Source organism: Kitasatospora fiedleri, from assembly GCF_948472415.1.
Taxonomy (GTDB): domain Bacteria; phylum Actinomycetota; class Actinomycetes; order Streptomycetales; family Streptomycetaceae; genus Kitasatospora; species Kitasatospora fiedleri.
The window spans coordinates 1,361,551-1,417,773 of the sequence record NZ_OX419519.1; the positions used below are offsets into that span (position 1 = coordinate 1,361,551).

46 protein-coding genes, 7 tRNA genes and 8 pseudogenes (2 of these 61 cut by a window edge) are annotated in these 56,223 nt (G+C 74.1%); 20 read left to right on the forward strand and 41 right to left on the reverse strand.

The features are described from left to right. On the forward strand, positions 1–213 hold the 3' portion of the coding sequence (locus QMQ26_RS06615; protein ID WP_100835281.1) for a DUF349 domain-containing protein. 1,017 nt of this gene lie to the left of the window's left edge; the window shows 213 of its 1,230 coding nt (coding positions 1,018–1,230); its start codon lies beyond the left edge, outside the window; its stop codon occupies positions 211–213. A gap of 117 nt (positions 214–330) precedes the next feature. Here QMQ26_RS06615 and QMQ26_RS06620 read toward each other — a convergent pair whose 3' ends face one another. The 17 genes and pseudogenes from QMQ26_RS06620 to pgsA form a co-directional block, all read right to left on the reverse strand. Further along, positions 331–1,122 (reverse strand): hypothetical protein, encoded by a 792-nt coding sequence (locus QMQ26_RS06620; protein ID WP_282205077.1) that lies wholly within the window; start codon positions 1,120–1,122, stop codon positions 331–333. A 97-nt stretch (positions 1,123–1,219) separates the two neighbouring features. Continuing rightward, positions 1,220–3,510 (reverse strand): annotated as a pseudogene (locus QMQ26_RS06625) (RelA/SpoT family protein). A 188-nt stretch (positions 3,511–3,698) separates the two neighbouring features. Next, positions 3,699–4,253 carry an adenine phosphoribosyltransferase gene (locus tag QMQ26_RS06630; RefSeq protein WP_100835284.1) on the reverse strand — a complete coding sequence of 185 codons (555 nt, stop codon included), beginning with the start codon at positions 4,251–4,253 and terminating at the stop codon, positions 3,699–3,701. A gap of 20 nt (positions 4,254–4,273) precedes the next feature. Then, on the reverse strand, positions 4,274–5,386 hold the full coding sequence (secF, locus tag QMQ26_RS06635) for a protein translocase subunit SecF (RefSeq protein ID WP_100835285.1): 1,113 nt from the start codon (positions 5,384–5,386) through the stop codon (positions 4,274–4,276). Positions 5,387–5,389: 3 nt separating this feature from the next. Beyond that, positions 5,390–7,188 (reverse strand): annotated as a pseudogene (gene secD / locus QMQ26_RS06640) (protein translocase subunit SecD). A 147-nt stretch (positions 7,189–7,335) separates the two neighbouring features. Then, positions 7,336–7,719, reverse strand: coding sequence for a preprotein translocase subunit YajC (gene yajC / locus QMQ26_RS06645; protein ID WP_233533830.1), 384 nt, complete (start codon positions 7,717–7,719; stop codon positions 7,336–7,338). Positions 7,720–7,900: 181 nt separating this feature from the next. Beyond that, the gene (gene ruvB, locus QMQ26_RS06650; protein ID WP_282205078.1) at positions 7,901–8,986 is read right to left on the reverse strand and encodes a Holliday junction branch migration DNA helicase RuvB; all 1,086 of its coding nucleotides are present in this window, start codon (positions 8,984–8,986) and stop codon (positions 7,901–7,903) included. A gap of 100 nt (positions 8,987–9,086) precedes the next feature. Beyond that, a complete protein-coding gene (gene ruvA, locus QMQ26_RS06655) occupies positions 9,087–9,698 on the reverse strand; it encodes a Holliday junction branch migration protein RuvA (protein ID WP_100835289.1) in 612 nt (203 codons plus the stop codon). Positions 9,699–9,784: 86 nt separating this feature from the next. Then, positions 9,785–10,414, reverse strand: coding sequence for a crossover junction endodeoxyribonuclease RuvC (gene ruvC, locus QMQ26_RS06660; protein WP_282205079.1), 630 nt, complete (start codon positions 10,412–10,414; stop codon positions 9,785–9,787). 111 nt (positions 10,415–10,525) lie between these two features. After that, a complete protein-coding gene (locus tag QMQ26_RS06665) occupies positions 10,526–11,281 on the reverse strand; it encodes a YebC/PmpR family DNA-binding transcriptional regulator (RefSeq protein WP_014134592.1) in 756 nt (251 codons plus the stop codon). A 98-nt stretch (positions 11,282–11,379) separates the two neighbouring features. Continuing rightward, entirely contained in the window at positions 11,380–11,991 is a 612-nt protein-coding gene (pdxT, locus tag QMQ26_RS06670; protein WP_100835290.1) for a pyridoxal 5'-phosphate synthase glutaminase subunit PdxT, read from the reverse strand. A 105-nt stretch (positions 11,992–12,096) separates the two neighbouring features. Next, complete coding sequence (gene pdxS, locus QMQ26_RS06675) at positions 12,097–12,945, reverse strand: pyridoxal 5'-phosphate synthase lyase subunit PdxS (RefSeq protein ID WP_404814157.1); 849 nt, start codon at positions 12,943–12,945, stop codon at positions 12,097–12,099. A gap of 208 nt (positions 12,946–13,153) precedes the next feature. After that, on the reverse strand, positions 13,154–13,699 hold the full coding sequence (locus QMQ26_RS06680) for a hypothetical protein (protein ID WP_100835292.1): 546 nt from the start codon (positions 13,697–13,699) through the stop codon (positions 13,154–13,156). A gap of 19 nt (positions 13,700–13,718) precedes the next feature. Beyond that, positions 13,719–14,081 carry a tautomerase family protein gene (locus tag QMQ26_RS06685; RefSeq protein WP_282205080.1) on the reverse strand — a complete coding sequence of 121 codons (363 nt, stop codon included), beginning with the start codon at positions 14,079–14,081 and terminating at the stop codon, positions 13,719–13,721. A gap of 28 nt (positions 14,082–14,109) precedes the next feature. Further along, entirely contained in the window at positions 14,110–15,285 is a 1,176-nt protein-coding gene (locus tag QMQ26_RS06690; protein WP_282205081.1) for a glycosyltransferase family 4 protein, read from the reverse strand. Then, positions 15,282–16,187, reverse strand: a complete 906-nt coding sequence (locus tag QMQ26_RS06695; protein WP_282205082.1) for a phosphatidylinositol mannoside acyltransferase — start codon at positions 16,185–16,187, stop codon at positions 15,282–15,284. Before QMQ26_RS06695 ends, QMQ26_RS06690 begins: the two co-directional genes overlap by 4 nt. Beyond that, positions 16,184–16,840 carry a phosphatidylinositol phosphate synthase gene (pgsA, locus tag QMQ26_RS06700; RefSeq protein ID WP_282205083.1) on the reverse strand — a complete coding sequence of 219 codons (657 nt, stop codon included), beginning with the start codon at positions 16,838–16,840 and terminating at the stop codon, positions 16,184–16,186. The genes QMQ26_RS06695 and pgsA overlap by 4 nt, the downstream gene beginning before the upstream one ends. Positions 16,841–16,968: 128 nt before the next feature. Between pgsA and QMQ26_RS38690 the strand changes: the two are divergent. From QMQ26_RS38690 to QMQ26_RS38700, 3 genes and pseudogenes are all read left to right on the forward strand, one after another. Beyond that, a pseudogene (locus tag QMQ26_RS38690) lies at positions 16,969–17,307 on the forward strand (GTP-binding protein); the annotation flags it as partial. Between the two features lie 47 nt (positions 17,308–17,354). Then, positions 17,355–17,849: a hypothetical protein gene (locus tag QMQ26_RS38695; protein ID WP_449768970.1), complete on the forward strand. Its 495-nt coding sequence runs from the start codon at positions 17,355–17,357 to the stop codon at positions 17,847–17,849. Further along, positions 17,777–18,986 (forward strand): annotated as a pseudogene (locus QMQ26_RS38700) (elongation factor G-like protein EF-G2); the annotation flags it as partial. The gene QMQ26_RS38695 and the pseudogene QMQ26_RS38700, both read left to right, overlap by 73 nt. 12 nt (positions 18,987–18,998) lie before the next feature. Here QMQ26_RS38700 and QMQ26_RS06710 read toward each other — a convergent pair. Further along, positions 18,999–19,421, reverse strand: coding sequence for a thiol-disulfide oxidoreductase DCC family protein (locus tag QMQ26_RS06710; RefSeq protein WP_100835298.1), 423 nt, complete (start codon positions 19,419–19,421; stop codon positions 18,999–19,001). 190 nt (positions 19,422–19,611) lie between these two features. On the opposite strand from QMQ26_RS06710, the gene QMQ26_RS06715 reads away from it, so the two are divergent. Beyond that, entirely contained in the window at positions 19,612–21,408 is a 1,797-nt protein-coding gene (locus QMQ26_RS06715) for a hypothetical protein (protein ID WP_282205084.1), read from the forward strand. On the opposite strand, the pseudogene QMQ26_RS06720 reads toward QMQ26_RS06715, so the two are convergent. Together QMQ26_RS06720 and thrS are read right to left on the reverse strand one after the other, a co-directional pair. Beyond that, positions 21,323–21,879: pseudogene (locus tag QMQ26_RS06720) on the reverse strand (HIT family protein). The gene QMQ26_RS06715 and the pseudogene QMQ26_RS06720 sit on opposite strands and share 86 nt — an antisense overlap. A gap of 84 nt (positions 21,880–21,963) precedes the next feature. Further along, positions 21,964–23,942, reverse strand: a pseudogene (gene thrS, locus QMQ26_RS06725) (threonine--tRNA ligase). Positions 23,943–24,201: 259 nt separating this feature from the next. Here thrS and QMQ26_RS06730 point away from each other — a divergent pair. Next, positions 24,202–24,975, forward strand: a complete 774-nt coding sequence (locus tag QMQ26_RS06730) for an exonuclease domain-containing protein (protein WP_282205085.1) — start codon at positions 24,202–24,204, stop codon at positions 24,973–24,975. 76 nt (positions 24,976–25,051) lie between these two features. On the opposite strand, the gene QMQ26_RS06735 is transcribed toward QMQ26_RS06730, so the two are convergent. Then, a tRNA-Val gene (locus QMQ26_RS06735) sits at positions 25,052–25,123 on the reverse strand. Between the two features lie 185 nt (positions 25,124–25,308). After that, positions 25,309–25,380 (reverse strand) — tRNA-Val (locus tag QMQ26_RS06740). Positions 25,381–25,862: 482 nt separating this feature from the next. Between QMQ26_RS06740 and QMQ26_RS06745 the strand changes: the two genes are divergently transcribed. The 3 genes from QMQ26_RS06745 (at position 25,863) to QMQ26_RS06755 (ending at position 27,772) form a co-directional block, all read left to right on the forward strand. Then, entirely contained in the window at positions 25,863–26,276 is a 414-nt protein-coding gene (locus QMQ26_RS06745; RefSeq protein WP_030459107.1) for an SsgA family sporulation/cell division regulator, read from the forward strand. A 335-nt stretch (positions 26,277–26,611) separates the two neighbouring features. Further along, positions 26,612–27,223 carry a CGNR zinc finger domain-containing protein gene (locus QMQ26_RS06750; RefSeq protein ID WP_282205086.1) on the forward strand — a complete coding sequence of 204 codons (612 nt, stop codon included), beginning with the start codon at positions 26,612–26,614 and terminating at the stop codon, positions 27,221–27,223. Between the two features lie 60 nt (positions 27,224–27,283). Continuing rightward, positions 27,284–27,772 (forward strand): DsbA family protein, encoded by a 489-nt coding sequence (locus QMQ26_RS06755; protein ID WP_282205087.1) that lies wholly within the window; start codon positions 27,284–27,286, stop codon positions 27,770–27,772. Between the two features lie 32 nt (positions 27,773–27,804). On the opposite strand, the gene QMQ26_RS06760 is transcribed toward QMQ26_RS06755, so the two are convergent. From QMQ26_RS06760 to QMQ26_RS06775, 3 genes and pseudogenes are all read right to left on the reverse strand, one after another. Beyond that, positions 27,805–28,650 (reverse strand): GNAT family N-acetyltransferase, encoded by an 846-nt coding sequence (locus tag QMQ26_RS06760; RefSeq protein ID WP_282205088.1) that lies wholly within the window; start codon positions 28,648–28,650, stop codon positions 27,805–27,807. Between the two features lie 207 nt (positions 28,651–28,857). Then, a pseudogene (locus tag QMQ26_RS06770) lies at positions 28,858–29,675 on the reverse strand (aminotransferase class IV). Further along, positions 29,672–30,757, reverse strand: a complete 1,086-nt coding sequence (locus QMQ26_RS06775; RefSeq protein ID WP_282205089.1) for a chorismate-binding protein — start codon at positions 30,755–30,757, stop codon at positions 29,672–29,674. The pseudogene QMQ26_RS06770 and the gene QMQ26_RS06775 overlap by 4 nt, the downstream one beginning before the upstream one ends. Before the next feature lie 287 nt (positions 30,758–31,044). Here QMQ26_RS06775 and QMQ26_RS06780 point away from each other — a divergent pair. The 5 genes from QMQ26_RS06780 (at position 31,045) to QMQ26_RS06800 (ending at position 31,572) form a co-directional block, all read left to right on the forward strand. Continuing rightward, positions 31,045–31,117: transfer RNA gene (locus tag QMQ26_RS06780), tRNA-Gly, on the forward strand. A 57-nt stretch (positions 31,118–31,174) separates the two neighbouring features. Further along, positions 31,175–31,245: transfer RNA gene (locus QMQ26_RS06785), tRNA-Cys, on the forward strand. A gap of 39 nt (positions 31,246–31,284) precedes the next feature. After that, positions 31,285–31,356, forward strand: a tRNA-Val gene (locus QMQ26_RS06790). 34 nt (positions 31,357–31,390) lie between these two features. Then, a tRNA-Val gene (locus QMQ26_RS06795) sits at positions 31,391–31,462 on the forward strand. A 35-nt stretch (positions 31,463–31,497) separates the two neighbouring features. Further along, a tRNA-Val gene (locus QMQ26_RS06800) sits at positions 31,498–31,572 on the forward strand. A gap of 224 nt (positions 31,573–31,796) precedes the next feature. On the opposite strand, the gene QMQ26_RS06805 is transcribed toward QMQ26_RS06800, so the two are convergent. After that, positions 31,797–31,973, reverse strand: a complete 177-nt coding sequence (locus tag QMQ26_RS06805; protein WP_159073016.1) for a hypothetical protein — start codon at positions 31,971–31,973, stop codon at positions 31,797–31,799. A 637-nt stretch (positions 31,974–32,610) separates the two neighbouring features. Here QMQ26_RS06805 and QMQ26_RS06810 point away from each other — a divergent pair. Further along, entirely contained in the window at positions 32,611–34,578 is a 1,968-nt protein-coding gene (locus QMQ26_RS06810; protein ID WP_404814082.1) for a serine/threonine-protein kinase, read from the forward strand. A gap of 162 nt (positions 34,579–34,740) precedes the next feature. On the opposite strand, the gene QMQ26_RS06815 is transcribed toward QMQ26_RS06810, so the two are convergent. Together QMQ26_RS06815 and QMQ26_RS06820 are read right to left on the reverse strand one after the other, a co-directional pair. Continuing rightward, on the reverse strand, positions 34,741–35,391 hold the full coding sequence (locus QMQ26_RS06815) for a DedA family protein (RefSeq protein WP_282205090.1): 651 nt from the start codon (positions 35,389–35,391) through the stop codon (positions 34,741–34,743). Further along, positions 35,388–36,115: pseudogene (locus QMQ26_RS06820) on the reverse strand (class I SAM-dependent methyltransferase). The gene QMQ26_RS06815 and the pseudogene QMQ26_RS06820 overlap by 4 nt, the downstream one beginning before the upstream one ends. Before the next feature lie 132 nt (positions 36,116–36,247). On the opposite strand from QMQ26_RS06820, the gene QMQ26_RS06825 reads away from it, so the two are divergent. From QMQ26_RS06825 to QMQ26_RS06840, 4 genes are all read left to right on the forward strand, one after another. Beyond that, a complete protein-coding gene (locus tag QMQ26_RS06825; protein WP_282205091.1) occupies positions 36,248–37,393 on the forward strand; it encodes a sensor histidine kinase in 1,146 nt (381 codons plus the stop codon). Further along, positions 37,390–38,040, forward strand: coding sequence for a response regulator (locus tag QMQ26_RS06830; RefSeq protein WP_282205092.1), 651 nt, complete (start codon positions 37,390–37,392; stop codon positions 38,038–38,040). The genes QMQ26_RS06825 and QMQ26_RS06830 overlap by 4 nt, the downstream gene beginning before the upstream one ends. 178 nt (positions 38,041–38,218) lie before the next feature. After that, entirely contained in the window at positions 38,219–38,776 is a 558-nt protein-coding gene (locus QMQ26_RS06835) for a hypothetical protein (protein ID WP_159073017.1), read from the forward strand. Between the two features lie 112 nt (positions 38,777–38,888). After that, on the forward strand, positions 38,889–39,263 hold the full coding sequence (locus QMQ26_RS06840) for a hypothetical protein (protein WP_282205093.1): 375 nt from the start codon (positions 38,889–38,891) through the stop codon (positions 39,261–39,263). A 15-nt stretch (positions 39,264–39,278) separates the two neighbouring features. On the opposite strand, the gene QMQ26_RS06845 is transcribed toward QMQ26_RS06840, so the two are convergent. Together QMQ26_RS06845 and QMQ26_RS06850 are read right to left on the reverse strand one after the other, a co-directional pair. After that, positions 39,279–40,082: a TrmH family RNA methyltransferase gene (locus QMQ26_RS06845; protein ID WP_282205094.1), complete on the reverse strand. Its 804-nt coding sequence runs from the start codon at positions 40,080–40,082 to the stop codon at positions 39,279–39,281. 107 nt (positions 40,083–40,189) lie between these two features. Next, positions 40,190–40,666 carry a MarR family winged helix-turn-helix transcriptional regulator gene (locus tag QMQ26_RS06850; protein ID WP_282205095.1) on the reverse strand — a complete coding sequence of 159 codons (477 nt, stop codon included), beginning with the start codon at positions 40,664–40,666 and terminating at the stop codon, positions 40,190–40,192. Positions 40,667–40,723: 57 nt separating this feature from the next. Between QMQ26_RS06850 and QMQ26_RS06855 the strand changes: the two genes are divergently transcribed. Then, complete coding sequence (locus QMQ26_RS06855; RefSeq protein ID WP_282205096.1) at positions 40,724–41,284, forward strand: DUF6790 family protein; 561 nt, start codon at positions 40,724–40,726, stop codon at positions 41,282–41,284. 137 nt (positions 41,285–41,421) lie between these two features. Here the strand turns inward: QMQ26_RS06855 and cobA are convergent, their stop codons facing one another. The 11 genes from cobA to QMQ26_RS06910 form a co-directional block, all read right to left on the reverse strand. Beyond that, positions 41,422–42,660 carry a uroporphyrinogen-III C-methyltransferase gene (gene cobA, locus QMQ26_RS06860; RefSeq protein WP_282205097.1) on the reverse strand — a complete coding sequence of 413 codons (1,239 nt, stop codon included), beginning with the start codon at positions 42,658–42,660 and terminating at the stop codon, positions 41,422–41,424. A 275-nt stretch (positions 42,661–42,935) separates the two neighbouring features. Further along, entirely contained in the window at positions 42,936–46,649 is a 3,714-nt protein-coding gene (cobT, locus tag QMQ26_RS06865) for a nicotinate-nucleotide--dimethylbenzimidazole phosphoribosyltransferase (RefSeq protein ID WP_404814083.1), read from the reverse strand. A gap of 425 nt (positions 46,650–47,074) precedes the next feature. Beyond that, positions 47,075–48,313 carry a precorrin-6y C5,15-methyltransferase (decarboxylating) subunit CbiE gene (gene cbiE / locus QMQ26_RS06870; protein WP_282205098.1) on the reverse strand — a complete coding sequence of 413 codons (1,239 nt, stop codon included), beginning with the start codon at positions 48,311–48,313 and terminating at the stop codon, positions 47,075–47,077. Between the two features lie 202 nt (positions 48,314–48,515). Next, a complete protein-coding gene (locus tag QMQ26_RS06875; protein WP_282205099.1) occupies positions 48,516–49,142 on the reverse strand; it encodes a GNAT family N-acetyltransferase in 627 nt (208 codons plus the stop codon). A 168-nt stretch (positions 49,143–49,310) separates the two neighbouring features. After that, a complete protein-coding gene (locus QMQ26_RS06880; protein ID WP_282205100.1) occupies positions 49,311–50,141 on the reverse strand; it encodes a MetQ/NlpA family ABC transporter substrate-binding protein in 831 nt (276 codons plus the stop codon). Between the two features lie 79 nt (positions 50,142–50,220). After that, positions 50,221–50,961, reverse strand: a complete 741-nt coding sequence (locus QMQ26_RS06885) for a methionine ABC transporter permease (protein ID WP_100835317.1) — start codon at positions 50,959–50,961, stop codon at positions 50,221–50,223. Beyond that, positions 50,958–51,998 (reverse strand): methionine ABC transporter ATP-binding protein, encoded by a 1,041-nt coding sequence (locus tag QMQ26_RS06890; RefSeq protein WP_100835318.1) that lies wholly within the window; start codon positions 51,996–51,998, stop codon positions 50,958–50,960. Before QMQ26_RS06890 ends, QMQ26_RS06885 begins: the two co-directional genes overlap by 4 nt. A 445-nt stretch (positions 51,999–52,443) precedes the next feature. Next, positions 52,444–52,938 (reverse strand): GNAT family N-acetyltransferase, encoded by a 495-nt coding sequence (locus QMQ26_RS06895; RefSeq protein WP_282205101.1) that lies wholly within the window; start codon positions 52,936–52,938, stop codon positions 52,444–52,446. Between the two features lie 288 nt (positions 52,939–53,226). Beyond that, complete coding sequence (locus QMQ26_RS06900) at positions 53,227–54,591, reverse strand: FAD-binding oxidoreductase (protein ID WP_282205102.1); 1,365 nt, start codon at positions 54,589–54,591, stop codon at positions 53,227–53,229. Positions 54,592–54,688: 97 nt separating this feature from the next. Then, positions 54,689–56,110, reverse strand: a complete 1,422-nt coding sequence (gene argH / locus QMQ26_RS06905; protein WP_100835321.1) for an argininosuccinate lyase — start codon at positions 56,108–56,110, stop codon at positions 54,689–54,691. Between the two features lie 101 nt (positions 56,111–56,211). Then, a protein-coding gene (locus tag QMQ26_RS06910; protein ID WP_100835322.1) for an argininosuccinate synthase crosses the window boundary here: on the reverse strand, positions 56,212–56,223 show its 3' portion. It continues 1,182 nt past the right edge of the window; only the last 12 of its 1,194 coding nucleotides appear in the window; its start codon lies beyond the right edge, outside the window — the gene reads right to left on this strand; its stop codon occupies positions 56,212–56,214.

Here is a 56,223-nt window from a genome sequence, read left to right on the forward strand (position 1 = left end):
GCCGAGTGGCAGCGCTCCAACCCGGAGGCCCGGGCCCGCGCCACCGGCATGACCGCCCTGCTCCAAGCCGCCGTCGACAAGCTCCGCGCCGACCTGGACAAGGCCCGCGCCGCGGGCAACACGTCCCGGGCCGCCAAGCTGGAGGCCGAGCTGGAGGGCCGCCAGGCGCTGCTCGACCAGGCCCAGAAGTCGCTCCAGGAGTTCACCTCCTGACCCGGCACCGCCGAGAGGGCCCCGTCCGCGCCGGACGGGGGCCCTTCGCGTACGTGGCCTTCGCGTGCGTGGCCCTCACGTACGGGCCCTTCGCGTGCGGGCCCTTCGCGTGCGGGGTCACACCACCGAGGGCGTGGCGGCGGGCGACTCCAGCTGGTCCAGGTCCAGGCTCTGGTCGGGCCCGGGGGTGGCGCCGGGGACGGGGGTGCCGAACTCGCTGAACTCGACCTTCCCGGTGTCCTGCTCCAGCTCCAGCGGCACCGGCGCGCCGGTGGTGGCCACGTACAGGGTGCCGGTGCCGGAGCCGCCGCTCAGCGCGAGGGCGGGGCGGCCCTGCACGGTGGCCGGTTCGCCCCGGGTCACGCCGCTCCCCGCGCTGCCGAGCCGGTCGGCCAGCGCGGTCAGGTCGCACAGCTCGGTGATCTCGGCGAAGTCCGGGTTGTCGCTGGTGGTCCGCAGGTAGCGGTCGCCGACCCGGTCGGACATCGCCGATCCGCCGTGGGTCTGCCAGAACTCCTGGTCGGGTCTCACCCACAGCTGCGGACCGGCCTTGACCACCTCGAAGCTGCCGACGCCGAGCTGGCCGAGCGTGCCGGTGCAGTCGCCGGCGGTGTTCAGCCGCAGGTCCACCCTGATCCGCGCGCCCCGGGTGCTCAGCGTGCCGGCCGTCCGGACGGTGCCCGCGTCCCGGAGGCCCTGCACCGCCCGCTGGAGGGCCTGGTCGGCCGGGAGCCCGGCCACCCCGTTGTCCCCGGGCGCGGAGGCCGCCGCCGCGCCGGCCGTCACCGCGCTGCCGGTGCCGCTCGCCGCCGGGCCGCCGGAGCCGCCCGAGCCGCTGCCGCAGCCGGCCACCAGCGCCGCGGCCGCCGCCGCGCCGACCGCCGTCGTCCTGAGCCGTATGCCGTGCACGCTGCCTCCCGGAAAGCCGACCGCCCCCACCCGGCCAGTGTCGGCGGGGCGGGGGCGGGCGGCGACCGGAGCGGCCGCGGGGCCGCCGGACCCGCGGCTACCTGTTGCGCGCCGAGGTGACCCGGTAGACGTCGTAGACGCCCTCGACGCCGCGCACCGCCTTGAGCACGTGGCCCAGGTGCTTGGGGTCGCCCATCTCGAAGGTGAACCGGCTCATCGCGACCCGGTCGCGGGAGGTCTGCACGGCCGCCGACAGGATGTTGACGTGCTGGTCGGAGAGCACCCGGGTGACGTCCGAGAGCAGCCGGGAGCGGTCCAGCGCCTCCACCTGGATGGCGACCAGGAACACCGAGGACTGGGTGGCCGCCCACTCGACCTCGATCATCCGCTCGGGCTGCTGCTGGAGGGACTCCACGTTGACGCAGTCCGCGCGGTGCACCGAGACGCCGTTGCCGCGGGTGATGAAGCCGACGATCGGGTCGCCGGGCACCGGGGTGCAGCAGCGCGCCAGCTTCACCCAGACGTCGTCCACGCCCTTGACGATGACGCCCGGGTCGCCCTTGGCCCGGCGGCGCATCGCGCGCGGCTGGTGCGAGGGGGTGGCGGTCTCGGCGAGGTCCTCGACCGCGCCCTCCTCGCCGCCCATCGCCTGGACCAGCTTCTGCACGATCGCCTGCGCGGCGACGTGGCCCTCGCCGATCGCCGCGTACAGCGAGGAGATGTCCGGGTAGCGCATCTCGTGGGCGAGGGTGACCAGCGAGTCCCCGGTGAGGATGCGCTGGATCGGCAGGCCCTGCTTGCGCATCGCCCGGGCGATCGCCTCCTTGCCCTGCTCGATCGCCTCCTCGCGGCGCTCCTTGGAGAACCAGGCGCGGATCTTGTTCCGGGCCCGGGGCGACTTGACGAAGCTCAGCCAGTCCCGGGACGGGCCGGCGTTCTCCGCCTTGGAGGTGAACACCTCCACCGTGTCGCCGTTCTCCAGCGTCGACTCCAGCGGCACCAGCCGGCCGTTGACCCGGGCGCCGATGCACCGGTAGCCGACCTCGGTGTGCACCGCGAACGCGAAGTCCACCGGGGTGGCCTGCGCGGGCAGCGCTATCACGTCGCCCTTCGGGTGAAGACGAAGACCTCGTTGCTGGACAGGTCGAAGCGCAGCGACTCCAGGAACTCGCTCGGGTCCTCGGTCTCCTTCTGCCAGTCCAGCAGCTGCCGCAGCCAGGCCATCTCGTTGACCGCGTCGGCCTTGTCGTGCTGCCGCCCGTGGGTGGGCGTGTCGGTGCGCACCTTGGAGGCGCCGGCCACCGCGCGCTGCTTGTACTTCCAGTGCGCGGCGATGCCGTACTCGGCGCGGCGGTGCATGTCGAAGGTGCGGATCTGGAGTTCGACGGGTTTGCCGCCGGGGCCGATCACCGTGGTGTGCAGCGACTGGTACATGTTGAACTTGGGCATCGCGATGTAGTCCTTGAACCGCCCCGGCACCGGGTTCCACCGCGCGTGGATGGTGCCCAGCGCCGCGTAGCAGTCGCGGACGGTGTCGACCAGGACCCGGATGCCCACCAGGTCGTAGATCTCGGCGAAGTCCCGGCCCCGGACGATCATCTTCTGGTAGACCGAGTAGTAGTGCTTGGGCCGGCCGGTCACCTGCGCGGTGATCCGGGCCCCGCGCAGGTCGCCCTGCACCTGGTCGATCACGGTGGCCAGGTACTCGTCGCGCTTGGGGGCGCGCTCGGCCACCAGCCGGACGATCTCGTCGTACATCTTGGGGTAGAGGATGGCGAAGGCCAGGTCCTCCAGCTCCCACTTGATGGTGTTCATGCCCAGCCGGTGCGCCAGCGGGGCGTAGATCTCCAGCGTCTCGCGGGCCTTCTTCTCTTGCTTCTCCCGCTTGAGGTAGCGCATCGTGCGCATGTTGTGCAGCCGGTCGGCGAGCTTGATCACCAGCACCCGCGGGTCCTTGGCCATCGCCACGACCATCTTGCGGACGGTCTCCGCCTGGGCGGCCTCGCCGAACTTGACCCGGTCCAGCTTGGTCACGCCGTCGACCAGCAGCGCCACCGAGCCGCCGAAGTCCTGCCGGAGCGTCTCCAGGCCGTAGTCGGTGTCCTCCACCGTGTCGTGCAGCAGGCCGGCCATCAGGGTCGGCGCGTCCATCCCCAGCTCGGCCAGGATGGTGGCCACCGCCAGCGGGTGGGTGATGTACGGGTCGCCGCTCTTGCGCTTCTGCCCGCGGTGCCACTTCTCCGCGACGGCGTACGCCCGCTCGATGTCCTTCAGCAGCCCCGGGTCGGCCTTGGGGTCGTTCGCCCGGATCGTCCGGAACAGCGGCTCCAGCACCGGGTTGACCATCGAACTGCGCTGTCCGCCCAGCCGGGCGAGCCGAGCCCGCATCCCGCCCTGCGAAGAGCGGGAACTGGCGGCAGCGGCCGTGGGCACAACCTCGTCGGGCAAGGACACTCCTACGTCGGATCAACCTTCATCGTACCGACAGTGCGCCCCCCTGCGGCGGCGCGCCCGCCTCGAACGGAGAACCGCCCGGGAACGGTCGTGTTCCCGGGCGGCCCTCGAACAGCGCGGTGTCACACCACGACGAGCGTCTCCAGCGGTGCGCCGTGCAGGTGCGCGGCGAGCTTCGCGCGCCCCGGCAGGAAGCCGAGCTCCATCAGCACCACCACGCCGACCAGTTCCGCCCCGGCCTCCTGGACCAGGTCGAGCGACGCGGCGATCGTCCCGCCGGTGGCCAGCACGTCGTCCACCACCAGCACCCGCTCGCCGGGCTCGAACGCGTCGCACTGCACCTCCAGCGTCGCCGACCCGTACTCCAGGTCGTACGAGCGGGAGAACACCTCGCCGGGCAGCTTGCCCTTCTTGCGGATCGGGACGAACCCGAGGCCCGCGGCGAACGCGGCCGGCGCGGCGAGCACGAACCCCCGCGCCTCCAGCCCGACCACCTTGGTGGCGCCGAGCTCCTTCGCCCGTCCGGCCAGCGCCCGGGTCAGCACGCCGAACGCCTCGGCGTCGGCGAGCAGGGGGGCGATGTCCTTGAACAGGACACCCGGCTTCGGGTAGTCCTGCACGTCCCGGATCCGGCTGTTGAGCAGCTCGGACAGGACGGGGTCGGTGGTGGAGGTCACGGGGGTTCCTTCGCGGAGGGTCAGCGCTTGCCGGACGGCCGGCCCTTGCCTCGGGCGCGGCCGGCCGGCTGGTTACGCTGTCCGACCATACCGGCCGGAACCTCGTCCCCGGTCACGTCCGCACTGTCGGGGTCCTCACCCCGGGCCTCGGCCTCGGCCGCGGCCTTGGCCTCCGAGGCGCGCCGCTGGGCGACCCGCTTGGCCAGCGCCTTCATGTCCGGGGACTGCTCCTTGAGCTGCGCGAGCAGCGGGGTGGCCACGCAGATGGAGGAGTAGGCACCGGCCGCGAGGCCGATGAACAGGGCCAGCGAGATGTCGTTCAGGGTGCCGGCGCCGAGCAGGCCGCCGCCGATGAAGAGCAGCGCGGAGACCGGCAGCAGGGCCACCACCGTGGTGTTGATCGAGCGCACCAGGGTCTGGTTGAGGCCGTGGTTGGCGGCCTCGCTGTAGGTGCGGCGGGACTGCTTGGTGAGGCCCCGGGTGTTCTCCTTCACGGTGTCGAAGACGACGACCGTGTCGTAGAGCGAGTAGCCGAGGATGGTCAGGAAGCCGATCACGGTGCCCGGGGTGACCTCGAAGCCGACCAGGGCGTAGACGCCGATGGTGATCAGGAGGTCGTGGATCAGGGCGACCAGGGCGGCCACCGCCATCCGCCACTCGAAGGCGATCGCCATGTAGACGGTGACCAGCACCATGAAGACGATCAGGCCGGTCAGTGCCTTCTTGGAGATGTCGGCGCCCCAGGAGGGGCCGATCACCTGGGCGTTGACGTCCTTCTCCTGGACGCCGACCGCCTCGGAGAACTCCTTGGTGAAGGTGGTCGCCGGGATCGACTCCTGGGCGCTGACCTGGATGCGGACGTCGCCCTTGTCCGTGGTCTGCACCAGCGCGGTGTGCGAGCCGATGATCCGGTCGGCGGTGTCCTTCGCCTGGGAGGCGCTCAGACCGGGCTTGTGCACGGTGTAGACCGAGCCGCCCTTGAACTCGATGCCCAGGTGCAGGCCCAGGGCCAGGCCGATGCCGGCCACCAGGACGATCACCGCGGAGATCGAGTACCAGATCTTCCGCTTGCCCACGAAGTCGAAGGAGACCTCGCCCTGGTAGAGGCGGTGACCGATGTTGCGGAGCGACATGGGTCAGACCTCCTGGGTCGTGGTGGGACGGCGGCGGGAGCCGCGCAGCGGCGGACGGGCGCCGAGCCGCTTCGGGTCCAGGCCGGACAGCGGGTGGCCGGAGGCGAAGAACTTGGTGCGGGCGAGCAGGCTGATCAGCGGCTTGGTGAACAGGAAGATCACCACGACGTCGAGCAGGGTGGTCAGGCCCAGCGTGAAGGCGAAGCCCTGCACCTTGCCGACCGACACCAGGTACAGCACCGCGGCACACAGGAAGGAGACGAAGTCCGAGACCAGGATGGTGCGCCGGGCCCGCGGCCAGGCGCGCTGCACGGCGGCCCGCAGCTGGGCGCCCTCGCGGACCTCGTCCCGGATGCGCTCGAAGTACACGATGAAGGAGTCCGCGGTGATGCCGATCGCGACGATCGCGCCGCAGACCGCGGGCAGGTTCAGCGCGAAGCCGATGCCCGCGCCCAGCAGGCTCATGATCGACCAGGTCAGGATGCCCGAGACGACCAGGCCGGCGATCGAGATCAGGCCCAGGCCGCGGTAGTAGACCAGCGAGTACGCGACCACCAGCAGCATGCCGATCAGACCGGCGATCAGACCGGCCTTCAGCTGCTCGGAGCCGAGCTGCGGGGAGACCGTGGTGACGTCGCTCTTCACGAAGTCCAGCGGGAGCGCGCCGTAACTCAGCACGTTCGCCAGCGACTTGGCGTCGTCCGAGGTGAAGCTGCCGTTGATCACGGCGCTGCCGCCGGTGATCGACTCCTGCACGTACGGGTGGGAGACGACCTGGCCGTCCAGCACGATGGCGAACTGGTTGGCCGGGGAGGACTGGGTTGCCAGCTGGCCGGTGGTGGAGGCGAAGGCCTTGGAGCCGGCGTCGTTGAACGACAGGTCGACCATCCAGCCCTTGCCGGTCTGGGTGTCGTACACGGCCTGCGCCTTGGTGACGTCCGAGCCGTTCACCGCGACGCCGCCGAGCACGAACTTGTACCAGAGGCCCTGCTCCGCGTCGTACGAGCAGGCCAGCGCCGGGGCGGTCTGGTCGCTGGTCTGGTAGTTCTTGCGCTGCTCCTTGACCGAGCAGTCCAGCGCGGCGTACTGCTGCTGGAGCGCGGCGGTGGCGGGGTCCGGGGTGGGCGCGGCGGCCGGGTCGGCGGCGGGCGCGGAGGCCGGGGCGCTCGGCTGGGCGGCCGGGGCGGAGGCGCCGGCGCTCGCGGAGGCCGTCGGGTCGGCCTGGAGCGCGCCGGAGAGGGCGCGGCCGGCCTTGCTGGCGGACGCGGAGGCGGACGCCGGGCGGAGGCCGCGCCGGAGGAGCCCGCGGCGGCGGAGGCACCGGCCGAGGCCGAGGCGCCCGCGCTCGGGGCGGCGGAGGCCGCGGCGTCCGGGGAGGCGGACGGGTCGGCCGGCTGCGGGGCCACGCCGGACGGCTCGGCGGCCAGCACCGGGCGGAAGTAGAGCTTGGCGGTGTCGCCGACCTTGTCGATGGACTGCTGCGTGTTACCACCGTCGGGAATGTTGACGATGATGTTGGCATTGCCCTGGGTCTGCACCTCCGCCTCGGAGACGCCCATGCCGTTGACGCGCTTCTGGATGATGCCGACCGCGGTGTTCAGATTGGTCTTGTTGACCGCGGAGGGGTCGTCCGACTTTGCGGTCAGCGTGACGCTGGTGCCACCGGCGAGGTCGATACCGAGACGGGGCTTGGTGTTGCCCGTCCCGAACATGAGGGCCACAAGGCCGACGGTGACCACCAGGATGAGCGCCAGCGCCCGTCCCGGGTATCCGTCGCGCGACCGCGACTTGGGTGTTGCCACCTTGCTCGTTTCTCCCTGTCCATGCCGCCCGGCGGCCGGCCTCCGACCCCGCGCTGGCGGGGGCGGAAGGCGGCGGACGCACGACGGCCCAAGAGGTCCTGTTGGGCTTGCGGCGGATGCCGCTGGTCGAGGGTGCCCCCGACCGTACTACTTGCTCTCGGGAGCCTCGGCGTCGGCCTTCGCCTCGTCCTTGGACAGGCTCAGGGGCTTCTCGTCGGCATCCGCGTCGACGGCCTCCTCGGCCTCGTCCTCGACGGGGCGGCCGTTGATGATCGCGTCGTACTCGAGCGGCTCCAGGACGGCCGCGATCGCGCCCTTGGTGTAGTGGGCCACCACACCGGGGGCGACCTCCAGCTCGACCGTCTCGTCGTTGACCGCCTTCACCAGCGCGTACATGCCGCCGATGGTGCGCACTCCCGATCCCGGCTGCAGCGCGGACTGCATGGTCTGCGCCTGGGCCTGTCGCTTCTTCTGCGAGCGGAACATCAGGAAGATCGCGAGGAGCGGGAGGATGAGGATGATCAGGTTCACGGCCAGGGTCCTTTACGGCCGCTCTCGGCGACCAGTGCGTATACGTCGGCCCGTCGGGTGAGAGGGGCGGTCCGGCGGAGTCTAGGCGACCCGCACTGAACGGACAACGCCAAGCATGCCAGTGTGCCGCCGGAAGTGGCGAGCCTTGGCATGCACATAAACTCCCGATAAGGCGGCCGAGTTATGCCTGGCCGTCGGCCCACAGCCCGTTCTGCTGCCCGCCCCGGCCCGGCCTCGGACCGCCGGGCGCCGGCGGCGGGGTCAGCCCCAGGTGCCGCCAGGCCGCCGCGGTGGCGATCCGCCCGCGCGGGGTGCGCGCCAGCAGGCCCTCCCGGACCAGGAACGGCTCGGCCACCTCCTCGACCGTCTCCGACTCCTCGCCCACCGCCACCGCCAGCGTGGACAGGCCCACCGGACCGCCGCCGAACAGCTTCAGCAGCGCCTCCAGCACCGCCCGGTCCAGCCGGTCCAGGCCGCGCGCGTCCACCTCGTAGACCTCCAGCGCCCGCGCGGCGATCTCCCGGGTGACCAGGCCGTCGTGCCGGACCTGCGCGAAATCCCTCACCCGGCGCAACAGCCGGTTGGCGATCCGCGGCGTGCCGCGCGAGCGCCCGGCGATCTCGGCCGCGCCCGCCGGGTCGATCTCCACGTCCAGCAGGCCCGCCGAGCGGTGCACCACCCGTTCCAGCTCGGCCGGGGCGTAGAACTCCATGTGCCCGGTGAAGCCGAACCGGTCGCGCAGCGGCGGCGGCAGCAGCCCGGCCCGGGTGGTCGCGCCGACCAGCGTGAACGGCGGCAGCTCCAGCGGGATCGCGGTGGCGCCCGGGCCCTTGCCGACGATCACGTCGACCCGGAAGTCCTCCATCGCCATGTACAGCATCTCCTCGGCGGGCCGGGACATCCGGTGGATCTCGTCGAGGAACAGCACCTCGCCCTCGGTCAGCGAGGACAGGATCGCCGCCAGGTCGCCCGCGTGCTGGATCGCCGGGCCGGAGGTGATCCGGATCGGGGCGTTCAGCTCGGCCGCGATGATCATCGACAGGGTGGTCTTGCCCAGCCCGGGCGGGCCGCTGAGCAGCACGTGGTCCGGCGCCGCCCCGCGCTTGCGGGCCGCCTGGAGGACCAGCGAGAGCTGCTCGCGCACCCGCTCCTGCCCGATGAACTCCTCCAGCAGCTTGGGCCGCAGCGCCGCCTCCACCGCCTGGTCCTCACCGTCGGCGGACGCCGCCAGCAGACCGTCAACGGGCTCGGGCTCGTACGGGCTCATCGGAAGACTGCTCCCCATGTCGACTTGGCGACGGATCGCCACATTGCTTTACGGCGGTTCGGCGGGCCCGGCTCGGCGGGCCCGGCTCGGCGGGCCCGGCTCAGCGGGCCCGGTTCAGCCCGCGCAGGGCGAGCCGCAGCAGCGCCCCGACGTCCGGCACCGACTGCGCCTCGGCCTCCGGCGTCACCCGGGCCACCGCCTCCTCCGCCTCCCGCGGAGCGTAGCCCAGGCCCACCAGCGCGGAGTGCAGCTGCTCGTGCCAGGGCGCCGGGCCGGAGGCCACCGGCTTCTGCGCCGGGACGGTGCCGTGCGGGGCGCCGAGCTTGTCCTTGTACTCCAGCAGCAGCTTCGCCGCCTTCGCCTTGCCGATGCCGGGCACCGCGATCAGCGCCTTCTCGTCACCGCCCGCCACCGCCACCCGCAGCGCCTCCGGCGAGTGCACCCCGAGGATCGCCTGGGCCAGCTTCGGACCGACCCCGGGCGCCGCCTGGAGCACCTCGAAGGTCGCCCGCTCGTCGTCGTCCGCGAACCCGAACAGCGTCAGCGAGTCCTCCCGCACCACCAGCGAGGTGGCCAGCCGGGCCACCTCCCCCACCCGCAGCCGGGCCAGCGTGGCCGGCGTGCACTGCACCGCCATCCCCACCCCGCCGACCTCCACCACGGCCACCCCGGCCCCCACCACCGCAACCGGCCCCTGCACAAAGGCGATCATGGTGAAGTCGTTCCTCTCGACGGTTCCGATTGCTTGCCGCGCCCCGCACCCGGCGGGGCGGCGGGCCTACTCGACCTCCGGGCCCCTCAGGGCCGCGGGGAACTGCGCGAGCGGCCCGGCGCCCTGCCGTACGCCGCCCGGGGGGCGCCCGTCTGCGGCTCGGGCCCGTCCTGCTGCGCGGCGCCGTGCCAGGAGCCGCCGCCCGCGCCGTGCGCCTTGATCGCGGCGGTCAGCCGGTTGGTGGTGCCGCCGCGCCAGATGTGGCAGATCGCCAGCGCCAGGGCGTCCGCCGCGTCGGCGGGCTTGGGCGGGGCGTCCAGCCGGAGGATGCGGGTGACCATCGCGGTGACCTGGGCCTTGTCGGCCCGGCCGGAGCCGGTGACGGCGGCCTTGACCTCGCTGGGGGTGTGCAGCGTGACCGGGATGCCGCGCCTGGTCGCGCAGAGCACGGCGACGGCGGAGGCCTGCGCGGTGCCCATCACGGTGCGGACGTTGTGCTGGGCGAACACCCGCTCCACGGCAACGAGTTCGGGCGAGTACCGGTCCAGCCAGGACTCCAGGCCCTGCTCGATGGCGAGCAGCCGGGGGCCGAGCTCGTCCTCGGCCGGCGTGCGCACCACGCCGACGCCGAGCATCGCCAACTGCCGCCCGGGCAGCCCTTCGACCACCCCGACTCCGCACCTGGTCAGCCCAGGGTCCACACCCAGCACTCGCACGGCCACACCTCTCTCCGACCTGCGCAGGTTACCCCCGGCCGCCGACAACACCCCGGACACGCCACCGCCCGGCGACCGCGGAGAGCCACCGGGCGGAAGGGGGACGGGGGATCAGGCGTCCAGCTCGGCCATGATCTCGTCGGAGACGTCGAAGTTCGCGAAGACGTTCTGCACGTCGTCGCTGTCCTCCAGCGCGTCGATCAGCTTGAAGATCTTGCGGGCGCCGTCGGCGTCCAGCTCGACCTGCATGCTGGGGACGAAGTTGGCGTCGGCGGAGTCGTAGTCGATGCCCGCGTCGACCAGGGCGGTGCGGACCGCGACCATGTCGGTGGCCTCGGACATCACCTCGAAGGCCTCGCCGAGGTCGTTGACCTCCTCGGCGCCGGCGTCCAGCACGACGTCCAGGATCTTGTCCTCGTCCACGCCGTCGGCCTTGGGGACGATCACCACGCCCTTGCGGTTGAACAGGTACGACACCGATCCCGGGTCGGCCATGTTGCCGCCGTTGCGGGTCATCGCGACCCGCACGTCGGAGGCCGCGCGGTTGCGGTTGTCGGTGAGGCACTCGATCAGGACGGCCACGCCGTTGGGGCCGTAGCCCTCGTACATGATCGTCGAGTAGTCGGCGCCGCCGGCCTCCGCACCGGAGCCGCGCTTGACGGCCCGGTTGATGTTGTCGATCGGGACGGAGCTCTTCTTGGCCTTCTGGATGGCGTCGTAGAGCGTGGGGTTGCCGGCGGGGTCGCCGCCGCCGGTGCGGGCCGCCACCTCGATGTTCTTGATCATCTTGGCGAAGAGCTTGCCGCGCTTGGCGTCGATCGCGGCCTTCTTGTGCTTGGTGGTAGCCCACTTAGAGTGGCCGGACATCGCCAGCTCCTTTTCGTCGCCAATGGGAAATGAACAGGGGAGATCCTACCGGTGCCGCACCGTCAGGTGGCACACGGTCACCACGCCCGCGCGGGGTCTCAGCGCCCGGCGGCCTCGACCATCCGGACGAAGTACTCGTGGACGCGGTGGTCGCCGGTCAGCTCCGGGTGGAAGGAGGTGGCCAGCAGGTTGCCCTGGCGGACCGCGACGATCCGGGCGTCCGGGCCGTCCGCGGCCGGCACCTCGGCCAGCACCTCGACGCCCGTGCCGACCGCCTCGACCCAGGGGGCGCGGATGAACACGCCGGTGACCGGGTCGCCGGGCAGGCCCGCGAACGGGATGGCGGTCTCGAAGGACTCGTTCTGCCGGCCGAAGGCGTTGCGGCGGACCGTCATGTCGATGCCGCCGACGGTCTCCTGGTCGTCCCGGCCGTCCAGGATCTTGTCGGCCAGCAGGATCATGCCCGCGCAGGTGCCGTACACCGGCATGCCGGCCGCGACCCGCTCGCGCAGCGGCGCCATCAGGCCGAACAGCACCGCCAGCTTGGAGATGGTGGTGGACTCGCCGCCGGGCATCACCAGCGCGTCGACCTCGGCCAGCTCCTCCGGGCGGCGCACCGGCCGGGCCAGCGCGTCGGCGGCGGCCAGCGCGACCAGGTGCTCGCGGACGTCGCCCTGCAGGGCCAGGACGCCGATGGTGGGGGTGCTCACGGTCTCACTACCTCTTCGTTCTCGAACCAATGATCCGGGACGCCACGCAGCGGCCCGCCGCCCCCGGGGGCGGCGGGCCAGACGCGCGGGGCGTGCGTCGGCCGACTACCAGCCGCGGTTGGCGTAGCGCTCGGTCTCCGGCAGGGTGTCGCAGTTGATGCCGACCATGGCCTCGCCCAGGTTGCGGGAGGCGTCCGCGATGATCTTCGGGTCGTCGAAGAAGGTGGTGGCCTTCACGATGGCGGCGGCGCGCTTGGCCGGGTCGCCCGACTTGAAGATGCCGGAGCCGACGAACACGCCCTCGGCGCCGAGCTGGCGCATCAGCGCGGCGTCGGCCGGGGTGGCCACGCCGCCGGCCGAGAACAGCACGACCGGGAGCTTGCCGAGCTCGGCGACCTCGCGGACCAGCTCGTACGGGGCGCGCAGCTCCTTGGCGGCGGCGTACAGCTCGTTGTTGTCGAAGCCGCGCAGCTTGGCGATCTCGTTCTTGATCTGGCGCAGGTGGCGGACGGCCTCCACCACGTTGCCGGTGCCGGCCTCGCCCTTGGAGCGGATCATGGCCGCGCCCTCGGCGATCCGGCGCAGCGCCTCGCCCAGGTTGGTGGCGCCGCAGACGAAGGGGGTGGTGAAGGCCCACTTGTCGGAGTGGTTGACCTCGTCGGCCGGGGTGAGCACCTCGGACTCGTCGATGTAGTCGACGCCGAGCGACTGCAGGACCTGGGCCTCGACGAAGTGGCCGATCCGGGACTTGGCCATCACCGGGATGGAGACCGCCTCGATGATCTCCTCGATCATGTTCGGGTCGGACATCCGGGCCACGCCGCCGTCCTTGCGGATGTCGGCCGGAACGCGCTCCAGCGCCATGACCGCGACCGCACCGGCGTCCTCGGCGATCTTCGCCTGCTCGGCGTTGACCACGTCCATGATCACGCCGCCCTTGAGCTGCTCGGCCATGCCGCGCTTGACCCGGGCGGTGCCGACCTGGGGCTGCTCAGCGGAAGTGGGGGTGGTGGACACGTAAGACCTCACTCAGGGATGAACCGGTGCTATCGGTCTATCGTAGGCCCGGGGACCCCACGACCCATACGCCACATGGTCCAGGGCCGTCCCCGGCATACGACAATCAGGCCAGCGACCCGGTACGGCAGGAAACGCTGCCAGCCTACGCGGGCGCCCCCTCGGGCGTGAGGGCCACCGGGGGCTCGTCGTCCATCTCGAAGGCCATCGGGAACGGCGCCCGCCCCGCCAGCCGGAAGTAGCGCACCAGCCGGTGCTCGCGCACCGCCCGCGCCGCCCGCACCGCGTCGTTGTGGAAGCGCCGCGCCATCGGCACCCGGCGCACCGCCTCCACCAGGTCGCGCACCGCCTCCTCGCCGCCCGGCGCCTCGCGCACCGCGGCGACCTGCGCCGGCTCGTCCAGCACCGCCCGCAGCGCCAGGCTCAGCTCGCTCTCGGCCACCTCGCGCTGCTCGTCCTCGGCCTGCCGGGCCGCGTGCGCGGCCTCCAGCAGCAGGATCGACGCGGCCGGGTCGAGCAGCGAGGAGGTGGCCAGCTCCACCGCCACCGAGGAACGGCGCAGCAGCTGGGCGTCCAGCGAGGCCCGGGCGGCGTCGATCCGGGCGTGCAGCCGGTCGAGCCTGCCCGCCGTCCAGCTCAGGTAGAGGGCGGAGAGTGCGACGGCCGCAACGGCCCAGATCCAGGTAGCCACGGGGCGCTACGGTACCGGCTCAGCCCCCGAGGACGGCCGAGCGGTAGCCGTCCGGGTCGAGTTCGCCGACCTGGACGGCGGCCTGCACCGGCCCGGCCTCCGCCCCCAGGTACCCGGGCAGCGCCGCCAGCACGGCCTCGCCCAGCGCCGCCTTGGCCGCGGCGCTGCGGCCCGGGAAGACCTCGAACCCGACCACGACCAGCGCGAAGGTCTCGGCGTCCGCCCCGACCACCGCCTCCTCGGTCCGGCGGAACCGGGTCGTGCAGCCGGCCGGCCTGGCGTCCAGCAGCTTCACCGCCAGCCGGTTCAGGGCCAGGCCGAAGCCCCGCCGGTCGAAGGCGTCGGCGAGCCGGTCGCTGTAGTCGACGGTGATCAGCGGCATGCGGGGCTCCCTCTCCGGGCGGGGCGGTTCACCGGCTCGGACGCGGACGCCGGCCGGACGGTTCGACCTCCGCCACCGGGGGCCGCCCGTCGGTGACCGTCTCGTACACCGAGAGCACCTCGGCGCCGACCGTCTCCCAGTCGAAGCGCCGCACGTGCCGGGAGGCGGCCTCGCGCAGCGCCAGCAGCCGCTCCGGGCTGCCCAGCAGCTTGACCGCCGCGGCCGCCAGCGCGTCCGCGTCCTCGACCGGGAACAGCTCGCCGGCCGCGCCGCCGTCCAGCACCTGGCGGAACGCGTCCAGGTCGCTGGCCAGCACCGGGGCGCCCGCCGACATCGCCTCGACCAGGATGATGCCGAAGGACTCGCCGCCGGTGTTCGGCGCCACGTACAGGTCGACGCTGCGCAGCAGCCGGGCCTTGTCCCGGTCCGAGACCATGCCGAGGAACTCGACCCGGGCCCGCACCTCGGGCGCCAGGCCCGCCACCGCCTCCTCCTCGTCGCCCTTGCCGGCCACCAGCAGCCGCACCCCCGGGCGCTCGGCCAGAATCCGCGGCAGCGCGGCCAGCAGCGTCGGCAGGCCCTTGCGCGGCTCGTTGATCCGGCCGATGAAGCCCATGGTGCCGCCGGGCCCGCCCTCCGCCGCACCGCCCCGCCACGTCGGCTCCGGCTCGGCGTCCGCGAAGAACCGGACGTCCACGCCGTTCGGGATCACCACCGCGTCGCCGCCCAGGTGCTCGACCAGGGTGCGCCGGGCGTACTCGGACACCGCGATCCGGGCCGACATCTTCTCCAGGCCCGGCTGCAGGATCGGCGAGGCCGCGATCATCGCCCGCGAGCGCGGGTTGGAGGTGTGGAACGTCCCGACCATCGGCCCGGTCGCCGCCCACGCCGCCAGCATGGACAGCGACGGCGAGTTCGGCTCGTGCACGTGCAGGATGTCGAACCGGCCCTCGCGCAGCCAGCGCCGCACCCGGGCCGCCGACAGGATGCCGAAGCTCAGCCGGGCCACCGACCCGTTGTACGGCACCGCCACCGCCCGCCCCGCCGAGACCACGTACGGCGGCAGCGCCCGCTCGTCCTCCGCCGGGGCCAGCACCGACACCTCGTGCCCCCGCCGGATCAGGTGCTCCGCCAGGTCCCGGATGTGGAACTGCACGCCGCCCGGCACGTCCCAGTCGTACGGGCACACCACGCCGATCCTCACGACCGCACCTGCCGCGGGGTCAGGTCGGCCAGCCACAGCTTCTGCAGCATGTGCCAGTCCACCGCGTGCTCGCGGATCGCCTCCGCCCACACGTCCGCCATCGCCTGGGTCATCGCGGCGGCCTGCTCCTGCCGCGACCCCTCCCCGGACGGCCGGACCTCCGGGTGCACCTCGGCCCGCAGCAGCGGCCCGTCGTACCAGAGCGACACCGGGAACAGCGCCGCCCCGGTCCGCTGGGCGAGCGCCGCCGGACCGGCCGGCATCCGGGTCGGCTCGCCGAAGAAGTCCACCTGGATGCCCGCCTCGGAGAGGTCCCGGTCGCCCACCAGGCAGACCAGCTTCCCCTCCCGCAGCCGCCGCGCCAGCGTCCCGACCACCGAGACGTCGGAGCCGGTCAGCGCCAGCACCTCCATCCCCAGGCTCTCCCGGTACGCCACGAACCGGTCGAACAGCGACTCCGGCTTCAGCCGCTCGGCGACCGTGGTGAACGGGAACCCGCCCGCGGACGCGATCCACGCGCCCGCCAGGTCCCAGTTCGCCATGTGCGGCAGCGCCAGCACCGCGCCGCGGCCCGCCGCCATCGCCTCGTTCAGCTGCTCCAGGCCCTTGACCGTTATGGCACCGGCGATCCGCTCCCGGCTCCAGGTCGGCAGCCGGAACGACTCCCGCCAGTACCGCAGGTAGGAGCGCATCCCGGCCCGGGACAGCTCCCGCAGCCGGGCCGCGTCCGCGTCCGGGTGGACCCGCGACAGGTTGGCCTCCAACTGCCGCACCCCCTTGCCCTGCCGCCGCCACGCCACGTCGGCGATGGTGTCGAACAGGCCGCGGGCCACCGGCTCGGGCAGGTGCTTCAACCCCGCCCACCCGGCGGCGTAGGCCGCGGCGACCAACCGTTCCCTCACTTGACCCCCTCGGCGGCGGCCGCCGCCTCCAGCTCCGCCGACTCCCGGCGCACCGTCAGCATCCGCTGCGCCACCGTCACCAGACTGCCCGCCGCGACCGCCCACAGGGCGATCGGCAGCAACCACTCGATGTACGGCACCCCGAACGTGTGCAGGCCCGCGAGCCCGGCCGCGGTCAGGCTGATCACCAGGCGCTCGGCCCGCTCGACCAGCCCCGAGACGTCCACCGGGAAGCCCAGCGCCTCGCCGCGCGCCTTGGTGTACGACACCACCTGGCCGCTGGCCAGGCAGAAGACCGACACCGCGCACAGCAGGTCGTTGTTCCCGCCCCCGGCGTACCACATCGCCAGACCGCCGAAGATCGCCGCGTCGGCGACCCGGTCCAGCGTCGAGTCCAGGAACGCGCCCCACTTGCTGGAGCGGCCCGCCTGGCGGGCCATGTTGCCGTCCACCAGGTCGGAGAAGATGAACAGCGTGACGGTGATCACGCCCCAGAAGAACTCCCCGCGCGGGAAGAACACCAGCGCGCCGGCCACCGAACCGGCCGTACCGATCAGCGTGACCGCGTCCGGACTGACACCCCACCGCAGCAGCATCGCCGCGAACGGGGTGAGGACACGTGTGAAGAAGGCACGCGCGTACTTGTTGAGCATGGCCTTCCGGTCCGCTCCGCTCCTCGGATTGGCACCCGCGGGCCGCATGCCCCGCCGGGCGGCCGCGCGAATGCACCCGCCCGGCCGGACAATGGTATCCACGCTGATCGAGCGGCAGGAGGCCAGCCATGCCGGACCGGACGGCCCACACCCCCGCACCGCCCGCCGACCGACCCGACCGGCTCCGCAACGTGGCCCTGGTCGGGGCCGGCGGAGCCGGGAAGACCACCCTCGCCGAAGCGCTCGCCCGCACCGCCGGCGTCCTGACCAGAGCCGGCACCGTCCCCGACGGCACCACCGCCGCCGACTGGGAGGACGTCGAGCACCGGCAGCAGCGCTCCGTCCAGCTCGCGCTCCTCCCGCTCCCCTGGCGCGGGCTCAAGGTCAACCTGCTGGACGCCCCCGGTTACGCCGACTTCGCCGGCGAACTCCAGGCCGCCCTGCGCGCCGCCGAGGCCGCCCTGTTCGTGCACTCCGCCGCCGACCCCGAAGTCCCCCGCCCGGTCCGCGCCCTGTGGCAGCGCTGCGAGGACGCCCGCCTCCCCGCGCGATCGTCCTCACCCACCTCACCACCGCCCGGGTCCGCCTCGACGACGTGCTGCGGATGCTCCAGGACACCCTCGGCACCCCCGACACCGTCCGCCCCCTGCACCACGTCGACCTGCGCGACGGACACCTGCACGGCGCCACCGACCTGCTCACCGGCCGGGTCTACGGCACCCCCGGGGACGCCCCCGACCTCGACGCCGAACGCGCCCGCCTGGTCGAGGCCCTGGCCGGCGAGGACGACACCCTGCTGGCCCGCTACCTCGACGGCGCGGGGCTCGACACCGCCGCCCTCACCGCTGGACTGCGCCGCGAACTGCTGGCCGGCACCCTGCACCCCGTCCTCGCCACCGCCCCGACGGCACCGGCTGCGACGCCCTGCTCGACCTGGTCGCCGACGCCTTCCCCTCCCCCGCCGACCGCACCGACGGACTCCCCGCCGCCGACCCGGACGCCCCCGTGACCGCCCAGGTCGTGCACACCGGCGAGGACCCCTACCTCGGCCGCCTCAGCCTGCTCAAGGTCTTCGCCGGCACCCTGCGCCCCGACACCACCGTCCGGCTCCCCGACGGCACCGAGGAACGCCTCACCGCCCCGCACAGCCCGCTCGGCCGCCACCTGCGCCCCGTCCCGCAGGCCGTCGCCGGCGACCTCGCCACCGTCACCCGGCTCACCGCCGCCCGCACCGGCGACACCCTCACCACCGACCGCCCCGGCCGCACCGTGCTCCCGCCCTGGCCGCTGCCGAGGCCCTGCTCCCCACCGCCGTCCGGGCCCGCTCCAAGGCCGACGAGGACCGGCTCTCCAGGCCCTCGGCAGGCTCGCCGCCCAGGACCCGGCCCTGCGGGTCGAACAGGACCCCGACACCGGCCAACTCGTCCTGTGGTGCACCGGCGAGGCCCACCTCGCCGTCACCCTCGACCGCCTCACCACCCGCCACGGCGTCCACGTCGACACCGTCCCCTACGAGGTCGCCCTGCGCGAGACCTTCGCCGCCCCCGCCGACGGCCACGGCCGGCACGTCAAGCAGTCCGGCGGCCACGGCCAGTACGCCGTCTGCGACCTCACCGTCGAACCGCTGCCCGGCGGCGGCTTCGAGTTCGTCGACCGCGTCGTCGGCGGCGCCGTCCCCCGCCACTTCGTGCCCTCGGTCGAGAAGGGCGTGCGCGCCCAACTCGCCCGCGGCCTGCGCGGCCACCCGATGACCGACGTCAAGGTCACCCTCACCGACGGCAGGGCGCACTCCGTCGACTCCTCCGACGCCGCCTTCCAGACCGCCGCCGCCCTCGCCCTCAAGGAGGCCGCCGACCACACCGCCGTCGAGGTCCTGGAACCCGTCGACGAGGTGCGCGTCCTGCTCCCCGACGAGTACCAGGGCGCCGTGCTCGCCGACCTCTCCGCCCGGCGCGGACACGTCCTGGGCACCGAGATCGGCGGCGAGGGCCTCAGCCTGGTCCGCGCCGAGGTCCCCGCGCTCGAACTCGCCCGCTACCCGCTCGACCTGCGCTCGCTGTCGCACGGAACCGGCCAGTTCACCCGCGCCTACCTGCGGCACGCCCCGATGCCCGCCCACCTCGCCGCCCGGCACACCGGCGGCTGACCGCGCGGCCGGTCAGGAACGCCGCGGCAGCGCGCACGCCGGAGTGCCGCCCGGCATCCGGTCCCGGTTCCTCGCCACCCAGCGGTAGACCGCGTCCGCCACCGGCCGCACCGGCGCCAGCGCCAACGCCCCGCCGACCCACGCCCACAACCCGCCCGACCGCATCAGCAGCCGCGCCACCGCCTGCGCCCCGCCGTACACCCGGCGGTCCGGCGTCACCCACAGCACCTCCCGCTGCGCCCGCTCCGCCGTCACCTCCCCGCCGGTGAACTCCTCCAGCGCCGCTAGGTCCGCGAACTGGAACGCCACCGCCTCCCAGCCCGCCGAGGACAGGCTCTGTCGCGGGTAGCGCTCCGCCCACCGCACGCAGCTGGAACAGAACGCGCAGTCGCCGTCGAAAACCAGCACCGGGCCCGGTGCGTACGCACTCGTCATGCCGCGATCCTCCACCCCCGCGGCACCGGCCGACAAACCGGGAGCGTCGAACCCGTCTCCACGGGGCACCATGTCCCCGGAACGGCCGCGCGCGGCCGAGATGTGACCCAGGATCAGCCGATGATCCGCACAGTCCCGCCGCCGCACGGTAACCTGCCGCAGATCGACCAGGGGAGAAGGAGCTGCACAGGTGACTCAGCTCGACATGACGCCGGGCGCGCAGGTACCGCGGACGGACGTCGGCAACCAGACCGCGGTCACCCAGGCGTTCTCCTCCGCCGCCTACCGCACCGGCGACGTCAGGGAACTCGAGGCGCTGACCGGCGTCACGGTCAAGGACGGCAAGTTCGAGCTGTTCCGCCCCAGCGCCGGCGAGGCGTTCAGCCGCGCCCTGATCGACCGCACCCTCGGCGGCGGCCGCAAACCGCTGGTCCCCTCGCACGGCACCGACGTCCGGATGGTCGTCGAGCACTGCCTCGCCGCCCAGGACCTGCGCGAGGCCCGGGACCGCAAGCTCTCCGGCCTCAGCCTGCTGTTCGGCCTGCTGTTCCTGCCCGGCACCCTGGTCTGGCTGGGCGCCTACCAGGTCCGCGCCTGGCTCAGCGGCAAGAGGTCCGCCGGCCTGGACGGCTTCCTCGGCACCCTGGTCATGCTGCTCGTCTTCGGCCTGGCGCTGGTCCTGGCGTTCTGGCCGCCGTTCCACGGCGTCCTCGGCCTCTACTTCCGGATCGTGATGCTCGGCCCGGTCCTCGGCTGGTACCTCGCCAAGCGCACCGTGGTCGACAGCGTCGCCCAGCAGCGCGCCCGCTGGGGCGACCTGGTCGGCGGCAGCCCGGTCGCCGCCATCGTCCCCAAGGCCGTCCCCAAGGACCACCTCGACAAGAGGGCCAACACCCTCAAGGCCGGCCTGGACCGCCTCAGCGCCGAGCAGAACACCAACATCCAGCACTACGCCGGGCCCAAGGGCATCCTCGGCATCGGCGCCCGCTGGGCCGAGTGGTCCCTGCGCGAGGACCTCCGCCCCGCCGAGGGCCACCCCGACTTCCGGGTCTTCCACGTCGCCGACCTGACCCGCCGGATCGCCGACCGCCTCTCCGGCCTGACCAGCAGCGAGGTCCCCAACGGCGGCCTGCCCAAGCCGATGATCAGCCACTGGGTGGTGCTGGACACCGGCGAGGGCGCCGACGAGATCGGCCGCCCCTCCGGCCCCGACATGGACGGCGACCGGATGCGCGACTTCGCCGTCCAGGAACTCGCCAGCAAGCAGAGCTTCGGCTCCGACACCCGGCACCGGATCGCCGTCCAGTTCGTCCTGCACAAGGGCCAGTTGGTCTCCACCATCGTGATCAACGTGATGGTCCTGGCGCAGAACCTGCAGATCCACGTCACCCCGCACACCCTCGGCCCGATCAACGGCTACTTCACCGGCAAGCCGAAGACCCCCGAGAAGGACGTCTCCAAGACGCTCCGCTTCTGGGAGACCCGCACCGTCCAGCTCCCGGTCGTCAACGACACCGAGGTGGTCCGCCAGGCCGTCCGCGCCCCGTTCCACAAGAACCCCGGCCTGCTGAAGTGGCTCGGCGGCGGCATCTCCTTCCCGAACCGCTCTGCCTGCGCCAGGCCTGGGCCGACCCGACCTGGAACAGCCGCTACAAGTCCGACGACACCATCTACCTGCCCAGCCCGGTCCTCGGCATCATCCACGCCGCCGTCATCGAGTTCCTCGACGAGCACGACGTCGCCACCGACCGGATCGCCAACCGCTCCAACATGCTGCGCAGCGAGATCCAGGGCGCCCGCCCGTTCCGCGCCGACAAGTACGACGCCGGCTGACCGGCCCGCGAACGGCCGCAGGGCGTGCGGGAACCCTCCCGCACGCCCCTGTCCGCGTCCCGGACCGGTCAGGCCGGCCACACCTCGGCCAGCACCTTCCGGGTGTCCGCCAGCAGCTGCGGCAGCACCTTCGTGTGCCCCACCACCGGCATGAAGTTGGTGTCCCCGCCCCAGCGCGGCACCACGTGCTGGTGCAGGTGCGCGGCGATCCCCGCCCCCGCGGCCGCCCCCTGGTTCATCCCGATGTTGAACCCGTGCGCCCCGAGGCCGCCCGCAGCGCCGTCATCGCCTTCTTGGTGAACTCCCCGAGCTCCGCCGTCTCCGGCCCGTCCAGCTCGGTGTAGTCCGCGACGTGCCGGTACGGCACCACCATCAAGTGCCCGCCGTTGTACGGGTACAGGTTCAGCACCGCGAACACCGACTCGCCCCGCTGCACGATCAGCCCGTCCTCGTCGCTCAGCTTCGGGATCGAGCAGAACGGACAACCGTCGTCGGGAGCCGGCCCGGTGGGCTTGTTCTCGCCCTGGATGTACGCCATCCGGTGGGGTGTCCACAGGCGACGGAAGCCGTCCGGCTCCCCCACGCCCCGCTGCAGTTCCGGCTCACTCGTCATGCCCGCCAGCATAAGCGCCGCGGCCCGCGAACAGAGCGGCGCGGGGCGGACTCCCGGAGGAGACCGCCCCGCACCGCCGCGTCAGTCCGGCAGGGGTCAGACCTGCACCCGGCTGCGCACCGCCTCGACGATCTCCGCGATCGCCTCGGCCTTCGGCACGCCGTTCTTCTGCTCGCCGCTGCGGTAGCGGAACGACACCGCGCCCGCCTCGACGTCGTCGTTGCCCGCGATCAGCATGAACGGGGTCTTCGAGCGCTGGGCGTTGCGGATCTTCTTCTGCATCCGGTCGTCCGAGGTGTCCACGTCCACCCGGACCCCGTGCTTCCTCAGCTCCGCCGCGACCTCCTGGAGGTACGGCACGTGCTCGTCGGTGATCGGGATGCCGGTCACCGTGACCGGGGCCAGCCACGGCGGCATCGCGCCCGCGTAGTGCTCCAGCAGCACCGCGAAGAACCGCTCGATCGAGCCGAACAGCGCCCGGTGGATCATCACCGGCCGCTGCCGCGAGCCGTCCGCCGAGGTGTACTCCAGCTCGAAGCGCTCCGGGAGGTTGAAGTCGAGCTGAATGGTCGACATCTGCCAGGTCCGCCCGATCGCGTCGCGCGCCTGCACCGAGATCTTCGGGCCGTAGAAGGCCGCGCCGCCCGGGTCCGGCACCAGCGGCAGGCCCTGCTTCTCGGCCACGGCCGCCAGCACGGCGGTGGCCTCCTCCCACGCCTCGTCGCTGCCGACGAACTTCTCCGGGTCCTTGGTGGACAGCTCCAGGTAGAAGTCGTTCAGGCCGTAGTCGCGCAGCAGGTCGAGGACGAAGGTGAGGGTGCGGTCCAGCTCCTCGGCCATCTGCTCGCGGGTGCAGTAGATGTGCGCGTCGTCCTGGGTGAAGCCGCGGGCCCGGGTCAGGCCGTGCACCACGCCGGACTTCTCGTACCGGTACACGGTGCCGAACTCGAACAGGCGCAGCGGCAGTTCGCGGTAGGACCGGCCGCGCGCGTCGAAGATCAGGTTGTGCATCGGGCAGTTCATCGGCTTGAGGTAGTAGTCCGTGCCCTCGTCGAGCTGCATGGGGGGGTACATGCCGTCGGCGTACCAGTCGAGGTGGCCGCTGGTCTCGAACAGCTTCCCCTTGGTGGCGTGCGGGGTGTAGACGAACTCGTAGCCCTCCTCCTCGTGCCGCTTGCGCGAGTAGTCCTCCATGGTGCGGCGGATGATGCCGCCCTTGGGGTGGAAGACGGCGAGGCCGGAGCCGATCTGCTCCGGGATGGAGAAGAGGTCGAGTTCGTTGCCGAGCTTGCGGTGGTCGCGCTTGGCGGCCTCCTCCAGGAAGTCGAGGTGCGCCTTGAGCTCGTCCTTGGAGGGCCAAGCGGTGCCGTAGAGGCGCTGCAGCATGGGGTTGCGCTCGCTGCCGCGCCAGTACGCGGCGGCGGAGCGCATCAGCTTGAAGGCCGGGATGTGCCGGGTGCTGGGCAGGTGCGGGCCACGGCAGAGGTCGCCCCAGCAGACCTCGCCGGTCTTCGGGTCGACGTTGTCGTAGATGGTGAGCTCGCCGGCCCCGACCTCGACGTCCGCGCCCTCGCCGGCGGTCGCGGCCGAGCCCTTGAGGCCGATCAGCTCCAGCTTGTAGGGCTCCCCGGCGAGCTCCTCGCGGGCGGCCTCGTCGGTGACCACCCGGCGGGAGAACCGCTGCCCCGCTTGATGATCTCCTGCATCTTCTTCTCGATGGTCTTGAGGTCGTCCGGGTGGAACGGCTTCTCGACGTCGAAGTCGTAGTAGAAGCCGTCCCGGACGGGCGGGCCGATGCCGAGCTTGGCCTCGGGGAAGACCTGCTGGACGGCCTGGGCCATCACGTGGGCGGTGGAGTGCCGCAGGATGTCGAGGCCGTCGGGGCTGGAGATCACGACGGGTTCGACCTCGTCGCCGTCCTGGACGGCGTAGGCGAGGTCCTTGAGCTGGCCGCCGACCCGGGCGGCGATCACGGCGCGGTCGTCGGCGAAGAGCTCGGCGGCCGTCGTGCCCGTGGTCACCACGCGCTCTTCCCGATCGGGTTCGCGGTTGATGATGATCCGGACGTCCGTCACCGGTCTCTCCTGACGTTCTGGCTACCGTGGTGCAGCAGAACCGCTGCACCGTGCATGGTACCGAGCCGGGCCGCGTGCCCGTCGCCAAGGCCCGTTCGCGGACGGCGTGATCATTCGGTCACTTTCCGCGACGATCCGGTCGTCGGGACGGTTGACCGCGCGTCAAGTGCGGTATCACTCCTGCACGGCGCTGCCGCTGCACCGGTCCTCGGTGGCAGCGGCCGCCGGGCAAGGATCGTGCGGCGTCTGAGGGGGCGTCATGCAGCAGCTCCGTTCCTGGTACCACGGTCCGCTGGCGTCCTTCGACACCGAGACCACGGGTGTGGACGTCGAGCGGGACAGAATCGTTTCGGCCGCCCTGGTGGTGCAGCCCGCACCGGGCCGGGAGGCCGCCGTCCGCACCTGGCTGGCGAACCCGGGGGTGCCGATCCCGGAGCCGGCCCGCGCGGTGCACGGCATCTCGGACGAGCAGGTCCGGGCGCACGGCCGGCCGCCGCGGACGGTCGCGGTGGAGGTGGCGCTGGCCCTGGCCGAGCAGTCCCGGGCGGGCGTGCCGCTGGTGGTGATGAACGCCCCGTACGACCTGACGCTGCTGGACCGGGAGTTGCGCCGGCACGGGGCGGGGTCGCTGCCGGAGGTGCTGGGCGGCGCGGAGCTGCTGGTGCTCGATCCGCGGGTACTGGACAAGCAGCTCGACCGCTACCGCAAGGGGCGGCGCACGCTGACCGACCTGTGCGCGCACTACGGCGTCGAGCTGGTGGGCGCGCACGACGCGGCGGCGGACGCGCGGGCGGCGATGGAGCTGGTGCGCGCGGTGGCCGCCCGGCACGCGGCGCGCCTGGGCGGGCTGTCGCCGGCCGAGCTGCACCTGCGGCAGGCGGTGTGGCACGCGGCGCAGGCGCGCGGCCTGGAGCGGTGGTTCGAGCGCTCGGGCACCCCGGAGCGGGTGGACACGGCCTGGCCGATGCGCCCGGCCCGCTGCCACTGCGGTGCGCGCCTGGAGCCGGGCCACGCCTGCGGGTTGGCGGCCTGACGCAGCGTCGGGGCGGTCCGGCCGGGAAACGCCGCAGGCCCCGACGGCGTGGTCGGGGCCTGCGGTTGGTGCTCGGTGGGCGATACTGGGATCGAACCAGTGACCCCTTCGGTGTGAACGAAGTGCTCTCCCGCTGAGCTAATCGCCCGGGCAACGAGAAGAACTGTAGCACCACTTGGGGCCGGGTCCGCAATCCGTTCCGCGGACGGACCCCCAGTTCCCCTTCCGGGAAGGCAGGTTGAATGAACGTCAGAAGTTCGACCGGGGTATGCGGAAAAGGCGCGGGGCCCCGACCTGATAAACAAGTCGGAGCCCCGCGCCTGCGCATTCCGGTGGGCGATACTGGGATCGAACCAGTGACCCCTTCGGTGTGAACGAAGTGCTCTCCCGCTGAGCTAATCGCCCGGGTGCAGGGAAAACATTACCCATCCGCGCGGGTGCTCCGAACACCCTCGCCGCCACCGCGCCCGCCCCGCGCCCCGGCCTCCGGGGCGTACCCCGGCCGCCGCCCCCGACCAGCGGCGTCGACCGGCGGCGCCGGTCGGTGGACCGGTCGGCCACGCCGAGTGACGTCCCCGGTCCGGGCGGTCGGCGCGGTCGGTCGGCCGGGGCCGCCGGGCGGGGCCGACCGGGGTCCGCGGGGCCGGGTTCGTGGGTTCCTCCAGTCCCGCCGCGGCCCGCCCGGTGCGACCGCCGGTAATGCCCTGCCGTTACCGGCCCGCCGCCCGGACGGCGGGCGCGGCCGGGGGATTCCGCAATGCGCCGGAAGGGGTACGACTCGCACCGGAATCGGGACAGACGGGTTTACACCGGGCTTTCAGGTGGGATGGTCCGTTCGCCGACGTGCGATTCCCCGAGCGCACACTGAGCGAAAGGCCATGGCGCTTATGAACACCACGGTCAGCTGCGAGCTGCACCTGCGCCTCATCGTGTCCAGCGAGTCGTCACTGCCCGTCCCCGCGGGCCTGCGCTATGACACTGCCGACCCCTATGCCGTGCACGCGACGTTCCACACCGGAGCCGACGAGACCGTGGAGTGGGTGTTCGCCCGCGACCTCCTCGCGGAGGGGCTGCACCGACCGACCGGTACCGGCGACGTCCGGGTGTGGCCGTCCCGCAGCCACGGTCAAGGCGTGGTTTGCATCGCCCTGAGCTCTCCGGAAGGAGAGGCCCTGCTGGAGGCCCCGGCCCGGGCGCTTGAGTCCTTCCTCAAGCGGACGGACGCCGCGGTGCCCCCCGGCACCGAACACCGTCACTTCGACCTCGACCGGGAGCTGTCCCACATCCTCGCCGAGAACTGACCCCCAAACGAGTACGGCCCGCCGTCGCGCGGCGGCGGGAACGCCTCGATGCGCACCGTCCTACTCGGGGGCACGGTCGCAGCTCGCAGCCGCTACGGCGGCCTCGGGGTCCGGCCCGGGCGTCCTCTCCCACCGGAGCGGACGTCCGGGGCTCAGTCACGTCCCGGCCAGGCCGCACCCGGCCCCGGCCGGCCGTGTCGGGCCCGGCGGCGCCACGTATCGGCCCGGTCACGTACCGCCCGCGGCCCGGCCCGGGGGCGGCCCGGGCCGGTAGAGTCGGCGCGCGATGACCGACGCGCCGGCCCCGGGGCCGGCGCCGCGTGAGGAGCCCCCACGTGCTGATCACCCATGACACCGAGTGCGCGCTGAGCATCCTGGTGGAGCTGCTGAACACGGCGCCGGAGGCGTGCGGCAGCGAACAGCTGCCCGACGTGGCGGCGCTGAGCGCGTTCGTGGTCCGGCAGGAGATCAGCGAGATCGACTCGCTCGGCCCGGCGGACCTGGCCGCCGTGCACGAGCTGCGCGCCCGGCTCGGCGAGGTGTTCTCGGCCGGGTCGGTCGAGCGGGCCGCCGAGCTGGTGAACACCCTGGTCGCGGAGGCCGGCACCACGCCCCGGCTGACCAACCACGACCACCACGGCTGGCACATCCACTACTTCGCCCCGCACGCCGCGGTCGGCCGGCACCTGGCCGCCGAACTGGGCATGGCGCTGGCGTTCATCGTGATGGCGGGCGAGCTGGAGCGGCTGCGCCGCTGCGAGGCGCCGGGCTGCGCCCGGGTCTTCGTCGACCTGTCCCGCAACCGTTCGCGCCGCTACTGCGACAGCCGTACCTGCGGCAACCGGCTGCACGTCGCCGCGTACCGGGCCCGGCAGCGCTCGGCCGAGGCGGAGGCCGGGGCGGAGGCCGGGCCGGCCGCCGGGGCGGTGTCGGCGGCGGGCCGCTGAGGCGGCGGGCCGGGCGGGCGGGGGTCAGCGGGCCGTCCGCGACCTGGGAGACTGGGCGGCATGAGTGATTCCTCGCTGCCCCGTGTCGAGTTCTGGTGCGACCTGCTGTGCCCCGACTGCCGTACCGCGCTGGACGACGTCCGGGCGCTGCGGGAGCGGTTCGGTGACGCGCTGACCGTCGAGCTGCGGCACTTCCCGCTGGAGAAGCACAAGTACGCGTACCCGGCGGCCGAGGCGGCGGCGGAGGCGTTCGAGCAGGGGCGCGGCTGGGAGTTCGCGGAGGCCGTGCTGGCGCGGCTGGAGGACGTCGAGCGCGGCGGGGCCGCGGTGCTGGTGGAGATCGCCGGCGCGGTCGGGGTGGACGCGGACGAGGTGGACACCGCGCTGATCGACGGCCGGCACATGCTCTGGGTCGACTCGGACGTGGCCGAGGGGCGGGCGATCGGCGTCAAGGGGACGCCGACGTACGTGGTGGCCGGGAAGCGGCTGGACGGCGGGCAGTCGCAGGACGGGCTGCGGGAGCGGATCGTCGAGCTGCTGAACGGCTGAGGCTCGGTCCGTGGGGGCGGAGGCGGGGGCGGTCAGAGCAGGGGTTTGCTGAGCAGGTGCCGGGTGGTCCGGTAGCCGAGCGACTCGTAGAGCCCGATCGCCACCGCGTTGTCGCGGAACACGTTCAGGCCGAGGTGGCGGACGCCGGCCCGCAGGCACTCGCGTTCGGCGATCCGCATCAGGGCGCGGCCGTGGCCCCGGCCGCGGTGCTCGGGGGCGACCTCGACCAGCATCACCCAGGCGAGCGGGCTGCCGTCGGGCAGCCGGTCCTGGTGGAGGGTGACCCAGATCGTGCCGAGGACGCGGCCGTCGGCGTCCAGCAGGCGGCGCAGCACGGTGCCGACGGTGGAGAGGCCGACCGGGAGGGCCCGGCGGTGGTCGCCCTCGGCGCGGGCGGTGGCCTCGTCGGGGCCCAGACCGGTGGAGATCAGGTCCTGGCGGTAGCCGGCGATGGCGGCCTCCTGCCAGGCCGGGTACTCCTCGGAGGTCATCGCACGGTCCGTCAACCCGCTTGTCTGCGGCGGGACTTGGTCGAGGTCCTTGCCGAGGTTGCGCATCCGCTCGGTGTAGCCGAGGGCGTGCGCGAGGTGCAGGGCGACGGCGGCCCCGGCCGGGACGGTGACCTGGGCCCGGGCGCACCCCCAGGACCGGAGCACCTCCTCGGCGGCCAGCACGGCGACGGTCGCCCGGCCCCGGCGGCGGTCCGCCTCGGCGATCTCCACCTCGCAGATATCCCCGGGGTACCGCCCGCTGCGGGCCCACCCGTTGGTCCGCAGGCCCCCCACCCGCCGCCCGTTCACCATGATGTGCCAGCGCCGCGTCCGCCCGCCGCCGACACCCGCCTCCTCGGGCCCGTCGGGCCGCAACGTGGTGGTCATGCCGTCTCCCTTTCCCGCCCCCGGCGCTCTTCTATCCCCCGCTCCCGGCGCCGTCCTCACACCGGGTCGCGGTCCTGCCCGGCGCGCTCCGCGAAGACCTCCATCGCCTTGCGGGTCACCGGGCCCACGCCCGGCAGCTCACGGCCGTCGACGCGGGTCGGCCTCGCTCCCCCACCGCGCCCCGGCCCCGGCGCAGCCGGTCCCCGCTCAGACCGGGTCGCGGTCCTGCCCGGCGCGCTCCGCGAAGACCTCCATCGCCTTGCGGGTCACCGGGCCCACACCCGGCAGCTCGCGGCCGTCGACGCGGGTGACGGCCTGGACGTCGCGGAGGGTGGAGGTCAGGAAGACCTCCTCGGCTTCGGCGAGGGCTTCGAGGGGGACGTCGGTCTCCTCGGCGCCGGTCCAGTCGAGGACGAGTCGGCGGGTGATGCCGGCCAGGCAGCCGGAGGCGAGGGTGGGGTGAGGAGGCGGCCGTCGAGGACGAGGAAGACGTTGGAGCCGGTGCCTTCACAGAGCCGGCCGGCGGTGTTGGCGAGGAGGGCCTCGCTGGCGCCGGCGCGGTGGGCGGCGGCGAGGGCGATGACGTTCTCGGCGTAGGAGGTGGTCTTGAGCCCGGCGACGGCGGAGTGCTCGTTGCGGCGCCAGGGGACGGTGACGACCGCGGTGGTGTCGGGGCGGGGCGTGGCGCTGCCGAGGGCAACGATCAGGCTGGGGCCCGCGGTGCCGCGTTCGGAGCCGAGCGGCGAGGTGCCGCCGGTGTAGGTGATGCGCAGGCGGCCGAGCGGCAGCGGCTTGGCGGCGAGGACGGCGGCGCAGGCCTCGCGGACCAGGTCGTGGTCGGGGTCGGGCAGGCCGAGGCCGCGGGCGGAGCGGGTGAGGCGGTCGAGGTGCCGGGTGGGGGCGAAGAGTTCGCCGTGCTCGGCCTTGACCGTTTCGAAGACGCCGTCGCCGACGGTGAGTCCGTGGTCGAGGACGGAGAGTGCGGCGTCGTCCTCGGCGGTGAGGTGTCCGTTGACCCAGATCATCGGCGTGGTGCTCCTTGCGGGGATCGGTCGGGGGTGCCGGTGGAGGCTATCGCTACCAGCCGGGCGGCTTTGAGTTCGGTCTCCTGCCATTCGCGGTCGGGGTCGGAGTCCCAGGTGATTCCGGCGCCGGTGCCGAACCTGAGGACGGGGGCGCCGGTCGGGGGGCGTTCGATCCAGAAGGTGCGGATGCCGACGGCGAGTTCGGCTTCGCCGCGGTCGGCGTCGACCCAGCCGACGGCGCCGCAGTAGGGGCCGCGGGGGGCGGTCTCCAGGGCGTGGATGATCCGCAGGGCGCTGCTCTTGGGGGCGCCGGTGACGGAGCCGGGCGGGAAGGTGGCGGCGAACAGCTCGGTCCAGCCGGCGTCGGGGCGCAGGGTGCCCTCGACGGTGGAGACCAGGTGGACCAGGCCGGGGTGCTTCTCGACGGCGCACAGGTCGGGGACGGTGACGGTGCCGGTCTCGCAGACCCGGCCGAGGTCGTTGCGGACCAGGTCGACGATCATCACGTTCTCGGCGTGGTCCTTGTCGAGCAGGTCGGCCTCGGTGCGGCCGGTGCCCTTGATCGGGCCGGAGCGGACGGTGCGGCCGCGGCGGGCGAGGTAGAGCTCGGGCGAGGCGGTGGCGATCTCGACGCCGTGCTCGGGGAGGCGGATCGTTCCGGCGTGGGGGGCGGGGTTGTGGGCGGCGAGCAGGCCGGTGAGGGCGTCGACGTCGGTGCGTGCGGGGTCGGGCAGCGGGGCGCTCAACACCCGGCAGAGGTTGGCCTGGTAGACCTCGCCGGCGGCGATGTGCTCGCGGATGCGGCGGACTCCGGCCCGGTAGGCGTCGGCGTCGAGGGAGCTGTGCCAGGACGCGGGGGCGGGGCCGTGCCAGCGGTCGGTGGCGGGCGGGGCCGGGTCGGGGCGGACGTCGGCGAACCGGGCGCAGGTGAGTCGGCCTTCGAAGTCGTGGACGACGGCCCAGAATCCGCCGCGTTCGAGGGCGGCCGGGTCGTGGGTGACTTCGCGCAGGCCGGTGGCGAGTCGGCCGGCGAAGCGGGCCATCGGCTGCTCGGGGCTGAGGGGTGCGGTGCGGCGGGACACGGTTCTCCTGCGCGGATTTCGGTGCTGCCCGCCGCCGGTGCCGAGGCTGTCGCGGCGCCGGTCCGCGCGGGCGCGGGACAGGTCCCGGGGGATCGCCCCGGTACCGGAAAGTCTAGGTCGGGGGCCCGGGGAGGCGTCGGGGACGGGCCGGACGGTTCGACGTGCGGCAGCCACCCCCGCGCCACGCTGCGGGAACGGATTTTTCAGCTGGGCCGGGAATCCGCTAGAGTTCAACACGTCGCCAGGGAGCGCCGCCGGGAAAACCGGGGAAGCCCCCGGGCCGACAGGCGGACGTGGCTCAGTTGGTAGAGCATCACCTTGCCAAGGTGAGGGTCGCGAGTTCGAATCTCGTCGTCCGCTCGACGGGGAACGGGTAAGATCGTTCTTCGGGAGTTCAGAAGTTCAGAAGTGTTGCCTGGTGGAGTGGCCGAGAGGCGAGGCAACGGCCTGCAAAGCCGTGTACACGGGTTCAAATCCCGTCTCCACCTCCGAGAGGTGTCGTCCGGTCCCGACCGGGCGCCCTCCCCGCGCGATTAGCTCAGCGGGAGAGCACTACCTTGACACGGTAGGGGTCACTGGTTCAATCCCAGTATCGCGCACTGGTCTTCGGACCCCGGTCCTTCGGATCGACCCGCGCGATTAGCTCAGCGGGAGAGCACTACCTTGACACGGTAGGGGTCACTGGTTCAATCCCAGTATCGCGCACTCAGGCTCCCCAGCAGGGGATTCCTGGCGCACCCGCGCGATTAGCTCAGCGGGAGAGCACTACCTTGACACGGTAGGGGTCACTGGTTCAATCCCAGTATCGCGCACCACGGTTGAGAGCCGCAGTCCGATCCGGACTGCGGCTCTCGGCGTTTTCGAGGAGTCCGGGGAACAGCGTGCGGGGAACGACGGTGGCCGGGAACGGCACGCCCTCACCGACGTGTCGTTCCCGGCCACCGGGTGGGCCGGAGCTTGCAGCCTGTGCCACTCACTGGGTCCGTCCACGACTGTGAGGGCGGCTCCGGCCGGCGAAGACCCCTACCCCATGAGGGGGTCAGCGCCCGATCAGGTCGGCGACCGCCCGGGTCTGGGTCGCCAGTTGGTCCCACGCGCCGAACAGGGCCAGCAGCAGGACGGCGCAGGGCAGGACGATGGCGAGTGCGACGGCCGGGTGCCGGGTCTCCGTGGCGGGGAGGTGGCGGCGGCGAAGGGCTCTGCTGAGCGGTGCCATGGTGTGCTGGGCTCCTGCCGGGCTGGGTGCTGCGGGTCGGTTCGGACGGGGCGGTGCGGGTGGTGCGGTCCTGGCGGCGGGGGCGGTTCCCCGGGGGACGAGCGGGCCCGTCCTCGCTGTGAACAACCGTATGCGGCAAGGCCGTCGGGGGTCGTCATGCCCGCGCACGGTTCCGATCGCCTCCGCTGGGATGAGACGTGGCGCGGCGGCGTACTCCTGGAGGCGGAGACCGGGGGTGCGGGTACCCCTAGACCGCTCCGGGGGTACCCCCTGGGGGGCGGTCCGACCGGGGCCGGGGCCGGGTTCCGGCGGGGTCCCGGCCGGGCCCTGACGGGGTGCAGGCGGCGGGCACGGCGCCGCTGCGGCGGTGGTGCAGCGGCGGTGCGGCGATGGTGCAGCGGTGGTTCGGATGCGGATCGCCGCCGGTGGCGGGCGGGGTCGGGGCGGTCGAGGATGGCACGCACGCTACCGATCCGACAATCCGACCGGCGGTTCGCGTGTTGCGTGTCGACGCGGGGCCGGTACCTGTCCGTAAGCTGTCCCGAGACAGTTGTCTGACGATGCCCCACATCCGACGGGGCCTCACCCCACAGGCTGACGGAACGGGAACGGGTACGGGCAGATGGCAATGATGCGGTTGAGGCGTGAGGACCCCCGCATCGTCGGCCCGTACCGGCTGCACCGGCGGCTGGGCGCCGGCGGGATGGGCGTGGTGTACCTCGGCTCCGACCGCAAGGGGCAGCGGGTCGCGCTGAAGCTGATCCGGGCCGAGCTGGCCGAGGACGCCGAGTTCCGCACCCGGTTCGCCCGGGAGATCGCCGCCGCCTCCCGAATCCGCGGCGGCTGCACGGCCCGGGTGGTCGGCTCCGACATCGAGACCGAGCGGCCCTGGCTGGCCACCGCGTACGTGCCCGGGCCCTCGCTGTACAAGCAGGTCTCCGAGGAGGGGACGCTGGCCTGGCCGGACGCCGCCCGGATCGGCTCGGCGCTGGCCGACGGGCTGGTGAAGGTGCACGAGGCCGGGGTGGTGCACCGCGACCTGAAGCCCTCGAACATCCTGCTCTCCCCCAAGGGTCCGCGGATCATCGACTTCGGCATCGCCTGGTCGCGCGGCGCCTCCACGCTCACCCACGTCGGCACCGCGGTCGGCTCGCCCGGCTTCCTGGCGCCCGAGCAGGTGCGCGGCGCGGCCGTCACCCCCGCCACCGACGTGTTCGCCTTCGGGGCGACGCTGGCGTTCGCGCTGACCGGCGAGTCGCCGTTCGGGTCGGGCGCCTCCTCCGAGGTGATGCTGTACCGGGTGGTGCACGAGGAGCCCGACCTGAGCGGCGTCCCGCCGGTGCTGGCCCCGCTGGTGCGCGCCTGCCTGGCCAAGGAGCCGTCCGAGCGCCCGCCGGCCGCCGCGCTGCACGAGCGCCTCAGCGAGCTCGCGGCGCGCGGCGGCGGCCGGGCCGGACGCGGCGTCGCCGCCCGCCCCGACGAGGTGCGCGCCCCGCCGCGCCGTCCGCCGACGGCCCCGCGGAGGGCGCTCCCCCGCCCCGCCGGGCGGGTGCCGGCCCGGTGCCGGGGCGGTCCGGCGGCCGGACGGACGGCCCGAGGGCGCGCGCGGCACGGCGGGCGGGCGCGGTACGGCGGGCGGGCGCGGTACGGCGGGCGGGCGTCCCGAGGCGGTGCGCGGCGCGGCCGGGGGCGGCGGTCGTCCGGTGGCGAAGGCGGACGGCGCGGCCGGCCCGGCGGGCGGGCGGTGGCCACGCCCGCGATGCCCCGGCAGGACGCGGCCCGTCCGGACGGGCGCGGCCCGGGGGCGCGGCGCCCGGTCCGGGACGGCGACACCGTCCGGGAGCGCCGCCCCGCGACCGGCCCCGGCCGCACCCCCGCGCCGGGCCGGGACCGCACTCCCCCGCCCGGGCGCGCCCCGCACACCCTGGGCGGACGCCCGACGCCGCGTCAACGGCTGCTGCGGCAGCGGCTGGTGGTGTTCGTGACGGTCACCCTGGGCGTGGCGCTGGCCATCGCCGTCGCGCAGGGCTGCCAGAACCGCGAGGCGCAGGGCCTGGGCCCGCAGCCCGCCGGCGTGGTGACCGGCGGCCCGGCCGCGCCGAGCGCCGGGACGACGACGCTGTCCGTGGACGGCGCGAACGCCGGGCACAGCGACACCGGGCTCGCCCCGTCCTTCGGCACCCAGCCGCAGGTCGACTGGCCCAACCTGAGCTACCCGGACCCGTCCGGCGGCCCGGCGATCCGGCTGCACGACGGCCGCTCCACCGAGAACGGCCCGCCGATCTCGCTCTCCGCGGTGCTGCCCGCCCGCTACCGGGACGCCCAGGCCGCGCTGGTGGTGCTGCGCCGGCTGGAGGGCTCGGTGCCGGTCGACCTGGTCCAGCTGTACGGCTTCACCGCCGGCGCCCCCGTGCTGCTGGCCGACCGGGCCTCGGCCGCCAACCCGGAGGCGGGGGCGGTGTGGCGGGTGGAGAACGGCGCGCTGATCCGCGAGGAGCGCGTCGACCGGACGGGCGCGGTCTCCTCCACCCGGTACACCGTCCGCCCGGACGGCGGCCTGGAGGAGTCCTGGCCGGGCTCGGGCGTCTCGGGCTCGGCGGACTGACCGGGCCGCCCGGCGGAGGTCACAGCCCGGCGGCGTCCGGCAGGGCGCGCATCTCCGCGGCCGGGAGGGCCGGATGGGCGGCGGTGGACGCGGCGACGTGTCCGGCCCTGTCCGACCGGTCGTGTGGCGAAGGCCGCTGAGGGTCCGCCGTGGGCCCGGACCTCACACCGTGCAACGCTCGGAACCGGGCGGCTCCCGGCGGGTTCGGCTGCGGTGCCGAACCTTGCCGCCGCCCAGGACGGCCGCGGCGATCACGGCGGCGGCGATCACGGCGGCGGCGAAGGCGGGGCCGCCGTAGGTGGTGACGTGCCGGAGGGAGTGGGCCGCGACGTATCCGGCGGTGGCTTCGACGCCGGCCCACAGGGGTGCGGCGAGCAGGCTGTAAGGGGCGATGCGGCGGTAGGGCAGGCGCATCGCCCCCGCCAGGTGCGGGGTCAGGGTGCGTACGACGGGGACGAACCTGGAGAGGAGGACGGCCTGGCCGCCTCGTCGGGCCATGAGGACCTGTGCGCGCTGCCAGGCGGTGGCGGGGATGCGCCGGCCGAGGCGTCCGGTGCGCAGGCGGCTGCCGAGCAGGTGCCCGGTGCGGTGGCCCAGGGCGTCACCGGCCACGACCGCGCTCGCGGCGGTGGCGACGGTCAGGACGAGGTTCAGCTCGCCCGCGCGGGCCAGGGCCCCGGAGGTCAGCAGCAGGGTCAGGGTCGGGACGAACGCGCCGACCAGCAGTAGGGACTCGGCCAGCACCGCGGCGGCCAGGATCGCATAGGCGGCCGGGGCGGGAACGTGGCCGAGCAGTCCGGTCAGGGTGTTCACCGGACGGCCCCGGCCGTGACGTCCGGCGTTGCCTGGGCGGGCGCGGTGCCGGGGCGGCGCAGCTGCCAGACGTGCGCCGGGGGCAGGTTGCCCCACACGCTCCAGCGGCCGACGGCGTAGCGCCGCTGGTAGTCGGCGAGGACCTCTTCGACGGCGCGGTGGCGGCGGGCTTCGGTGCGGGAGGCGGTCAGGGCGCGGGCGTAGCGGGTGCCGCGGTAGGCGAAGTAGGTGAGCGTGCCGCCGGGCTGGAGCAGTTCCAGGTAGCGGTTCATGATCGTCTCGACCTGGGCGGGGGTGAAGTTGGTGAAGGGCAGTCCGGAGACGATCACGTCGTAGCGGTGGACGGTGTCGAGCTCTTCGACGAGAGCGTGGTGGACGCGGACCCGTTCGCTCGTGCCGGTCAGCCGCGGGTGGGTGCGGACGAGCCGGTGCAGTCGGGCGGCGAAGCGTGCGTTGGCCTCGACGATGTCCAGCCGGCTGCCCCGGGAGAGCCGGGGATCAGGGTGCGGGTGACCGATCCGGTGCCCGCGCCGACTTCCAGGACGTTCAGGGGCGGTGCTCCGTGCTTCTGCACCGGGTCGGTGAGCAGCCGGGCGAGGGTCCTGCCGCTGGGAGCGACGGCTCCCGTGGTGCGCAGGTCGCGGACTGCTTCGAGGAGGAACATCCAGCCCTCGGCGTTGCGCTGTGCGAGGACTCGGTCGTGTGAGGTGGTCCAGTCGGCCATGTCTTCGACGCTAGGGATGTCGGCACCCCTGCGGATCGTCCCTTGTGCGGCCGTCCTCTCCTACGAAAGTAGGGGGTGGCGATGGCAGAACGTCGGACGTGAAACAGGCGGCCGCCTGCCTACGCTTCTGAGGTGAGACAGGAACGGAGTACCAGGTGGGCCGCGTACGGGCGCTACGGCTTGGTGGTGCTGGTGACGCTGGCCCCCGTCCAGAACGGGGCAGCGAGCGCCGGCGGCCACTACAACGCCTTTCGCAGTGCGGTGGCTGTCGCGTGCGGGCTGGCCCTGCTGTGGCGGCGGGGGCCGTGGTGGCTCGCTCCCGTGGTGACGACGGCGGCGGCCGGGGTGTGGGGGTGGCCCATGCTCCCGCTGCTGCTCCTCGCCCTGTTCGACCTCGCCGCTGTCCGGCGCGTCCGGGCGGCAGTGGCCTGCTCGGCCGCGGCGCTGGCCGGCAACGCCGTCCTGCACCCGACGGTGTCCTTGTGGAGCACCCAGCAGTACGGCTCGACGCTCTTCCTCCTGCTGGCCGTGGTCGGGGGATTGTGGATGGGAAGTCGGCGCCGCCTGGTCGAGGCGCTGCATGCCCAGGTCGAGCACCTGCGCACCGAGCGGGACCTGCGTGAGCAGGCCGCACGCATGGAGGAGCGCTCCGCGATCGCCGCGGAGATGCACGACGTGCTCGCCCACCGGCTCAGTCTGATCGCGCTGCACACGGGAGTCCTGGCCACCAGGAAGGACGCGCTGCCCGACGCCGTCGTCGAACGCCTCGCCCTGCTGCGCACCGCCTCCACCGACGCCCTGACCGACCTGCGCGACGTGCTCGGCGCCCTGCGCACCGACGCCCCGCCCGCCACCGACCGGCCCGCACCGGTGCTGCGCGACGTCGAGGAGATGATCGGGCAGGCACGGGCGGCCGGGCAGGCCGTCGACCCGACCGTCGTGGGCAGCCCGGAGCAGGCTCCCGCGGCGCACCGGCTGGCCGTCTACCGGCTGGTCCAGGAGGCACTGACCAATGCCCGCAAACACGCCGCCGACGTGCCCGTCCGCGTCCGCATCGACTACGGGCCGCCCGCCACCCTGATCGAGGTCACCAACCCGCCCGGCGCCCACCTCCGCGGCGCCCCGGCCGTCGCTTCGGGATTCGGCCTCATCGGTCTGCGCGAGCGGGTCGAAGCACTCGGCGGACACCTGGACGCCGGGCCCGGCGGTGCCGGGGCCTGGCGACTGGCCGCCCGCATCCCCCACCCCGTCACCGAACAGAACGGTCCCCTCACGTGATCCGCGCCATGGTCGTCGACGACGACGCCCTCGTCCGCCTCGGCCTGACCGACCTCCTCGACGGCGACGACGGCATCGAGGTCGTCGCCCAGGCCGCCGACGGGCTCCACGCCGTCGAGCAGGCGACGGCCCACCACGTCGACGTCGCCCTGGTCGACGTCCGCATGCCCCGCATGGACGGCATCGCCGCCACCCGGCGCCTGCGCGCCCTGCCCCACCCGCCGAAGGTCATCACCCTGACCACCTTCGACCTCGACGAGTACGTCTACGACGCGCTGGCCGCGGGCGCCGACGGCTTCCTGCTCAAGGACACCGACCCCGCCGAAATCCTGCGCGCCGTCCACCTCGTCGCCGCCGGCTCCGCGATGCTGCACCCCGCCGCCGCCCGTCGCCTCATCGACCGCTACCACCACACGGGCCGCCCGCAGGCCGCCCGGGCACGGACCCGGATCGCCCCCCTCACCCCGCGCGAAGGAGACGTCCTGGCCCTGCTCGCCCGGGGAGACACCAACGCCGACATCGCGAAGACGCTCGGCATGCAGGAAAGCACCGTCAAGTCCCACGTCAGCCGCATCCTGACCACCCTCGGCGTCACCAATCGCGTTCAGGCCGCGCTCCTGGCCCGCGACGCCGGCCTCGCACCCTGAGATCCGCCCCGGCCGCACCGGCGTCAGGGGCGTGCCCGCCCGTCGGAGCGGCCCTCGGACCGGGGCCGCGGCCCGCCGGGGCGGCGGGTCGGCACGGCCGGGACGCTACCGGACGGTGGCGGGGCGGGGGCCGGGAGGTGGTGACGGCTTGTCAGTACGGGGCGGCAGCATGGGCCGCATGATGTGGACGACCGACGCGATGCACGTCGCGTACTGCCAGTACTTCCTGTACGGGCCGGAGCTGCCGGACGGCTGGGACGCGCACGCGCTGGACCGGCTGTTCCACGGGAACGGGGTGGCCTCGGGTTGCCCGGACCACCTGACGGTGCTGTGCGGGACGCACACCGGGCTGATCCGGCTGGGGGTGGAGGGCTGCGCGCGGCGGCCGGCGGAGCCGGGGCCGGAGTGGGAGAGCGCGGTGGAGCTGTCGCTGCACAGCAGTGGCGAGCTGCGGCTGCGGGCCTGGGACGGGGTGGACGTCGAGGGGCCGGGGAACCTGGCGCACGCCGGGCCCGGCTGGTACCGGGTGCGGGTGCAGACCCGCGGCCGGGACCGGGGGCGGGAGGCCGACACCGCGGCCCGCCCGGTCGAGGAGCACCGGCTGACGCTGTGGCCCGCTCCTCCGTCGCCGGAGCTGGTGCTGCGGGTCGGCGACCTGACCGGCCGCCGCCACCACGACCCGCGGCGGCCGGCGCCGCAGCCGATCCGTCCGCCGTCGGCGCGCCGGGCGGCGTGACGGGGCGGGGCGGGGCGGCCGGTCGGGGCGGCGGCCACCGGATAATGGTGCCGACCGTGCGCCGGACCGGCGGCGGTGCGGTGCGGTGCGAGTCGGGAGAGGTGCGGGAGCGATGGCCCTGGTGGAGGGTGAGCGCGTCAGGTTGCTGGCGGACCTGGCGTTGGGCGGGGCGTCCGCCGGGGAGGACGGCCCGTCGGTCGGTCTCCTGCTGCTGGGCGCGGGTGTCGAGGGCACCGTCGTGCGGGTCACCGGGGAGCTGCCGCCGCCCGAGGAGGTCCGTGAGTACGAGCGGCTGCGGGCCCTGTTCGAGGACTACGGGCACACCGTGCCCGCGGAGAGCCTGCGCCGGCTGGAGGCGCAACTCGCCGAACTGGAGCCGCACTGGCGGGAGTTCCGGGCGCGGGGCCCGCGCTCGTCGGTCCGGGTCCGGTTCGACAACGGCTTCGTGCTGGAGGACGCGGACGCGGAGGTGTTCGCCGCCTGCTGAGCGCAGGGCGTCCGGTCAGCCGTGGTTGACGGCGTAGAAGGCGATCGCGGCGGCGGCGCCGACGTTCAGCGAGTCGATGCCGTGCGCCATCGGAATCCGCACCCGCTGGTCGGCGGCGGCGAGGGCCTTCGGGGTCAGGCCGTCGCCCTCGGCGCCGAGCATCAGCGCGGCCTTCGGGAGCAGGTGCGGGCGGGCCGCGGTGAAGTCCTCCGCGCCGGAGGGGGTCAGCGCCAGCAGCTCGAACCCGGCCGCCCGGACGGCGTCGAGCGCGGCCGGCCACGGGTCGAGCCGGGCGTAGGGGACGGAGAACACCGCGCCCATCGAGGTCTTGACGGCCCGCCGGTACAGCGGGTCGGCGCAGTCCGGGGAGAGCAGCACCGCGTCCATGCCGAGCGCGGCCGAGGAGCGGAAGATCGCGCCGAGGTTGGTGTGGTCGACCAGCCCCTCCAGGACGGCGACCCGGCGGGCGCCCGCGAGCACCTGCCCGGCGGCGGGCAGCGGCTTGCGCTCCATCGAGGCGAGCGCGCCCCGGTGCACGTGGTAGCCGGTGACCCGCTCGGCGAGCACCGGGTCGACCAGGTGGACGGGAGCGTCCGTCCCCGCGATCACGTCCTGCATGACGCCCAGCCACTTCGCCGTCAGCAGCATCGACCGCATCCGGAACCCGGCGGCCAGCGCCCGGCGGATCACCTTCTCGCCCTCGGCGATGAACAGCCCCTCGGCGGGCTCGCGGCGGCGGCGCAGCTCGACGTCGGTCAGGTCGGTGTAGTCGCTCAGCCGGGGGTCGGCGGCGTCGGTGACGGTCAGTGGCTCGGACACCGGACGATTTTCGCACGTCGCGCGGGGCGTCCACGGCGGCAGGGGCCGGCGCGGGTGCGGGGCGGGAGGGGTCGCCCGCCCCGCGGTGGTCGCGGTGCGGCTGCGGCTCACTCCGGTGCGGGTGCGCCGTCCGCTCGCCGGGCGCCGGGCGCGCGGCGCGGTGGCGGGTCGGGGGTGAGCAGGTCGGCCAGCCGGTGGGTGTCCGCGAGGTACCGCTCGTAGGGGAAGCCGGCCGCCAGGAGGGCGGTGCGGAACTCCTCCTCCAGCGGTTTGCCCTCGGTCAGGAAGGCGGCCTGGCCGGCCGGGGTGAGGGTGACCAGACGGCGGCGCCGGTGGGCGGGGTCGACGTCGACCGCGACGTAGCCCGCCGCCTCCAGCGGGCGCAGGGCGCGGCTGACGGCGGGGTCGGAGAGGGCCAGGGCCTCGGCGAGCCGGTGCTGGGTGGCGGGCTGGATCTCCTCCAGGGTGCCCAGCAGCCGCAGTTGGCTGGTCGAGAGGCGCTGGTCGGGGCCGGAGCGGCGGCGGGCCGCGTCGCCCATCAGCATGACCACGCGGTAGAGGAGTTCTGCGAGTCCTTCGTCCATGGGTCCATCCTACCGAACACTTGCGAGGTTAATATTAACCATGCAACACTCGAAGGCATGGACACTCTCCCGTACGCCGTTCGCACCGCGTTCCCGCTCCTCTTCCTGCTGGTGCCCGCCCTCGGGGCGCTGCTGAGCAGCCGTCGGCACCCGGACCGGCCGGCGGCGGAGGTCTGGCAGCGCTGGTGGGCCGTCGGCGCCCTGGGCTTCGGCAGCCTCTGGGTCGCGGTCGCGTTCCTGATCGCCCCGTCGGGCATGGCCGACGCCATCGGGTTCGCGCACTCGCCGTTCCAGTTCGAGATCGCCTGCGCGAACATCGGCTTCGCCCTGCTGGGCTTCCGCGCCGCGTCCGCCTCCGCCCGCGAGCGGCTCACCTGCGGGCTGGCGGCGGCGGCGTTCCTGTGGGGCGCGGCGGCCGGCCACCTCTACCAGTGGTTCGCCCACGGCGACCACGCCGCCGGGAACACCGGCGGCATCCTGGCCAACGACCTCCTGATCCCCGCCGTGATGATCGCCCTGGCCGCCCGGGACCTCCGCCGCGCCGCCCGCACCACCACCGACCCGGCCCGCACCGCCCGCCCCGTGCACCGGGCCGCCCGGCTCCGGACGCACGACTGACCCGACCGGCACGACCCGTACGACCGGGGCGACCGGGACGACTGGCCCGACCCGTACGACCGGCACGAGGAAGGGGAGCGGCCGTCCCGTCGGACGGCCGCTCCCCTTTCCTTCCGTTCCCGCTCCCGCCCGGCGGGCTACTCGCCCAGGACGCCGACCACCTCGCCGATCACGATCACCGCCGGGGGCTTGATGCCCTCGGCGGCGACGGTCTCGGCGATGGTGGCGAGGGTGGCGTCGACGCGGCGCTGGCCGGCGGTGGTGCCCTCCTGGACGACGGCGACCGGGGTGTCGGCGGCGCGGCCGTGGGCGAGGAGTTCGGCGGCGATCGCGCCGATCTTGTCGACGGCCATCAGCAGGACCAGGGTGCCGGTCATCCCCGCGACGGCCTCCCAGTTGGTGAGGGAGCGCTCGCCGGGGCCGACGTGGCCGGAGATGACGGTGAACTCGTGGGTGAGGCCGCGGTGGGTGACCGGGATGCCGGCCGCCGCGGGGACGCTGATCGAGGAGGAGATGCCGGGGACGACCGTGACCGGGACGCCCGCCTCGACGCAGGCGAGCAGCTCCTCGCCGCCGCGGCCGAAGACGTACGGGTCGCCGCCCTTGAGCCGGACCACGAACTTGCCGGCCTTGGCGTGCTCGATCAGGGTGCGGTTGATCGCCTCCTGGGCCATGTAGCGGCCGTAGGGGATCTTGGAGGCGTCGATCACCTCGACGTGCGGGGGAAGCTCGGCGAGCAGTTCGCGCGGGGCGAGCCGGTCGGCGACGACCACGTCGGCGTCGGCGAGCAGGCGGCGGCCCCGGACGGTGATCAGGTCCGGGTCGCCCGGTCCGCCGCCGACCAGGGCGACGCCCGCGTCCCGGGCGCGGTACTGGCGGGCGGCGAGGGAGCCGTCGCGCAGGCCGGCCACGATGGAGTCGCGCAGGGCCGCGGAGTGCCGGGGATCGCCGGTGAGGACCGCGACGGTCGCGCCGGAGTCGTGGCCGGAGGCGGGCGTCCAGGCGGTGGCGGCGGAGGCGTCGTCGCTGCGGGAGCAGAACACCCGTAGCCGCTCGGCCTCGGCGGAGACGGCGGTGTTGACGGCCGGGTCGTCGGTGGCGACCAGCGCGTACCAGGTGTCGGCGAGGTCGCCGTCCGCGTACGGACGCCGGTGCCAGGTCAGCTCGCCGGCGTCGGCCATCGCGGAGACGGCGGGGGTGGTGGCCGGGGATATCAGGTGGATCTCGGCGCCGGCCGCGATCAGCGCGGGCAGCCGGCGCTGGGCGACCTGTCCGCCGCCGACGACCACGACGCGGCGGCCGGTGAGCAGCAGCCCGACGGGGTACGGGGTGAGGCCCCGGGTCGACGGGTGGGGGTGGGGGGTGGGCGCGGTCATGAGGGGGAGCTCCTGGGTGGGCGGCGGTGCTGGGGGGAGCCCCGTGCCGGCGCGCCCTTGAGCCGGTACGGGTTCGGTCCGGTCCTGTCCGGTCGGCCCGGTCGGTCCGGTCGGTCCGGTCGGTCCGGTCGGTCCGGTCGGGCGAACGGGCGAACGGGCGAACGGGCCGACCGGCGCCGGGTGCCGGGCGTCCGGTGCCCGGCGGGGTCGGCCGGACGGGGCCCGGGCGGGGCGGCCGCCCCCTCGCACGGCGGGGGCGGCCGGGCCGGGCGGGGTCAGGCCTTCTCGGTGACTCCGGCGGAGTCGAAGGTGGCTACATCGTGCATCGCCCGGGCCGCGCTCTGCACCAGCGGGAGGGCCAGCAGGGCGCCGGTGCCCTCGCCGAGCCGCAGGTCGAGGTCGATCAGCGGGCGCAGGCCGAGCTTGGCGAGCGCGGTCTGGTGGCCGGGCTCGGCGGAGCGGTGGCCCGCGATGCAGGCGGCCAGCACCTCGGGGGCGATGGCCTTGGCGACCAGGGCGGCCGAACCGGCGATCACGCCGTCCAGGATCACCGGGACGCGCAGCGAGGCCGCGCCGAGCAGGAACCCGGCGATCGCGGCGTGCTCCAGGCCGCCGACGGCCGACAGCACGCCGATCGGGTCGGCCGGGTCCGGCTTGTGCAGGTCGAGGGCCTGCCGGATCACCTCGACCTTGCGGGCGTGGGTCTCGTCGTCGATGCCGGTGCCGCGGCCGGTGACCTCGGCCGGGTCGGTCTCGGTGAAGACCGAGATCAGCGCGGCGGAGGCGGTGGTGTTGGCGATGCCCATGTCGCCGGTGATCAGCACCTTGTTGCCGGCCGCGACCAGGTCGCGGGCGGTCTCGATGCCGACCTCGATCGCGCGCAGCGCCTCGTCGCGGCTCATCGCCGGGCCCTGCGTCATGTCGTCGGTGCCGGGCTTGACCTTGCGCGGCAGCAGGCCGGTGGTGCGGCCCTGCTGGATGGCGTCCGGGAGTTCGGCGGCCACGCCGACGTCCACCACGCACACCTCGGTGCCGACCTGCGCGGCGAAGGAGTTGACCACCGCGCCGCCGGCCAGGAAGTTGCCGACCATCTGCGCGGTGACCTCCTGCGGCCACGGGGTGACGCCCTGGGCGTGCACGCCGTGGTCGCCCGCGAAGATCGCCACGCAGCCGGGCTCCGGGACCGGCGGCGGGCACTGCCGGGCCAGGCCGGACAGCTGGGCCGCGATCATCTCCAGCACGCCGAGCGAACCGGCGGGCTTGGTCATCCGCTTCTGCCGGTCCCACGCCTCGCCGAGCGCCTTGGCGTCCAGCGGACGGATGCCGCGCAGGGTGTCGGACAGCAGGTCGTGCGGCTCCTCGCCGGGCAGCGCGCGGTTGCCGTACTGCTCCTCGTGCACCACCCAGGACAGCGGGCGCTTCTTCGCCCAGCCCTGCTGCTGCAGCTCCGGCTCGTCCGGGAAGGCGTCCACATAGCCGACGCACAGGTAGGCGACGACCTCCAGGTGCTCGGGCAGACCCAGCTCGCGGACCAGCTCCTCCTCGTCGAAGAAGCTCACCCAGCCGACGCCCAGGCCCTCGGCGCGGGCCGCCAGCCACAGGTTCTCCACGGCCAGCGCGGCCGAGTACGGGGCCATCTGCGGCTGGGTGTGCCGGCCCAGGGTGTGCCGGCCGCCGCGGGTGCGGTCGGCGGTCACCACGATGTTGACCGGCGTCTCCAGGATCGCCTCGATCTTGATTTCCTTGAACTGCTTCGCCCGGCCCTTGGGCAGCGAGTCCGCGTACGCCTCGCGCTGACGCTCCGCCAGCTCGTGCATCTTCCGGCGGGTCTTCGCGGAGCGGATCACCACGAAGTCCCACGGCTGCGAGTAGCCGACACTCGGCGCGGTGTGCGCCGCCTCCAGCACCCGGATCAGCACCTCGTGCGGGATCGCGTCCGACCGGAAGCCGTTGCGCACGTCGCGCCGCTCCCGGATCACCTGGTGCACGGCCTCCCGCCCGGCCTCGTCGTAACCCGGCGCGGCGGGCGGGCGCTCCCCTTCGGCGGCCTCGGGCTCGGACTCGGACTCGGTGACGGTCTCGACCTCGGCGGCTTCGGCTTCGGCTTCGGCTTCGGCTTCGACGTCGGCTCCGGCGGTCTCTTCGACGGCCGCGGGCTGCGGCTGCTCGGCCTGCTCCGGTTCGGCCTCCGGCTGGGGCGCGGACTCGGCCTCGGGCGCCGCGACCGGCTCGACCGCCTGCTCGGCGACCGGCTCCACCGGCTGCTCGGCGACGGCTTCGGCCTCGGGCTGCGGCTGGGTCTCCTCGGCAGGGGCCTCAACGGCAGCCTCGGCGACTGGTTCCACCGGTTGCTCGGCGGCGGGGGCCTCGGCCTGCGCCTGCTCGGGGGCCGTGACGGCCTCAGGGGCCTCGGGGGCCTCGACCGCGGGCTGCTCGGCGACGGCCTCGGGCTGCGGCTCCGCGGCTGCCTGCGCGCCCTCGGGCTCCAGCAGCGGCAGGCCGGCGGGCGCGGCGAGGAAGGCGGAGATCCGCCGGTGCGCGCCCCGCCCGGACGACTTGCCCGCCGGGGCGGGGATCGGCGCCGCGGCGGCCTCGCCGCTCACCGTCTGCGCGGTCGCGGCCTCGACGGGCTGCGCGGCCTCGGGCTCGGCGGCGGGGGCCTGCGCGGACTGCTCCGCCGCGACGGTCTCCGGCTGCTCGGCCGACGGCGCGTCGACCGCCTCAACGGCGGTCGGCTCGGCGGCGGTCGGCTCGGCGGCGGTCGGCTCGGCGACGGCTTCCGGCTGCGGCTGCGGCTGCGGCTCGGACGGCGCGGGGGCCGCCTCGGCCACCACCGCCGCAGGTTCGACGGCCTCGACGGGCTCGACGGCCTCAACGGCCTCGACGGTCTCGGCGGCGGGTACGGCGGCCGGCGGCTCGACCTGCTGGGCCGGTTCCACGAACACCGGTGCCAGGTTCGCGGCGGGCCCGGCCACGGGGGCCACGGGGACCTCGACGGCCACCGGCTGCTCCACCACGGGCTCGGCGGCGGGCGCGGGAGCCTCGACGGCGACCGGCGCCTCGGCCACCGGCTCGACCGCCACGGGCGGCTCGACGACCGGCGGGGCCACGGCCACCGGCTCGGCGACGACCGCCGCCGCGGCGGCCTCCACCACCTGCGGCTGCGCCGGCGCGGGCACCTGCACGGCCGGAGCGGGCTGCGGCTGCGCCTGCGGCGGCACCGGGGCCTGCGTCTGCACGGCGGCCTGCTGCTGCACCGTTTCGGCGGTCAGCACCGGCACCCCGTACGCGGGCGTGCCGCCGGGGAGGGACGGGCCGCGGTCGGCGAGCGAGCGCACCGGGACGTGACCGGTCATCAGGGACGGGTCGGGGATCGGCGGCCCGGCGTGCAGCGGGCGGCGCGGCTGCGGCGGCGCCGGCTGCTGGACGGCGGCGGCGGTCGGCGCCGGAGCCGGGGTCACGGGCTGGGCCTGCGCCTGGGCCTGCGGAGCACCGAGGTGCAGGGTGCCGCTGCCGACCCCCTCCGCACCGGGCGCGGCCGGTGCGGCGGACGGCCCGGCGGCCGGTGCGGCGGCCGGCTCGACGGGCTGGGTGGCGGTCAGGACCGGGGGTGCGAGCGGCGGCCAGGACGGCGCGACGGGGGTGCCGGGCGGCTGCTCACCCGCGACGAGCGGCTCGCCGAGCGGCGCGACGAACGGCTCGGCCACCGGCTCCACGGCCGGCTCCGCGGCCGGTTCGGCGGACTCGACGGTGCCGTGCACGGCGTCGCCCCAGGCGGTCTGCGGGCCGGGCATCAGCAGGACGTCGTCCTCCTCGTCGCCGTCGGGCTGGTCGAGGAAGGTGTACGCGGGCCGCTGGTCGCCGTGCCAGGGCCCGGCGGGCGCGGCGGGCTGGAGGGGCGCGCCGAGGTGGTGCTCCGGGACGGGTCCGCCGGGCCCGGGTTCGGGCGCGAGGGGACCGGTACTGGGGGCGTGGCCGCCGTCGGTCATGTCAATGCTCCTTCCAGGCCGCTTGCGCGTCCTCGGCGGCTCCCCGAAGGCCCCGCCACTTCGCCGGGGCGGGGCCGCACCGACCCGTCCCTTACTCCATCGGCCGTCACCCGCACGGGTGGCGTGCCATCAGAAACAACGACGGCCCCGGGCAACCGGCACGACGGCGCGGCCGCTCCGGACCCTCACGGCATTCTTCCGGGCGGGTGCGCACCGCGTCGAATGCCCGCGAAGCGGGCCGTTCGGGTTGCAACGCGTCAAATCGGCGGTAACCGTGCCGGATCGGACACGGGACTGCCTCGACGGGTTGGTCCCCCGGGGAAACCCTACCGGCCGCGGCCGGACCGATCTCGAAACCCTGTCCGGATGCGACGGGGATCACCGTACCGCCGGGGACGGACGCTCCGCGGGGGCGTTACCGGAGGTCAGTCGTACGGTTCGCCCCAGATCAGCAGGGTGTAGTCGCCGCGTCCGAAGGAGGGTCCGCCGCCGGTGTCGGGTTCGGCGCGCAGGGGGGCGGACTGGAGCAGCAGGCCGTCGACGCGGTAGCCGGCGGCGTCCAGGATCTGGCGGGTCTCGGTGGCTTCGGCGAGGGTGCGGGCGACGGCGACCACCCGTTCGGGTTTGCGGGCGGCGACGGCGCGGACCATGGCGGGGCCGCCGTGTTCGACGGCGACGGCGTCGGGTTCGGGGAGGGCGCCGAGCACGTCGGGGCCGGAGCCGGCGGCGGTCTCGACCTCGACGCCGGCCTTGCGGGCGTTGGCGGAGATCCGGGCGCAGTCGGCGGGTTCGGCCTCGACGGCGACCACGGCGGCGCCGAACCGGGCGGCCTCGACGGCGAGCGCGCCGTCCCCGGCGCCGACGGTCCACAGCAGGTCGCCCGGTGCGGGGGCGAGCCGGGCCAGGGCCAGCGCGCGGACGTGCGGCGGGAGGGCGCGGGGGCGCCGGGCGTCGGCGTCCGCTCCGGCGTACGCCCGGCCGGGGAGCGCCCAGCCGCGCTGCGGGCCGGGGTGGTCGAGCGGTCGGCCGGCCAGCCAGCCGGAGGCGGCCTCGGCGGGCGGGACGTTGCCGATGACCAGGACGACGGAGGGGTCGCGCCAGTCGTGGTCGGGGACGCGTTCGGAGGTGAGGACGGTGACGTCCTCCTCGGCGGTGCCGAGCGCCTCGCAGACCACGAAGGTGCGGGGGACGCCGCGGAGCATCAGGGCGAGTTCGCTGGGCCCGGCGCCGCCGGTGGTGAGGACGGCGACCTTGGGGTGGGCGCGGCAGACGTTGGCGGCGCGGCGCAGCCGTCCGCCGTGGGCGGAGACCACCTGGGCGTCCTCCCAGGCCATTCCGGCCCGGGCGAAGGCGGTGGCCACCGAGGAGACGGCGGGCAGGACTTCGAGTTCGAGGCCGTACTCGGGGCGGCGCAGGGTGCGCACGACGCCGAAGAAGCCGGGGTCGCCCTCGGCGACGACGACGGCGGCGCCGCGGTGGTCGGCGATCTTCCGGGCGGCGGCCCGCAGGTCGGCCAGGCCGATGCGTTCGGCGCGTTCGGGGACGGGGAGGGCGGCGAGCTGGTAGGCCGCCCCGGCGACCAGGGTGGCTCCGGCGAGTGCGTCGGCGGCGCTCTGGGTCAAGGGGGTGCCGTCCCACCCGATGACCGTGATCCGGTCAGCCATCTGCGGCCGTTCTCCTCGTGCCGTGTGTCCGCCCCTGGTGGGGTGCGCCGCGGGCGCTCCCTGCGCAGAGGCTACCGCCTGGCCGGGGTGGTGCGGAGCCGTGGCGCGCGCCGGGGGCGTGAACAACCGGAGCACGACCGGGAACGAGGCCGGGAACGAGGCCGGGAGGCGGCTCGGGGGCAGGGGTGGCGGCGGCCGGGTCTCAGCGGCGCAGGGCGTGGTGGCGGTCGTCGGGGTGGACGGGTTCGGGCGGGTCGAGGTCCTCGGGGAGCAGGCTCCACACGATCAGGTCGGTGTGCTCCTCGGGGCCCGGGCCCCACTCCCCGCCGCGGACTATCGCCGCGTTGCGCAGCACGCCCTCGCTGATCGCGCCGGTCTTCTGGGCGACCTGCTGGGCGGCGGTGTTGCCGGCGGCGGTGCGCAGTTCGAGGCGCTGGAAGCCGCGGTCCTCGAACAGCCACTGGGCGGTGCCGAGGACGGCCTCGGGCGCGTAGCCCTCGCCGCGGGCCCAGGGGGCGGTGACGAAGCGGGCCTCGGTGGCGCGCAGGTGCCAGTCGGTGCGGTCGAGTTCGAGCAGGCCGACCAGCCGCTGGGTGAGGTGCTCGGTGACGGCGAAAACGATTCCGCGCCCCCGGGCGCGCCGTTCGGGGGCCTGACGGACGATCAGCTCGTGCGCGTCGGACTCGCGGTAGGGGCGGGGGTGTCCGGTCCAGGTCTGGACGAGTTCGTCGTCGAGCATGGCGGCCAGTGCGGGGGCGTCCTGGTCCTCAAGGGCGCGCAGCAGCAGCCGTTCGGTGCTGATGGCTGTCTCGGGGAAGTTCGCAACCATGCCGTCTCTCCTCGCCGGGTCGTGGACACACCGTACGCCCCGCCCCTTCGTCGGGCGTGCCAGCGTACCCGCTCCGCACCTCACGGCTCGTCAGCACGGTGCCCCCGGCGGGGAGGCCGGGGGCACCGCGGGGAGGTCCGGCGGGGCCGGGCGGGGTCGGACGGGGGGTCAGAACGCCGGGATGACGGCGCCCTGGAAGTTGTCGTCGATGTACTTCTTCACCTCGTCGGAGTGCAGCAGCTCGGCGAGCTTCTGGACCCGCGGGTCGCTCTCGTGGCCCTTCTTGACGGCGAGGATGTTGGCGTAGGGGTTGCCCTCGGCCTTCTCCAGCACCAGCGCGTCGGTGGCGGGCTTGAGGTTGGCGCCCAGCGCGTAGTTGCCGTTGATGACGGCGGCGTCGACGTCGTCGAGGGAGCGCGGCAGCTGGGCCGCCTCCAGCTCCTTGAACTTGAGGTTCTTCGGGTTGCCGGTGACGTCCTGGACGGTGGCGGTGGTGCCGGCGCCGTCCTTGAGGGTGATGACGTTGTTGTCGGCGAGCAGCTTGAGCGCCCGGCCCTCGTTGGTGGCGTCGCTGGGGACGGCGACCTGGGCGCCGTCCTTGAGCTCGGTGATGCTCTTGACCTTCTTGGAGTAGACGCCGAGCGGCTCCAGGTGGACGGTCTCGACCGAAACGACGTCCGTGCCGTTCTTCTTGTTGAAGTCGTCGAGGTAGGGCTGGTGCTGGAAGTAGTTCGCGTCCGCGGAGCCGTCCTGGACCGAGGTGTTGGGGGTCACGTAGTCGCTGACCTCCTTGATGTCCAGCTTGAGCCCGGCCTTGGCCGCCAGGTTGTCCTGCACGAACTTGAGGATCTGCGCGTGCGGGGTGGGGCTGGCGGCGACCACCAGGGGCTTGTTCGGGTCGGCGGAGGCGCCGGAGGAGTCCGAGGAGCAGGCGGCCAGGGTGAGCGCGAGGCCGGCGGCGGTGGCGGTCAGGGCGGTGGTCTTCAGGACGTTACGCACGAAAAGTGCCTTTCTGCGGGATGCGAACGGCCCTGGTGGGGCCGGGGTCCCGTCCCTCGGCTCTGGCGAGGGCGGGAAGTCAGTGCGAGGAGAGCAGGTCTTCCTCGGTGTCCTTCGGCCCGGCGCTGGCGGAGCGGAAGAAGCCGAGCGGGCTGCGGTAGTCGCCGCGGTGCGAGAGCCGGCGGGCGGCGAGGTCGCCGAGCAGCTGGATCACGGTGACGATGACCACGAGTTCGGCGACGATGACCCACATGAAGGTGGTCTCGAAGCGCTGGTAGCCGTAGCGGATGGCGAGGTCGCCGAGGCCGCCGCCGCCGACCGCGCCGGCCATCGCGGAGTAGCCGATCAGCGCGATCACCGTGGTGGTGGCGGAGGCGACCAGCGCGGGCAGCGCCTCGGGCAGCAGGGTCTTGCGGACGATGGAGCCGGTGCCGGCGCCCATCGACTTGAGCGCCTCGACCAGCCCGCCGTCCACCTCGCGGACGGAGGTCTCCACCAGCCGGGCGAAGAACGGGATCGCGCCGATCGCGAGCGGGACGCTGGCGGCCTGCCAGCCGAGCGTGGTGCCCGCGATCGCCCGGGTGAGCGGGATCACCGCGACGATCAGGATGACGAACGGGATGGAGCGCCCGACGTTGACGACCGCGCCGAGCACCCGGCTGACGGCCAGGTTCTGCAGCAGGCCGCCCTTGTCGGTGAGCACCAGCAGCAGCCCGATCGGCAGGCCGATCAGCAGGCTGGCGAGCCCGGCGATGCCGACCATGCCGAAGGTCTCCCAGGTGGCGGGCCACATCAGTTCCTGCATCTGGTCCCAGGTCATGCCGCCGCTCCGTTCGACAGGTCGAGGACGTCCACCTGGAGTCCCTGTTGGCGCAGGTAGCCGATCGGCACCACGTTGTCGGTGTGGCTGCCGGGCAGTTCGACCCGCATCCGGCCGACCAGGCGGCCGGCGATGGTCTCGACGGCCGCGCCGAGGATGCTGATGTCGATCTGGTAGGTGCGGGCCAGCTGGGAGACGAACGGCTGGGCGGGCGCGTCGCCCTGGAAGGTGATCTCCAGGACGGTGCGCGACCCCGCCTCCGAGGCCGCGGCCCGGGTGCCGTAGTCGCCGAGCGGGAAGAGGTCGCGGGCGATCCGGGAGTGGCCGTCGGCGAGCAGGTCGGTGAGCCGGCCGCTCTCGACGACCCGGCCGCCGCGCATCAGGGCGGCGGAGTCGCAGACCGACTTGATGACGTCCATCTCGTGGGTGATCAGCAGGACGGTCAGGCCGAGCTGCTGGTTGAGCTCGCGCAGCAGCTTGAGGATCGAGCGGGTGGTCTCCGGGTCGAGGGCGCTGGTGGCCTCGTCGGAGAGCAGCACCTTGGGGTCGCCGGCCAGGGCGCGGGCGATGCCGACGCGCTGCTTCTGGCCGCCGGAGAGCTGGGCGGGGTACTGGCGGGCCTTGTCGGCGAGGCCGACCAGGTCGAGCAGTTCGGCGGCCTTGCGGCGGCGCTCGCGCCGGTCCAGGCCGATGATCTCCAGCGGGAGTTCGACGTTCTGCTGGACGGTGCGCGAGGAGAGCAGGTTGAAGTGCTGGAAGACCATGCCGATCCGCTGCCGGGCCTCCCGCAGCTCGCGCCCGGCGCGCTCCCGGCCGCCGGAGAGCGCGGTCAGCTCCACGCCGTCGACGGTGACGGTGCCGGAGCTGGGCCGCTCCAGCAGGTTGACGCACCGGATCAGGGTGGACTTGCCGGCGCCGCTGGTGCCGACGACGCCGAACACCTCGCCCTGCCGCACGTGCAGGTCGACGTCGTCCAGTGCCCGGACCTCGCGGCCGCCGGAGCGGTAGACCTTGGTCAGGCCCTCGGTGGTGATCACAGCTGCTTCCGTTGTTCGTCGGCGGACGGTCGGCGGACGGCCGTGGGGGCGTCCGCGCCGATGGCGGGATGGGCACGCGGGTGCCCGGGAAGAGTGGCTGCCGGCTTCGTTCCGATCATGTCCGCCGATCGGGCGGGCCGCCCGTGGGCGTGGCCCTAACGAGTCATCAGCGGACGGGGGGTCAGCGGGCGCCGGGCGGTGGCCCTCAGCGGCGACACATTCGACGGCCGCACATGCGCGACTCACCTGCCGGCGTCGCGCCGGTGGGGATGCATGTCGTCGTCGTGGTCATGGAACCCAGTAAATCAGACATATGGTCCGTGTCCCAGATTTCAGGACCTATTGTCCGCATTGCGGACACGACCCTTGCGGCGCAAGCACTGCGGCGCCCGACCCCTCGTTCGGGTCGGGCGCCGCGTCGGGCCGGGCCGGGGTGCCGCGCGGCTCAGGCGGCCAGGCTGGTCGCCACCGGCTTGGCCAGGGTCACGATCGACAGCCGGCGGGACACCTCGCGCACCTCGGTCTCGCGGTAGCCGAGCCGGCGGTACAGCCGCAGGTTGCCCAGGCTGCGGTGGCCGGTGAACAGCTCGAAGCCGCCGGTCGCGCCGTCCTCGGCGAGCTGCGCCTCCAGCCCCTCCAGCAGGCGGCGGCCCAGGCCGTGCCGCTGCATCCGCGGGTGCACCACCAGCCGGCCGATCCGGCCGACGCCCTGGGCGTCCACCCAGCCGCGGACGCTGCCCACCACCTCGTCGCCGAGCCGGGCCACCAGCACCCGGTGCTCGGACATCTCGGCCTGGAGGCTCTCCAGGGTCTGGGTCAGCGGCTCCAGCGTCCAGTCGCCGTACAGCTCCGCCTCGCTCTGATAACCGAGGTACTGGAGCTTGAGGATCTGCTCCGCCTCCTCCGGTCGTGCCGCTGCGATGATCACACTCATGCCCATGTGCGGGGGCCTCCATCGTTAAGTGCCCGGCGCGTGCGAGTGAGGGTCCGGCACCGGTTCCTGTCCGAGGTGTGCCCGGACGGGGATCTGCCCGGCCCGGGGAAAGCGCGACGCGCCCCGCCGGACGGTGGCCCGGACAGCCGGAACTGACACGCTCACGCTCAGTATCCGGGGAGTCGGGCGACCGTCAAGAGAGACGTTCGCCACCGCTCTACCCAGACGACCGCTGCTCTCAACCTTCCCGACGCCCGACGTGGCGAGCGTCACGCCCGCCCGGGCGCCCCCGCGTCACCCGTTCGGCCGGATGTTCCGGTTGACCCGGAACAGGTTCGCCGGGTCGTACCGCTCCTTCAGCGTCACCAGCCGCTCGTACTTCGCCAGCCCGTACGCCTCCACCACCCGGCCCTGCCCCTCGGCGCCCATCAGGTTCACGTACGCGCCGCCCGAGGAGAACGGCCGCATCGCCTCCCAGCACCGCCGGACCCACGCCGCGTGCGGCTCCGCCGGGCCGTCGGTCCAGCGCGCCACCGCGCTCAGCAGGTACGGCGCCGTCCGGTACGTGTACGCGGTGTCCTCCGGCCCCACCCGGGCCACCGCGCCGCCCAGGAACGCCAGCTGCACCCGGGCCGACGGGCCCGGCAGCGCGTCGACCTGCTCGGCCAGCCGGTCGATCGCCGCCGCGTCCAGCACCGACAGGAACTCCGAGCGCCCCACGTTGCCCGCCCCCGGGCCCAGGCCGGCGTCCAGCATCCGCTGCCACAGCGGGTACGGCCGGGTCTGCACGGTGTCCGCGACCACCCCCGGCAGGGCGCGCAGCGGCGCCACCGCCTCCCGTCCCCGGTCGGCCCGGCCCGACCAGCACAGGCCGATCCGCAGCACCGTCCGGTCCGGCAGCTGCGGCATCCCGCGCGGGCGCCCGAACTCCACCATCACGGTCAGGCCGTCCGGGGCGTCCGCCGTGAAGTCCCGCACCGCGGCGAGGGTCGGCGCCAGCAGTTCCACCGGCACGTACACCGCCCCGCACAGCAGGTGCGGCCCCACCCGGTGCAGCCGGTACGTGAAGGAGGTCACCACCCCGAAGTTGCCGCCGCCCCCGCGCAGCCCCGCGAACAGCTCCGGGTGCGCCGCCGCGCTCGCCGTCAGCAGCCGCCCCTCGGCGGTCACCACGTCCGCCTCCACCAGGTTGTCGCAGGTCAGCCCGTACGCCCGGGCCAGCCAGCCGACTCCCCCGCCGAGCGTCGTCCCCGCGATGCCCGCCGCCGAGTACGGCGCGCCCGTGGTCGCCAGGTCGAACGCCTGCGTCTCGTGGTCGAACGCCCCCCAGGTCACCCCCGGCTGCGCCCGGGCGAGCCGCCGGGCCGGGTCCACCCGGACGCCGGTCAGCCGGGACAGGTCGATCAGCATGCCGCCGTCGCAGGTGCCCAGGCCCGCCAGGCTGTGCCCGGCGCCCCGCACGGCGGCAGGCAGGCCGTGCTCCCGGGCCACCGCGACGGCCTGGAGCACGTCGGCGACGCCGCTGCACCGGGCGATCAGCCCGGGCCGCCGGTCCACCGCCGCGTTCCACACCGTCCGCGCCTCGTCGTACCCGGCGTCCCCGGGCACCACGATCTCGCCCCGGAACCCCTCGGCGAGCGCCATGGCTGCTGTGGCCATGGCTCCAGGGTAGGCCGGGAGGCGGCCGGGGGCCCGGGGAACGGCGGGCCCGAAGCCGTTCCGCCGCTCCCCCGGGCGGGCGCCTGCCGGAGACCTCTCAGCCCAGCCAGGACTGCTGGGCGGCGAGGTCCTCCTTGATCTCGGCGAGCTGGACGGCGACGGCCGACGGGGCGGTGCCGCCGCGGCCGTTGCGGGAGGCGATCGCGCCGTGGACCGAGAGGACGGTGCGGACCTCGGGGGTGAGGTGCGGGGAGATCGCGGCGAACTGGGCGTCCGTCAGGTCGGAGAGCTCGATGCCCTCGGCCTCGCAGACCTTGACGCAGGCGCCGGCCACCTCGTGCGCGACCCGGAACGGGACGCCCTGCCTGACCAGCCACTCGGCGATGTCGGTGGCGAGCGAGAAGCCGGCCGGGGCCAGCTCCTCCAGCCGCTCGCGGTGCACCGTCAGGGTGGCGATCATGCCGGTGAAGGCGGGCAGCAGGACCTCCAGGGTGTCGCAGGAGTCGAAGACCGGCTCCTTGTCCTCCTGGAGGTCGCGGTTGTAGGCGAGCGGCAGCGCCTTGAGGGTGGCCAGCAGGCCGGTCAGGTTGCCGATCAGGCGGCCGGACTTGCCGCGGGCGAGCTCGGCGATGTCGGGGTTCTTCTTCTGCGGCATGATCGACGACCCGGTGGAGAAGGCGTCGTGCAGCGTGATGAAGCCGAACTCCTTGGTGTTCCAGATGATGATCTCCTCCGCGATCCGCGAGAGGTTGATGCCGATCATCGCGGTGACGAAGGCGAACTCGGCGACGAAGTCGCGCGAGGCGGTGCCGTCGATCGAGTTGCCCACCGAGCCGCGCTCGAAGCCGAGTTCGGCGGCGACGGCCTCCGGGTCGAGGCCGAGCGAGGAGCCGGCCAGCGCGCCGGAGCCGTACGGCGAGACGGCGGTGCGGGCGTCCCACTGGCGCAGCCGCTCGGCGTCCCGGCCGAGGGCCTGGACGTGGGCGAGGACGTGGTGGGCGAACAGCACCGGCTGGGCGTGCTGGAGGTGGGTGCGGCCGGGCATCGCGGTGGCGGGGTGGGCCTCGGCGAGGCCGACCAGGGCGTGCTGGAGGTCGAGGACCAGCGCCCCGATGATCTTGCCGTGGTCGCGCAGGTACATCCGGAACAGGGTGGCGATCTGGTCGTTGCGCGAGCGCCCGGCGCGCAGCTTGCCGCCGAGGTCGGGGCCGAGGCGCTCCAGCAGGCCGCGCTCCAGGGCGGTGTGGACGTCCTCGTCGGCGACGGTGCCCACGAACGCGCCGGACTCGACGTCGGCCAGCAGCTGGTCCAACCCGGCCAGCATGGCGTCGAGTTCGGCCGCGCTGAGCAGCCCGGCCCCGTGCAGGACCCGGGCGTGCGCCTTGGAGCCGGCGATGTCGTAGGGGGCGAGCCGCCAGTCGAAGTGGACGGAGGCGGAGAGCTTGGCCAGGGCCTCGGAGGGGCCGTCGGCGAAGCGCGCGCCCCAGAGGCGGACGTCTGCGGGCTGGTCGGCGGTCATCGCGTGGGCTCCTTCGGGTGTGGCACAGCAGGTCTGGGTGCGGCACCGCCCCGGCCACCCGTGCGTCGACGGGGTGCCGGGGCAGCGCTACCGGTGGTGGGTCAGGCCAGGTC

What these genes read in the sequence shown, in the direction of transcription:
- QMQ26_RS06730 (WP_282205085.1), top strand. Translation starts at nt 24,202, where the DNA reads ATGCAGCAGCTCCGTTCCTGGTACCACGGTCCGCTGGCGTCCTTCGAC.
- argH (WP_100835321.1), bottom strand. Translation starts at nt 56,110, where the DNA reads ATGACCGCCGACCAGCCCGCAGACGTCCGCCTCTGGGGCGCGCGCTTC.
- QMQ26_RS06875 (WP_282205099.1), bottom strand. Translation starts at nt 49,142, where the DNA reads ATGGTTGCGAACTTCCCCGAGACAGCCATCAGCACCGAACGGCTGCTG.
- cbiE (WP_282205098.1), bottom strand. Translation starts at nt 48,313, where the DNA reads ATGGCTGACCGGATCACGGTCATCGGGTGGGACGGCACCCCCTTGACC.
- QMQ26_RS06745 (WP_030459107.1), top strand. Translation starts at nt 25,863, where the DNA reads ATGAACACCACGGTCAGCTGCGAGCTGCACCTGCGCCTCATCGTGTCC.
- QMQ26_RS06900 (WP_282205102.1), bottom strand. Translation starts at nt 54,591, where the DNA reads ATGGCCACAGCAGCCATGGCGCTCGCCGAGGGGTTCCGGGGCGAGATC.
- QMQ26_RS06805 (WP_159073016.1), bottom strand. Translation starts at nt 31,973, where the DNA reads ATGGCACCGCTCAGCAGAGCCCTTCGCCGCCGCCACCTCCCCGCCACG.
- ruvA (WP_100835289.1), bottom strand. Translation starts at nt 9,698, where the DNA reads ATGATCGCCTTTGTGCAGGGGCCGGTTGCGGTGGTGGGGGCCGGGGTG.
- QMQ26_RS06885 (WP_100835317.1), bottom strand. Translation starts at nt 50,961, where the DNA reads ATGACCTGGGACCAGATGCAGGAACTGATGTGGCCCGCCACCTGGGAG.
- QMQ26_RS06760 (WP_282205088.1), bottom strand. Translation starts at nt 28,650, where the DNA reads ATGACCACCACGTTGCGGCCCGACGGGCCCGAGGAGGCGGGTGTCGGC.
- QMQ26_RS06685 (WP_282205080.1), bottom strand. Translation starts at nt 14,081, where the DNA reads ATGCCGCTGATCACCGTCGACTACAGCGACCGGCTCGCCGACGCCTTC.
- ruvB (WP_282205078.1), bottom strand. Translation starts at nt 8,986, where the DNA reads ATGAGCCCGTACGAGCCCGAGCCCGTTGACGGTCTGCTGGCGGCGTCC.
- QMQ26_RS06895 (WP_282205101.1), bottom strand. Translation starts at nt 52,938, where the DNA reads ATGGGCATGAGTGTGATCATCGCAGCGGCACGACCGGAGGAGGCGGAG.
- QMQ26_RS06855 (WP_282205096.1), top strand. Translation starts at nt 40,724, where the DNA reads ATGGACACTCTCCCGTACGCCGTTCGCACCGCGTTCCCGCTCCTCTTC.
- QMQ26_RS06850 (WP_282205095.1), bottom strand. Translation starts at nt 40,666, where the DNA reads ATGGACGAAGGACTCGCAGAACTCCTCTACCGCGTGGTCATGCTGATG.
- cobA (WP_282205097.1), bottom strand. Translation starts at nt 42,660, where the DNA reads ATGACCGCGCCCACCCCCCACCCCCACCCGTCGACCCGGGGCCTCACC.
- pgsA (WP_282205083.1), bottom strand. Translation starts at nt 16,840, where the DNA reads ATGCTCAACAAGTACGCGCGTGCCTTCTTCACACGTGTCCTCACCCCG.
- QMQ26_RS06755 (WP_282205087.1), top strand. Translation starts at nt 27,284, where the DNA reads ATGAGTGATTCCTCGCTGCCCCGTGTCGAGTTCTGGTGCGACCTGCTG.
- QMQ26_RS06710 (WP_100835298.1), bottom strand. Translation starts at nt 19,421, where the DNA reads ATGACGAGTGCGTACGCACCGGGCCCGGTGCTGGTTTTCGACGGCGAC.
- QMQ26_RS06665 (WP_014134592.1), bottom strand. Translation starts at nt 11,281, where the DNA reads ATGTCCGGCCACTCTAAGTGGGCTACCACCAAGCACAAGAAGGCCGCG.
- cobT (WP_404814083.1), bottom strand. Translation starts at nt 46,649, where the DNA reads ATGACCGACGGCGGCCACGCCCCCAGTACCGGTCCCCTCGCGCCCGAA.
- QMQ26_RS06840 (WP_282205093.1), top strand. Translation starts at nt 38,889, where the DNA reads ATGGCCCTGGTGGAGGGTGAGCGCGTCAGGTTGCTGGCGGACCTGGCG.
- pdxS (WP_404814157.1), bottom strand. Translation starts at nt 12,945, where the DNA reads ATGGCCGAGCAGCTCAAGGGCGGCGTGATCATGGACGTGGTCAACGCC.
- QMQ26_RS06835 (WP_159073017.1), top strand. Translation starts at nt 38,219, where the DNA reads ATGATGTGGACGACCGACGCGATGCACGTCGCGTACTGCCAGTACTTC.
- secF (WP_100835285.1), bottom strand. Translation starts at nt 5,386, where the DNA reads ATGTCGCTCCGCAACATCGGTCACCGCCTCTACCAGGGCGAGGTCTCC.